The sequence below is a fragment of the Staphylococcus sp. HMSC069D12 genome, assembly GCF_001810405.1.
Lineage (GTDB): Bacteria > Bacillota > Bacilli > Staphylococcales > Staphylococcaceae > Staphylococcus > Staphylococcus haemolyticus.
The window spans coordinates 1-55,697 of sequence record NZ_KV801085.1 but is presented as its reverse complement, the minus strand read 5'-3'; the positions used below and the strand labels follow the sequence as shown (position 1 = coordinate 55,697).

Here is a 55,697-nt window from a genome sequence, read left to right as displayed (position 1 = left end):
TATTGGTGCAAAAATAAATGGTATGAAAAATACTGGGTTTAATACGAGTGGTGCACCAAATAAAATTGGTTCATTTACTCCAAAGAATGTTGGTACAACTGATGCTCTACCAATTGCTTTATTTCGTTTTGATTTAGTTAACCACATAAACATAAATGGCACGACTAATGTAGCACCGGTACCCCCCATAGTTGCAACGAACATTTGTGTACCAGGTGTAATAATTTTATCTGCATGTTCTCCTGCTTGAATCAAATTTAAGTTTGTTTCAAGATTTGCATAAGTAATTGCAGCGATTGCTGGTTCAACAATAGATGGACCATGTATACCTACAAACCAGAAAAATGCGAAAGCACCGAAGATAAGTGTGACACCAATCCAGCCATCTGCCGCAGTAAATAATGGTTCAAAGATTTTTAATACGGCGTTCGCTACATTTGTATGAATAAATGTTCTTGATAATAAATCTAATGCATAAATAATGATAATAACCGCTGACAACGGGAAGATATCTTTAAATACCTGAGAAATATTTGGTGGCACTTCTTTAGGCATTTTTATTGTAATATTTCTTTTAATAAAGAAATTATAAACAATTACGGTAATAAAGGCTGAAATAAAGGCTGTTAATAATCCTTTTGTGCCCATAAATGCACTTAAAAATCCACCCTCTTTAATAGGATCTGCTGCTAAGAATAAAAATCCACTCATCGCAGCCATCATTGTAGAAATAAAGTTAATTTGATTGGTTTTATCTAATTTCCTGTTGTAGGAATCGGTTAAAGACTTAGCTGTAGTTCCAGCTACAATCAAACCAACAATTCCCATGGTATAGTTATATGGTTTCATCAATATACCTTCCATCGTTTTACTCCAAGTAAAGCCAAACACGTTAGGTACATATGTGATTAAAATAAATATACTTGAGAACAAGATAATTGGAATTGCTGCAATAAATCCATCACGAATCGCTCTTAAATAAATATTACGAGATATTTTTTCAAAGAACGGCTTTCCTTTTTCTATCCATGCTATTAACTTATTCATAGGGGTCAGCTCCCTTTTTTGTATAATTCAATTAAATGCTTCATTAAATCTTTTAATAATAACGTTGTCATTAAATGGTCTTGACCGTGAATCATTGTAATACTAAATGCAATGTCATCACCTTGCGCTTCTTGAGCCAATAAGTTTGTTTGAGCTTTATGTGCATTTGCAATACATTCATTTGCTTCCTCAGTAAGTTGTTCAGCTTTATCAAAATCACCTTCATTAGCAGCGTTTAATGCCTCTAATAATTTCGAACGTGCATCTCCTGCATATGCGACAATTTCAAAACCAAGTAATTGTACTTCTTCTCTATTCATATGAATAACCTCCCCTAAGTTATTTTGCTTTCCAAGATGTTGCAGTTGTTTTTAGTACTTTATTTAAATCATCAATGTTTTTATATCCAGTTGTACGTAACCATTCTCTTGCAGCTTGTTCTCCTTGTTCAATATAAACTTTAACTGCACCAGACCATGTCGCACGCCCACATAACACACCATTGAAATGTGCACCTGCATCATGTGCAAATGTTAATGTTTCTTGGAATAATTCAGCTGATACACCAGCACTTAAATAAATATAAGGTAAATGTGTCGCTGCTTCTTGATCACGGAAATGTTGTGCTGCTTCTTCTTTTGTGTATACAACTTCACCCTCTGTAAATCCTTCGACAAAATTCATATTTACGGGTACTTCAACTTTAAGCACGTCAACATTGAATCGATCTTCAGAGAATAACTTCATTGCTTCATTTACTTTACGAGGTTTTACTTTTGCAAATTCAGCACTTTTATTATCTGGAATATTATCATCATAAGTTAACACTTCTAAGAAAAATGGAATGTCTTCAGTAACACATTCTGAACCAATTCGTTCAATATAAGCTTTCTTTTGAATGTTAATCTCTTCTGAATCATCTACATCATAATAAAGTAAGAATTTAACTGCATTGGCACCCTGTTCTTTTAAACGTTTAGCAGACCATTCTACTAAGCAATCTGGTAAACGACCTTTTGCATTCACGTCATATCCAGTTTTTTCATATGCAAGTAATAAACCACACTCTTTATTACGTGCATCAGAAGCAGGTAAGCCATATTCAGGATCTAAAAGAATAGAAGATGCATATTGTGTTAACTCTTCTGATACAAGTACTTTTAATTGTTCGATTTGTTCAACTGTAGGAGGTTCTGTTTGATGTTCAGCCATCATTCTTTTTAATGCCCCACGTTGATCAAATGCTAAAGCTGAAATAATCCCATCTTGATTACTTAATTGTTCGATTGATGCTAGTTTTTGTTGTGATTTTGTCATGAATTACACCTCTATAACTTCAATTTGTTTGAATAGTTCTTTAAATTTATCTACATTAATATGACCTGTTTGATGCTCCATTGCATTTAACATTCCAAATGCATTAGCTTTTTTCAGTAAATCTTCATCGGATTGTTGATGAACAAGACCTGATGCAATACCTGCCACTGTAGAATCACCAGACCCTACAGGATTAACGACTTCTATTTTTGGAATATTTACTTTATAAAATGTTTGATGATGTTTAGCGAAAGCGCCATCGCCACCTAAAGAAACAATAATCCATTCAATACCTTTGAATATGGGTTGAGTAACCGCTTCTTTTAAACTATCGATATCTGTAGTGACAGTAGTGTCTAATAATTGAGATAATTCATCAATATTAGGTTTTATCACTGAAGGCTTATTTTCGCTCAACAATACATCCATTAATGATTGACCAGAACTATCTAAAATCGTAGGTAGACCTTGTTCATTAGCTAATTTCACAATATCAGCGTAGTAACTTGTATTAAGACCTTTAGGTAAACTTCCAGACATCGCTATAACATTAGCTCTTTTAAATAGTTCTAAAAGATGTGTTTTATAGCTCTCTGCTTCTTCCTTGCCAATAGTTGGTCCTTGTTCGAGTATTTCAGTTTGTTGTCCTTCATGTAGAATAGCGATACAATTTCGTGTTTCTCCTTTTATTTTGAAGAAAGACTGTTCAATTTGAGCATCCATTAATTGTTCTTCAATAAATTGACCTAATGCGCCACCTAAAAAGCCACTTGCTAACACATTTTCGCCAAATTCTGATAATACACGTGTTACATTTAATCCTTTTCCTCCAGCAGTTTTACTCGTCTTTTTAACTCTATTCACAGTATCTAGATGAAACTGTTCTAATGGGTAAGAGATATCAACTGAAGGATTTAAAGTTAATGTTAGAATCATTTCACATCTTCCTTAATCGTGATATTTACCTTTGTCCCATTTTTCTAAGAATTCATCAAAGAAGTGAGGATTAGCTTGATTATCGTTATGTGCTTCCAAATGATTAATTTTAGCAATTAATTTTTTATTTTCTTCAGTAGGTTTGTATTCCGCTTTAATAAATGCATCAACGATATCGAAAATAAATAATTCACCTGCTACTTTACCGCCGAAACTAACAACATTAGCATTCAATTCTTCTTTTGAATAAAGTGCTGATGTCATATCACGTACTAATGCTGTTCTTACACCTGGGACTTTGTTTGCTGCATTACTAATACCAACGCCAGTACCACAAATACATACGCCTAAATCTGCTTCTCCACTAGCAACTTTTTCTCCTACTTTTTTACCGAAGATAGGATAATGTGTACGTGTAAAATCATACGTACCTACATCAATAACTTCGTGTCCTTGAGCTTTTAAATGTTGTGAAACTTCCATTTTTGTATCAGTTACAATGTGATCGCAACCTATAGCAATTTTCATTATTTATTCCTCCAATTAGCACATTTTATTTAACATATCTACACGGATTTGGTGACGTCCGCCATCATAGTGTCCATTTACAAATTCTTTAGCAATATTTTTTGCTAATGTATCGCCTACAATTTCAGAACCCATTGTAATCATGCGTGCATTGTTGTGACTACGTGTCATATATGCTGAACGTTCATCTGATACTTCAGCAGCAATCATTCCTTTTACTTTTGTAGCGACAATAAAACTACCTGCACCATAAGCATCCACTGCAATTCCTAAATTATCATCGTTCTTTTGTACTTCGTGTACAACTGCTAATGTTGAATCAACAAAGTCTAATTCTTTTCCTTCTGTTACATCTACTACATCATGGTTATTTTCTTTTAAAAATGTTTTTATAACATCTTTAAGACGTTGACCAGCGACATCTGAACCAATAAAAATTGTCATAATGATTCTCCTTTGAAAATAAGATAATTAAACACATGTGTTTGAAAAAGCGCTTTCAAATCTTTACACCTAAATTATAAACATAAATAAACAAATAATCAACAATAAATGTTCGAATGTTGTTTAAAATTTTGTTTTTTTAAACAAAACATTTCATTTTTATGTTTAATTACGTTCAATTATCTAAAAAAATACCAAGATTGTTTAAATAAACAATCTTGGTATCATTCAATTAATGTATCACTTCTGTATAAGCTTTTAATTTTTGTACATTATCTTCATCATTTTTATCTACAACAACTGCTGTTAAATCTTCTAAATGACATAATTGGGTAAAATCTTCTTTTCCAATTTTTGAAGTATCAATTAATAAGTATTTTTCAAGTGAACGATGAAGTGCAAGTTGTTGTGTATACGCTTCGTCAATTGTAGAAGTGAGCACATCTGCATCTTTTATTCCATTACAACTAAAAAACATTTTACTAAATCGTTTTGTTTTAAGAAGCGTATTCGTCATTTCACCTACAAATGATTCAGTAAGTTCTCTCATTTCTCCACCTAATAAGTAAACTTTAAAATTTAGCGAACGCTTTTCAAATAATATTTGAAATACTGGAAAACAATTCGTAATCACTGTTAATGACTCTCGATCTATTAATTGAGCCAGTAACTCGATTGTTGTTCCAGGTCCCAAAAAAATCGTATCGTTTTCTTCAATTAAGTTAACAGCTTTCCTTGCGACAGCACGTTTTTCATCAATATTCTCTGTGTGCTTTTCTTGATGAGACTTTTCTTTAATTTGAAAAGCTGAATTACTACGTGCACCGCCATGTATTTTAGTTAGTAATCCTTTTTCTTCTAGTTCAGCTAAATCACGACGTACTGTCATATCAGATACGTTAAGTTCCTCAACGATTTCATTCGTCCTAACCGTTCCTTTTTGATTTACGAGTTTAGTAATTTCTTCTAAACGATCGTATTTATTCATTCAAATTCTCACATCCAACTCTATTTTATTAAAAAGTTCTTTTTATAAGAACAATTGATTTTTTATAAAGATTTTAAACGCAATTTCATTCTATACTATTATATGTTTTAACACTATTATTTATTGTTTTTCAACATTCGTTGCTTCTTGAAAACTAGAAAATAAATAGCAAAATATGTTGTAATAATAGTATAAGATTTATTTTAAAAAAAAACTATACAGTATTGATGATAAATGAGGTGCTCCGATTGGGTAATAAAATCGAAAAATTAAAAGAAATTGTTGATAAATCAAACAAAATTGTATTCTTTACTGGTGCAGGTGTATCGGTTGCAAGTGGTATACCTGATTTCCGTTCAATGGGTGGATTATTTGATGAAATTTCAAAAGAGGGTTATTCACCTGAATATTTATTAAGTGTTGATCATTTAAATGATAATAAAGAAAGCTTTATCGACTTTTATCATAAACGACTACTAGTAGCAGATAAAAAACCTAACATCGTCCATGAGTGGATTGCAGAGTTAGAAAAAGAAGGCAAATCTTTAGGTGTGATTACCCAAAATATCGATGGGTTACATGAAGATGCCGGAAGTGAACATATTGATGAAATTCATGGTACACTGAATCGCTTTTATTGCATCAATTGTGGAAAAGAATATACGAAATCATATGTTATGGGACACAAATTAAGATATTGTGAGAACTGTGGTGATGTGATTCGCCCTGATATCGTATTATACGGTGAAATGCTCGATCAACCTACTGTCTTTAGAGCATTAGATAAAATCCAAAAAGCAGATACTGTCATTGTGCTAGGTTCATCTTTAGTCGTACAACCTGCTGCAGGCTTTATTTCTAACTTTACAGGAGACAATCTTGTAATTATTAATAGAGACGCTACATCGTATGATAGACAAGCAGATTTAGTCATTCATAACGATATGACAGAAGTTGTTGAGGAAGTATTTAAAAAATAAATATAAAGTTCAAAAACTAGAGGTTTTATGAATCTCTAGCTTTTATTGCATACAAAAAAGCACTTCTCGAAATTGAGAAGTGCTTTAAACATTTCAGTTGAACACAAATTGCTGACGCAATTTGCATACAGAACTTGTAAGCAAACAAGTTTGCAACAATTCCAGCATTAACGTTTTGAGAATTGTGGAGAACGACGTGCTTTTTTAAGACCTGGTTTTTTACGTTCTTTCATACGTGGGTCACGAGTTAATAGACCTGCGCGTTTTAAAGAACCTCTGTATTCAGGATCTGCTTCTAATAATGCACGTGCGATTCCGTGACGGATAGCTTGTGCTTGTCCAGTGAAACCACCACCGTGTACGTTAACTAATACATCATAGTTACCTTTAGTTTCTGTAACATCAAATGGTTGGTTTAAGTCTAAGATTAATGATTCGAATGGTAAGTACTCACGTACGTCACGTTCGTTAACTGTGATATTACCTTCACCTGGTACTAAACGTACACGTGCTACTGAGTTTTTACGACGGCCTGTGCCTCTATATTCAACTTGTGCCAATGTAATTTCCTCCTTCTAATTAACCACGTAACTCGTAGTTTTCTGGTTGTTGTGCAGCGTGTGGATGTTCAGCGCCACCATATACAAATAATTTTTTACCTTGTTTTTCACCTAAACGTGAACTTGGTAACATACCTTTGATTGAAGTTTCAAGTAAACGTTCTGGATTATTACGTTTTAACTCACCAGCTGTAACTGATTTGATACCGCCTGGGTGGTTTGAGTGACGATAATAAATTTTATCTGATTCTTTTTTACCAGTTAATTCGATTTTAGCAGCGTTAATGATGATTACATAATCACCAGTGTCAACGTGTGGTGTATAAGTTACTTTATTTTTACCGCGTAAGATAGATGCTACTTCAGATGATAAACGACCTAATGTTTGGCCTTCAGCATCAATAACATACCATTTGCGCTCAATGTTTGATTCATTTGCCATAAATGTTTGACGCATAATAATTGTCCTCCTAAAAATAAATGCTTCGTTTTAGATTACAGGTACGTATCGCAGTCGAACCTACGAACGAGGCCTGCAATCTATTCATTCTGTTACGATTTTCAAAGCGTAAATGTTCATTTATTTTATTCCTGTATAATTTGCTTATATATCTTGTAACACAATAAGTTTCCGGGGCTTATCATGGGGTGGATATAAAACAATACCGTTAACTATGTTATATTTTATAGCTCCGTTTGTCAATGCAATTTAGTCATTTTGTAATGATTTTTTACGATGAATTTTAATATTGTCTCCAAAGTCTGTTGTTAAGTCTTTTTCTGTTAAATATATCTTCTCTAAATAGAGACCATCTGCAGGTGCTGTAAATGGTACACTATCTCTATTTTTTTCATTTAATAGCGTTGACACTTCACTTGCATGACGCTTACCTTTTCCTACTTCAATTAGAAACGCTACTAACACGCGAACCATATTATATAAAAAGCCTGACCCTGTCACAACATAGTCAAACCCTTCATCTGTTTGGATGATTTCACTTTGATATAACGTACGTACTTTGCTTTCGACTTCAGTCTTTTGAGAGCAGAATCCTGTAAAATCATGTGTTCCAATGAAATGTTTTGCAGCTTCGTTCATTTTTGAATAATTTAAATCTTCCTTAATAAATGTCTTTAAGCCACTTTCAAAAGGATTACGATGCGTTGCTTGATATACTTTATAACGATATCGCTTGCCTAGACAGTCATAACGACAATGAAAATGATCATCAACTTGTTGAACTTCTTTGACGTATATATCATCAGGTAGAGCACTATTCATCGCATACTTCCATTGCTGTAATTCAATATTTAAGTCTGTATCAAAATGAAAAAATTGTTCATACGCATGTACACCTCTGTCCGTACGACTAGAAGGATGAATGCGAACATGTCGCCGATGCATACGCTTCAATATCTTTTCAAATTGTTGTTGCACAGTTCTTCCTTGCTGTTGAATTTGAAACCCTAGAAATTGACTTCCTTGATAAGAAATATTAACGAGTATACGCACTGTATTACACTCCAATATATTTTAATACTAATAATACTATGGCTATTGGGATGATACTTATTAAGCACATCGTGTCTCCAATATGCCATTGTAGCTTTCTATAACTTGTTCGATTTACATTAGCATCATAACCACGTACTTCCATAGCGATTGCTAATTCCTCCGCTCTTTGAAAAGCTGAGATAAATAATGGAATCATTAAAGGAATAAATGCTTTTATACGTGTCATTATGCCACCCGAACTTAACTCAGAACCTCGTGATTTTTGAGCTAGTATGATTTTATCTAATTCATCCATTAAAGTTGGAATGAATCTTAAAGCGATTGACATAATCATGCTTAATTGATGCACAGGCAATTTAAACCATTTTAATGGCGTTAGCAATTTTTCAAAAGCATCTGTTAAATCGATTGGACTCGTTGATAGCGTCATTATTGTTGCAACCATAACAATTGTGATGAGACGTAATGAAATAAAGATACCTTCTAAAATACCAGCACTATCAATTTTAATAATTCCAAAATCAACTAATCTTGTACCACCGTGTGTGAAGAAGATATGCATGAAGAATGTGAATATAGTAAAAATAAATATTGGTGTTAACCCTTTTATTAAAAACCATAATTTAATCTTCGCTAAAAACATAAACATTAGAATTAATAAAATAATCCACCCAAACGTTGCAAAAGAATGAGCAAAAAATATTAAAATAATAAACATAAATACAAATAAAACTTTAGCTCGTGGATCTAGATGATGAATTACAGAGTTATTAGGTAAATATCTACCTATAATTAATTTATTCTTCATGATGTTGCCACTCCTGGTACATACTTACAAATTCCTTCTCAGTAAGTGCGGTTGTCTTAAATTTAATACCATGTTTAATTTCAATATCACGTTGTAACTGAACAATATCTGGTAAGGCTATATGCCACTCTTCAAGTTTACTACCTTGTCTAAACAACTCTTTTGGTGTGACTTGCTCGATAATATTTCCATCATTCATCACGATAATTTCTTCAGCATATTTCGCAACTTCATTCATATCATGAGATACAAGTATGATTGTTTTATTTTGTTTTAGCTGTATTTCTTTAAATAGCTCCATTACTTGTTGACGGCTCTTTGGGTCTAATCCAGCAGTAGGTTCATCTAAAACAATGACATCCGGGTTCATAGCTAAGATTGAAACAATTGCAATTTTACGCATTTGGCCACCAGACATCTGGAATGGTGACAAAGACATAACATTTCTTGGAAAACCTAACTCTAACAATAAATCAAAAGCTCTTTCTTTCACTTCTTCAACATTCATTCCAAAATTCTTAGGTCCAAACTCAATTTCTCTTTCAATATTATCTTCAAATAATTGTGATTCAGGAAATTGAAAAACTAACCCAACTTTTTGTCTGATTGGTCTAATAAATTTATCTTTAGTTTTAGAATGAATCATAAGTTCATCATGCTCAATATTGCCATTAGTAGGTTTTAATAACCCATTGAAATGCTGAATTAAAGTTGATTTTCCACTTCCAGTTTGTCCAACAATTGCATAGTATTTACCCTGCTCAATAGTTAAATTAATGTGGTCTAACGCTTTATACTCATATGGTGTACCCTGTTGATAGGTGTAGGTAACATCATTAAACTTAATTTTCATAGCTTTTCGACCAACCCTTCGTAAGTAATAAAGTGGTCATCAAATCCTAAAAGTTGATTAATTTTCATTGAGAAAGGTAAATCTAGTCCAATTTCTTGTAACATTTTTATATCTTTAAATATTGTTTGTGGATTTCCTTCTTTATAAACTGTTCCTTGATTCATTACTATGACATGATCACCTTCAAGCGCCTCAGTTAAGTCATGCGTAATCGAAATAATTGTTACATCTTTAGTTGCTTTAACTTCTTGTATTAAACTCATCAATGATTTCTTGGCTTGAGGGTCTAACATAGATGTCGCTTCATCTAATATAATGACTGAAGGACTTAATGCTAACACACCTGCAATAGCTACTCGTTGCTTCTGTCCTCCTGATAATGAATGTGGTTCACTATCAGCATAATCGGTCATTCCAACGTCACTAATAGATTGTGCTACTATTTCTTTCATTTTTTCAGTTGGAACAGCGTGGTTCTCTAAACCAAACGCAACATCGTATTTAACAATCGAACCTACAAATTGATTTTCTGGATTTTGGAAGACAATTCCAACGTGTTCTCGTATATCTTTGAAACCATTATTGGAGATTGGTGATTGATTGAAAAAAATCGTACCATTGGTCGCAATTTCAATACCAACTATTAATTTAGCTATTGTTGATTTTCCTGACCCATTATGTCCAACAATTGAAGTCCATTGATTTTTAGGAATCTTAAAGGATACATTATTTAATGTGAAGGCTGCATCGCCTTGATATTGAAAGTCAACTTGCTTAAGTTCAATAATATTAGTGTTATTCGCCTCCACTAGAATCCCTCCTAAAACTTTGTACTAGTATAGTTTACATGAATATGAATTGCATGTATATTATTGTTTTATTTCATTTTTTCAAAATAAAAAAGGGCCGAACAGAATTCATTTCGAATCCATTGTCCCGCCCCCTATTAAAGATGACTAAAACTGAAAAAATAAATAAAAGCTTTCATTTCGGTCAACTAATGCGATTTTTCAATATAAACTATGACCATTTGAGTTCTTAGTATTATACATAATAATTTTTTGGTTGAATAGAAACTAATTGCTTCTTTGAAAATAAAAAAGCGCGCACCCCATCATATTTTAGTTGAGTTCACGCTTTGAAATATATTTAATTGATGGGGCACTCTGAGCTAGACAATATTTGTATGTGGCAAACATTATCGTTGCACTCATTTGCTTTACATATAAGTAGTTAGTGTATTTATATCTTGAATTAATCTACTAATTCGATGATAACTGATTCAGCACCGTCTCCGCGACGAGGACCTACTTTAAGAATACGAGTGTAACCACCTTGACGTTCTGTATAACGTTCAGCAATTTCACCGAATAATTTTTGAAGTGCAGTTTGTGTAGTTTCATCTTCATTTAAGATTTCAACATTACGTAATGTTTTTGCAGCATTACGACGAGAAGCTAAATCTCCTTTTTTACCTAAAGTGATTAATTTCTCAACAACACTACGAACTTCTTTTGCACGAGCTTCTGTAGTTTCAATGCGCTCACTAACGATAAGTGAAGTAGCTAAGTCACGTAACATAGCTTTACGTTGATCAGAAGTACGACCTAATTTTCTGTAACCCATGAGTTGACCTCCTTTAACTTATTAATCTTCTTTTCTTAATCCTAATCCTAAATCTTCTAATTTATATTTAACTTCTTCTAGAGATTTACGACCTAAATTACGAACTTTCATCATATCAGCTTCAGATTTATCAGCTAACTCTTGAACTGAATTGATTCCTGCACGTTTTAAACAGTTGTATGAACGTACTGATAAGTCTAATTCTTCAATAGACATTTCAAGTACTTTTTCTTTTTGATCTTCTTCTTTTTCAATCATGATTTCAGCATTTTGAGCTTCATCTGTAAGACCTACAAAAATATTTAAATGTTCAGTCAAAATCTTAGCAGCTAATGATACTGACTCTTGTGGAGTGATTGAACCATTAGTCCAAACATCTAAAGTTAATTTATCAAAATCACTACTTTGACCGACACGTGTGTTTTCAACTGTATAGTTAACACGTTCAACTGGTGAGTATAGTGAATCAACAGGAATTACACCGATTGGTAAATCACTAGTATTATTTTGTTCTGCTAATGCGTAACCTCTACCCTTATTAGCAACTAGACGAATTTTTAAATGTCCACCTTTAGACACTGTTGCGATTTTAAGTTCTGGATTTAGAACTTCTACATCACTATCGTGAGTAATGTCACTTGCAGTAACTTCGCCTTCATCTCGAACATCGATTTCTAATGTTTTATCTTCTTCAGAATAAATTTTAAGTGCTAATTTTTTGATGTTCATAATAATTGTAGAAACATCTTCAACAACATTATCTATAGCTGAGAATTCGTGTAAAACACCTTCGATTTCAATGTACTTAACGGCTGCACCTGGTAATGAAGATAGTAGGATACGACGTAAGGAGTTTCCTAGTGTAGTACCGTAGCCACGTTCTAGTGGTTCAACAACGAACTTACCGAATTTAGCATCTTCACTAATTTCAATTGTCTCAATTCTAGGTTTTTCAATTTCTATCATTTACAAAAATCCTCCTTAATTACGTCGACTTAATTTTAAACTGTTTCGCTCAGTGACCTGTAACAATAACAATCTATTATAAATTAGACGCGACGACGTTTTGGTGGACGACAACCGTTATGAGGTACTGGAGTAACGTCTCTGATTGCAGTTACTTCTAAACCAGCTGATTGTAATGCACGGATAGCTGATTCACGACCTGGTCCAGGTCCTTTTACTGTTACTTCAACAGTTTTTAAACCATGTTCCATTGCAGATTTTGAAGCAGTTTCAGAAGCCATTTGAGCTGCGAATGGTGTTGATTTTTTAGATCCTTTGAAACCTAATGCACCAGCTGATGACCAAGATAAAGCATTACCAAATTCATCAGTGATAGTTACGATTGTATTGTTGAATGTTGAACGGATGTGAGCCACACCATTTTCAATATTCTTTTTAACTCTACGTTTACGAGATACTTGTTTACGTGCCATTTATATTTGCCTCCTTTACCTATTATTTTTTCTTGTTAGCTACAGTTTTTACTGGGCCTTTACGAGTACGTGCGTTGTTTTTAGTTTTTTGACCGCGAACTGGTAAACCACGACGGTGACGGATACCACGGTATGAAGAAATTTCCATTAAACGTTTAATGTTTAAGTTTTGTTCACGACGTAAGTCACCTTCAACTTTATAACTGTCAACAACTTCACGAATACGACCTAATTCATCATCTGTTAAATCTTTTACACGTGTGTCTGCTGATACGTTAGCTTCTTCAACGATTTTTTTAGCTGTTGAAGTACCAATACCATATACATATGTTAATGAGATAACAATGCGTTTTTCACGTGGGATATCTACTCCTGCAATACGTGCCATATATATTTACACCTCTCTTTTATTAACCTTGTCTTTGTTTGTGCTTAGGATTGTCACAAATTACCATTACTTTACCTTTACGTTTAATGACTTTACATTTTTCGCAAATTGGTTTAACTGATGGTCTTACTTTCATTTTTATACCTCCCTATATTATGGAGTGACGATTATTTATAACGATAAGTAATTCTACCGCGTGATAAATCATACGGAGACATTTCTACAGTTACTTTGTCGCCAGGTAGAATACGAATATAATTCATTCTAATTTTACCACTTACGTGAGCTAAAATCTCATGACCATTTTCTAATTCTACTTTAAACATAGCATTTGGTAAAGTATCTAATACTGTACCTTCTAATTCAATTACATCCTGTTTCGCCATTGATTAACTTCCTCCCTTTTTACAATAGTAAGGTAATCGTCAATAGACAACTTAAACGATACGAATCTAATATAGTGACTAGTTAAAATAAGTTTAACAAAATGCGGGAATTATTATCGTCATTCGACACTCAGAAAATTAATTCTTGCCAGAGAAACCTAATCAAATTCACATAAATCTAGACCGTATTTAGTTGATCTATTTTAATTGATCTAAGATATCAATGACATCTTTGGTTACATCGTCAATATCTTTCGCACCATCAATGTTTTTTAGCACACCTTTTTCATTATAGTACTCTAAAATAGGTTTTGACTGTTTAACATTAACGTTTAAACGATTAGATACTGTTTCAGGATTATCATCTTCGCGTTGATAGAGCTTTCCACCATCGATATCACAAATACCATCAACCTTTGGAGGATTAAATACAAGATGATAAGTCGTACCACATTTTTCACAGATACGACGACCTGTAAGACGATTCATTAATTCTTCCTCAGGAACTTCGATGTTAATGACAGCATCGATGTTTCTACCAAGCTCAGACATAATATCATTTAACGCCTCAGCTTGATCGATTGTTCTTGGGAAGCCATCTAATAAAAATCCTTTTTTTGCATCGTCTTCAGATATTCTTTCTTTAACGATACCTACAGTAACTTCATCAGGGACTAATTCTCCACGATCCATGTAAGATTTAGCTTCTTTTCCTAAATCTGTTTCATCTTTAATCGCTTTTCTGAACATGTCACCAGTAGATATATGTGGTATTGGGAATTTCTTAACAATTTCACTCGCTTGAGTTCCTTTACCTGCGCCAGGTAAACCCATTAAAATGATATTCATAAATTGCCCTCCTACAAATTATCTACCACCAAAGCCTTTATATTCTTTTTGACTCACTTGAGCTTCAAGTGATTTCATAGTTTCAATTGCGACACCAATTACGATTAATAAACTTGTACCACCAATTTGTATAGATTGAGGTAAACTCATGAATTTAGTCGCTAATATTGGTAATATCGCAATGACTGCTAAGAAAATAGAGCCGACAAAAGTTAAGCGATAAAGTACTTTAGTAATATATTTTTTAGTTTGTTCACCAGGTCTAATACCTGGAACGTAACTACCTTGTTTCTTCAAGTTATCAGCCATTTTTTCAGGATTAACTTGAACAAAGGCATAGAAATACGTAAATGCGATAATTAATACTACATAAACAATCATGCCATAAGTGTTTGAAGGGTTAGCATATTCAGATATAGTTTGCGCCCAATCAGCTTTAGGGAAGAACAATGTTAATGTTCTTGGCAATAAGAAAAATGCCATCGCAAAGATTACTGGAATCACCCCTGCAGAGTTAACTTTTAAAGGTAGATAAGTTGCTTGTGATCCTAATCTTTGTGCAGACTGTTTTTTAGCATATTGGATAGGAATTTTACGTTTCGCTTCTAGTACATAAATAGCACCAATTGTGAGTAAAACTAATCCTACTATTAAACCAATAACCTTTAACCATGCCAATGTAGTATCATCATTACCAACGAATGCTTGTTGCACGAATTGAATAATTGATGAAGGCAAAGTTGATAAAATACCCGCAAAGATAATGATAGAAATACCATTACCGACTCCGAATTGAGTGATTTGATCACCAAGCCAAATTAGAAATGCAGTTCCTGCTGTTAAAACAACGGCAATCAATAAATAACTCATAATAGATTGGTGAATAATTAATTTACCACCTAAATAGTTATTAAATTGGAATGCCATACCAATTGACTGTATAAAAGCCAAAATGATAGCGAAATAACGTGTTACATTGCTAAGCTTTCTTTTACCTACTTCACCTTGTTTCGCCCATTCAGAGAATTTCGGAACAATATCCATTTGTAGTAATTGCATTACGATAGATGCGGTGATGTAGGGCATGATGCCCATAGCAAATATTGAAAAGTTCTTTAAGGCTCCGCCACCAAACGTATTAAGAAGAGCGGCGACTCCTTGATCAGAACCTTGTTGTTCAAAAGGCTCAGGGTTAACACCTGGAGCCGGAATGTAAGTTCCTATTTTGAATATAACTAACATTGCTAAGGTAAAGAAAATCTTGTTTCGAACTTCTTTAGTTTTAAAGAAGCTCACAAGCGTTTGAAACATTAGATCACCTCGTGTGCTCCACCTTTTGCATCAATTGCTTCTACTGCTGAAGCTGAGAATTTATGAGCTTTCACTGTCAATTTTTTATCAAGTGAGCCATTACCTAGTACTTTGATACCAGATTTTTCATTCTTAACTACACCAGTTTCAACTAATAAAGCTGGAGTTACTTCAGTACCATCTTCAAATTTATTAAGTTGGTCTAAGTTAACAATAGCATATTCTTTACGATTAATGTTAGTGAAACCACGTTTTGGTAAACGACGGAATAAAGGTAATTGTCCACCTTCAAATCCAGGTCTTACGCCACCACCTGAACGTGCTTTTTGACCTTTTTGTCCGCGACCACTAGTTTTACCGTTACCAGAACCAGCACCACGGCCAACGCGGTTACGTACATGACGTGAACCTTCAGCTGCTTTTAACTCATGTAATTTCATTATATAGGCACCTCCTTAATTATTTTTCTTCTACTGTCAATAAGTGTCTAACTTTGTTGATTTGCCCACGGATAGCAGGGTTATCTTCAACTACTACTGAACTATTAGTCTTTTTTAGACCTAAAGCTTCAACAGTTTTACGTTGTGTTTCAGGACGACCAATAACACTACGAGTGAGGGTAATTTGTAATTTAGCCATTATCTATTTTCCCTCCTTAATTATATAATTCTTCTACTGATTTGCCGCGTAATTTAGCAACATCTTCAGCATTTTTAAGGTTTTGTAAACCATTGATTGTAGCACGAACCATATTGATTGGTGTGTTAGATCCTAATGATTTACTTAAGATATCAGTGATACCTGCTAATTCTAATACGGCACGAACTGGACCACCAGCGATAACTCCTGTACCAGGTGCAGCTGGTTTCATGAATACGCTACCTGAACCATAACGGCCAGTGATAGTGTGAGGAGTAGTTCCTTCAACACGTGGAACAACTACTAAATCTTTTTTAGCTGCTTCAACAGCTTTTTTGATAGCTTCAGGTACCTCTTGAGCTTTACCAGTACCGAAACCTACACGACCATTTTTGTCTCCAACTACTACTAATGCAGTGAAACGGAAACGACGACCACCTTTAACAACTTTAGCAACACGGTTGATTGTTACAACGCGTTCTTCAAATTCTTTCGTTTCTTCTTCTCTACGAGCCATGTATTTGTCCCTCCTTTAAATTAAAATTCTAATCCGCTTTCTCTAGCAGCTTCTGCTAAAGCTTTTACACGACCATGGTATAAGTAACCGCCACGATCAAATACGATTTCTTTAATACCTTTGTCTGATGCTTTTTTAGCAATTGCTTCGCCTACTTTAGTAGATAAATCTACTTTAGAAGTTGAATCGCTTGCGATATCTTTATCTTTTGATGAAGCTTGAACTAAAGTTTCGCCTTTAACATCATCGATAATTTGTGCATAAATGTGTTTGTTTGAACGATATACATTTAAACGTGGTTTTTCAGCTGTACCTGATAATTTAGTACGCACACGAGCATGTCTTTTCAAACGCACTTTGTTTTTATCAATTTTACTGATCATTGTATTACTCCTTTCTTAAGAGAGTTATCTATTATTTACCTGTTTTACCTTCTTTACGGCGAACATATTCACCTTGGTAACGGATACCTTTTCCTTTGTAAGGTTCTGGAGGTCTTACTGAACGGATATTAGAAGCAATTGCTCCAACTTGTTCTTTAGATACACCAGATACTCTAACAGTTGTGTTTTTCTCTACTGCGAAAGTAATGCCATCTTCAGCTTTAATTTCAACAGGGTGAGAGTAACCAACGTTTAATACTAAGTCACTACCTTGCATTTGAGCACGGTAACCTACACCAACAAGCTCAAGTGTTTTTTCGAAACCTTGAGAAACACCTTGTACCATATTATTTAATAAAGCACGAGTTGTACCATGAACTGTTCTATCTTCTTTAGACTCAGTAGGTCTTACAACTTCGATAGTGTTTTCTTCTTGTTTGAAAGTCATTCTTTCGTTAAATGTTCTAGTTAATTCACCTTTTGGACCTTTTACAGTAGCAGTATGACCATCAAAAGTTACTGTAACGTCGCTAGGGATGTCAATAATTTTCTTACCAACACGACTCATGTTATGGCACCTCCTTATTTATTATTACCAAACGTATGCGATAATTTCTCCGCCAACGTTACGTTTTCTAGCTTCTTTGTCAGTGATAACACCTTCAGAAGTTGAAACTAATGCAATACCTAAACCATTTAATACTTTAGGTACTTCGTTTGCTTTAGCATATACACGTAAACCAGGTTTAGAGATACGTTTTAATCCTGTGATAACACGTTCATTGTTTTGACCATATTTTAAGAATAAACGAATAATACCTTGTTTATCATCTTCAACGTATTCTACGTTTTTAATGAAACCTTCACTTTTTAAGATTTCAGCAATTTGTTTTTTAATGTTAGACGCAGGTAATTCTAGTTTCTCGTGACGCACCATGTTTGCGTTTCTTACACGAGTAAGCATATCTGCGATTGGATCTGTCATTGTCATTGATTGTTGCCTCCTTTCAGACTCTTATATATTACCAGCTAGCTTTACGTACGCCAGGGATTTGCCCTTTGTAAGCTAATTCACGGAAACAAATACGGCATAATTTGAATTTACGATATACAGAATGTGGACGACCACAACGTTCACAACGAGTATATTCACGTACTGCATATTTTTGTTTTTTCTGTTGCTTAGCAACCATAGAAGTTTTAGCCACTTAATTAGCCTCCTTTTAGAGATTATTTACGAAATGGCATACCGAAGTTTGTTAACAATTCACGAGCTTCCTCGTCAGTGTTAGCAGTTGTTACGATAACAATATCCATTCCTCTTACTTTACTTACTTTATCATAGTCGATTTCTGGGAAAATTAATTGTTCTTTAATTCCTAAAGTGTAGTTACCACGACCATCGAATGCTGTTTTAGAAACACCTTGGAAGTCACGTACACGAGGTAATGAAACTGCGATTAATTTATCTAAGAATTCATACATTCTTTCTCCGCGAAGTGTAACTTTCGCACCGATTGGCATACCTTCACGTAAACGGAATGTTGCAACTGATTTTTTTGCTTTTGTTACTAATGGTTTTTGACCAGTGATTAATTCTAATTCTTCTACAGCGGTATCTAACACTTTAGAGTTTTGAACTGCATCACCTACACCCATATTTACAACGATTTTTTCGATTTTTGGTACTTCCATTACAGAACTATAGTTGAATTTTTTTACTAAGTTTTCAGTAACTTCAGTATTGTATCTTTCTTTTAAACGGTTCAAAGTGGATCCTCCTTTCAACTAGTTATTAATTATTAGTTTTGATTTCTTCGCCAGATTTTTTAGCGATGCGAACTTTTTTACCATCAACAAATTTGTAACCAACACGAGTAGGTTCGTTTGTTTTAGGATCTAATAATTGTACGTTAGAAACATGGATTGCTGCCTCTGTTTCTAAGATTCCACCTTCAGGATTTAATTGAGTTGGTTTTTGGTGTTTTTTAATAACATTAACACCTTCCACAACGACACGGTCTTTTTTAGGTTCAGTAGCAATTACTTTACCTTCTTTACCTTTGTCTTTACCTGCGATAACTTTTACGTTGTCACCTTTTTTGATATGCATGTGGGCACCTCCTTAAATGATTTGGTTTTTATAAATTAAAGTACTTCTGGTGCTAATGAAACGATTTTCATGAAGTTACCTTCACGTAATTCACGAGCAACAGGACCAAAGATACGAGTACCACGTGGGCCTTTGTCATCACGAATAATGACACATGCATTTTCATCAAACTTGATATAAGAACCATCATTACGGCGAACGCCTGATTTAGTTCTAACGACAACAGCTTTGACTACGTCACCTTTTTTAACAACGCCACCTGGTGTTGCATTTTTAACAGTACATACGATAACATCGCCGATGTTCGCTGTTTTGCGACCAGATCCACCTAATACTTTAATTGTAAGAACTTCACGAGCACCAGAGTTGTCTGCTACTTTTAAACGAGTTTCTTGTTGGATCATTAGTTAAACCTCCCTTATCTCTAATCTTGTATTAAATAATTACTGACTCTTCAACAATTTCTACTAAACGAAAACGTTTTGATGCTGATAAAGGACGAGTTTCTTGAATTTTAACAATGTCTCCTAATTTAGCTGAATTGTTTTCATCATGAGTTTTGTATTTTTTAGAGTATTTTACACGTTTACCGTATAATTTGTGTGTTTTGTAAGTTTCAACTAATACAGTGATAGTTTTGTCCATTTTGTCTGAAACAACTTTACCTACATAAACTTTACGATCGTTTCTTTCACTCACTTTTGTAACCTCCTGTTTCGAATTTATTATTGATTAGCTTTGCTTTCTTCGATTTCTCTTTCACGAGCAACAGTTTTTAGACGTGCAATTGTTTTTCTAACTGTACGAATACGTGCAGTTTCCTCTAATTGACCTGTAGCTAACTGAAAGCGTAGGTTAAAAAGTTCTTCTTTTGAAGATTTGATTTGTTCTTCGATTTCTGAAGTGGTTAAGTCTCTAATTTCCTTAGCTTTCATTTGTTTCACCACCCAATTCTTCACGTTTTACAAACTTAGTTTTCACTGGAAGTTTGTGACTTGCTAAACGTAATGCTTCACGAGCAACTTCTTCTGATACGCCTGCAACCTCGAATAAAATTCTACCTGGTTTTACAACAGCGATCCAGCCTTCAACGGCACCTTTACCAGCACCCATACGTACTTCTAAAGGTTTTTTAGTGTATGGTGTATGTGGGAAGATTTTAATCCAAACTTTCCCGCCACGTTTCATGTAACGTGTCATAGCAATACGAGCAGATTCGATTTGACGAGATGTGATCCAAGATGTTGTAGTAGCTTGTAATCCATACTCACCAAATGTTACATAATTACCGCCTTTTGAACGACCAGTTGTTTTAGGACGATGTTGACGACGATATTTAACACGTTTTGGTAGTAACATTATTATTTTCCTCCTTCACTAGTATTCTTAGTAGGAAGAACTTCACCACGATAAATCCATACTTTAACACCTAATTTACCGTAAGTAGTGTCTGCTTCAGCATGTGCATAATCGATGTCAGCACGTAAAGTATGAAGTGGAACAGTTCCTTCTGAATATTGTTCAGCACGAGCAATGTCAGCTCCGCCTAAACGACCTGATACTTGAGTTTTGATACCTTTAGCACCAAGTTTCATAGCTCTTGAAATAGCTTGTTTTTGTACACGACGGAATGAAGCACGGTTTTCTAATTGACGTGCAATATTCTCAGCAACTAAACGAGCATCGATATCAATTTTTTTGATTTCGATAACGTTGATGTGTACTTTTTTATCAGTTAAGTTGTTTAATTTATTACGAAGTTTTTCAATTTCTGATCCGCCTTTACCAATTACCATACCTGGTTTACCAGTGTGAATAGCAATGTTAATACGGTTAGCAGCACGTTCGATTTCAACGTGAGAAACTGATGCTTCTTTTAATTCGTTATCAATGAATTTACGGATTCTTAAATCTTCGTGTAAAAGTGAAGCGAAATCTTTTTCAGCATACCATTTAGCTTCCCAGTCACGGATGATTCCGACACGAAGTCCGATAGGATTAATTTTTTGACCCACAGTGTTCCCTCCTTAAATAGTTATTAAGCTTCTTTAGCTTCTTCTTTACCGTCACTTACGACGATTGTAATGTGGCTTGTACGTTTATTGATAGCACTTGCACGACCTTGTGCACGTGGACGGAAACGTTTTAAAGTTGGTCCTTCATTTGCATATGCTTCTTTAACAACTAATTCATCAGTGTTCATGTCATAGTTATGTTCAGCATTTGCTAAAGCGGACATTAATACTTTTTCAATTACTGGTGATGAAGCTTTGTTAGTTAATTTTAAAATAGCAATAGCTTCTCCAGCATTTTTACCTCTAATTAAGTCAAGAACTAATCTTACTTTACGAGGTGCGATTCTGATTGTTCTAGCAACCGCTTTTGCTTCCATTAGGATTTCCTCCTCTACTTCTATTTATTATCTTCTAGTTTTTTTATCGTCTGCAGCATGTCCTTTAAATGTACGAGTTGGAGCAAATTCACCTAATTTGTGACCTACCATATCTTCAGTTACATAAACAGGTACATGTTTACGACCATCGTATACTGCAAAAGTATGACCGATGAAATTTGGGAAAATTGTAGAACGACGAGACCATGTTTTGATTACTTGTTTCTTTTCACTTCCGTCTTGACCTTCTACTTTTTTCATTAGATGATCATCAACGAAAGGTCCTTTTTTAATACTACGAGCCATTTGGGCGCCTCCCTTCTTATTGTGTGCGTGCAGCAATTAAGCCGCACACCCAAATAAGTTGTTATTATTTTTTCTTACGTCCACGAACGATAAGTTTGTCTGATGATTTTTTACCACGACGAGTTTTCTTACCAAGCGTTGGTTTACCCCATGGTGACATTGGAGATGGTCTACCGATAGGTGCACGACCTTCACCACCACCGTGTGGGTGATCGTTAGGGTTCATTACTGAACCACGAACTGTAGGACGGATGCCTTTCCATCTAGAACGTCCTGCTTTACCAACATTAACTAATTCATGTTGTAAGTTACCAACTTGACCAATTGTAGCACGGCAAGTTGATAAGATCATACGAACCTCACCAGAACGTAATCTGATTAATACGTATTTACCTTCTTTACCAAGTACTTGTGAACTTGCACCCGCTGAACGAGCTAATTGTCCACCTTTACCAGGTTTTAATTCGATATTATGAATTACAGTACCAACTGGAATGTTTTGTAATGGTAATGCGTTACCAACTTTAATGTCAGCATCTGCACCACTCTCAACTACTTGGCCTACTTGTAATCCTTTTGGAGCAATAATATATCGTTTTTCACCATCAGCATATACTAATAAAGCAATGTTAGCTGAACGGTTTGGATCATATTGAATTGAATCAACTTTTGCAGTGATTCCATCTTTATTACGTTTGAAATCGATAACGCGATATTGACGTTTATGTCCTCCACCATGATGACGAACTGTCAATTTACCTTGGTTGTTACGACCCGCTTTTTTCGGTAGCGGTTGTAATAATGACTTTTCAGGAGTAGATTTCGTGATTTCTGCGAAATCTAAACTAGTCATATTACGACGACCATTTGTTATTGGCTTATACTTTTTAAGAGCCATTGTCGCTTACCTCCTTAATGGTAACTTTTATTTTATTGTTTAGTTGAATAAGTCAATTGAACCTTCTTTTAAAGTAACAATTGCTTTTCTTCTTTTGTTTGTATAGCCTTGGTAACGGCCCATACGTTTTTTCTTAGGTTTGTAGTTGATGATGTTTACATTTGCAACTTTAACGTCGAAAATTTCTTCAACTGCAATTTTAACTTGTGTTTTATTAGCACGAGTATCTACGTCAAAAGTATATTTATCTTCAGCCATTGCTTCAGAAGATTTTTCAGTGATTACGGGGCGCTTAAGAACATCTCTTGCTTCCATTATCCGAGCACCTCCTCAACTTTTTTCGCAGCTGATTCAGTAATAATAACACTGTCAGCGCTAGTAATATCTAAAACGTTTAATCCTTGAGCTGTACTAACTTGTACACCAGGAATGTTACGTGCAGATAATTCAACGTTTACGTCTTCACTATCGGTAACTACTAACACTTTTTTAGGTTGTTCAAGTGTAGTTAATACATTTTTGAATTCTTTTGTTTTTGGAGCTTCAAAACCAAAATTATCAACGATAGTGAAGCTGTTTTCTTTAACTTTGAAAGATAATGCAGAACGTAATGCTAAACGACGCATTTTCTTAGGCATTTTGTATGCATAGCTTCTTGGTGTTGGTCCAAATACGATACCACCACCACGCCATTGTGGAGCACGGATTGTACCTTGACGCGCACGTCCTGTACCTTTTTGTCTCCATGGTTTACGTCCGCCACCACGTACAGCTGAACGATTTTTAACTGCGTGAGTTCCTTGACGTAATGAAGCACGTTGTAAGTTAATTGCTTCGAAAAGAACACTGTTGTTTGGTTCAATAGCGAATACTGAATCGCTTAATTCAACAGAACCTGATTTAGATCCGTCTACTTTTAATACATCATAATTAGCCATTATGCTTTTCCTCCTTTCGCTACTTATTATTTATTACCTTTTTTAATTGAAGTTTGGATTTCTACGAAACCTTTTTTAGGTCCAGGCACGTTACCTTTTACTAAAATTACATTGTTTTCTGTATCAACTTGAACTACTTCTAAGTTTTGAACAGTAACTGTATTTCCACCCATACGTCCAGGCATTTTTTGGCCTTTGAATACTCTTGAAGCATCTGAAGCCATACCTACTGAACCTGGGGCTCTATGGAAATGAGAACCGTGAGCCATTGGTCCACGACCTTGGCCATGACGTTTAATAGCACCTTGGAAACCTTTACCTTTTGAAGTTCCTGTTACATCAATAATGTCTCCAGCTTCAAAAGTATCAACTGTGACTTCTTGACCTACTTCGTATTCATCAACATTAACGTTTCTGAATTCGCGAATGAAGCGCTTAGGTGCTGTGCCCGCTTTCTTAGCGTGACCTTCAGCTGGTTTATTAGCATATTTATTAGATTTAGCATCTTTTTTGTATGCTTTTTTGTCTTCAAAACCTACTTGGATAGCGTTATAACCATCTACTTCTTCAGTTTTCTTTTGTAATACTACGTTTTGACTTGCTTCTACTACTGTAACTGGGATTAATTCACCGTTTTCTCCGAATACTTGTGTCATCCCAATTTTTCTTCCTAAGATTCCTTTGGTCATCGAAAGTCCACCTCCTAAAATTTTCTATTATAATTTAATTTCGATGTCTACACCAGATGGTAAGTTTAATCCCATTAGGGCATCAACTGTTTTTGGTGTTGGGTTAACAATATCGATTAAACGTTTATGAGTACGTTGTTCGAATTGTTCACGTGAATCTTTGTACTTATGCACCGCACGAATAATTGTATAAACTGACTTTTCAGTTGGTAACGGGATTGGTCCAGAAACTTCTGCACCAGAACGTTTTGCAGTTTCAACAATTTTCTCTGCTGATTGATCAATCACACGGTGATCGTAAGCTTTTAATCTGATTCTGATTTTTTGTTTTGCCATAATTTTCCCTCCTTATTCGTCTACTTTAAAAGTGATAGACTTCTCCACGAAAACTATCTCACACAACGCCATGGCAAAGCGGCCGGGTGTGTCAGTAACCTTTCGCTTCATCGCTTTCATCAAGTCCAACATTAGATATGTTACAGGAAAAACAGTGATAAATCAAGGTTTTTCTGTAACTTTTTGTACTTTGTCTAACACATACCTAAGTATTGTACTTTAAATAGTTTTGTACATCAACCATTTTAAGTAAATTTTTCCCCTTTTTTTGTTTTTACTTTATAATGTATATAAGTTAAGTCTTAAATTAAGCTTTTACTATTATAATAGTAGGAATTTAAAATTTGTTTTTAATAAATAGTGGGAGGCGTATTTATATTGAAAAGAAATACTAAAGTAGCTCTTGCCCTAATAAGTTTCTTCTTATTAGTATGTGAATTTTTCTATGGCATTCCTTTTCTAGGCGGAAGCTTTATATTAGGTTTTGGTTGGCAACCATTGTTAATTAATGCTTTTTTATATCTCATACTAGCAGTTATTCTTTTAGTTGATAATCAAAATGCAATCAAGCCTATGTCAATTATTCCAATAATTGGTATTGTGGGATCTTTTGTTGCATTTATTCCAATTGTAGGAATGTTTGTTCATTGGGTGCTATTTTTCTTACTGGTCTTCTTTATTTTTATAGTATTGAGTGCACCTACCTATATTCGTAATAAAGATGCAAAAGTCATTTACACTCAGTACAAAGATGATCATTCAAATAAATGGTAAAAAAAGGACGATGTCTCTTAATAGAGCATCGTCCTTTTCCTTATTAACCGTGTACAAATACGAAATATAAAATAAATAGTACCATTAAGAAATACATAATTGGATGTACTTCTTTGTGTTTTTTTGTGATAAGCATAGTTATTGGATAAAATATAAATCCGCAAGCGATACCAGTCGCAATTGAATATGATAGTGGCATCATAATAATTGTTATAAATGCTGGAACTGCAACTTCAAATTTCTTCCAATTTATTTCTGCAAAGTTAGCTGCCATTAAAATCCCAACTACTACTAATGCAGGTGTTGTTACTGCACTTGTAACAATTTCAATTAACGGACTAAAGAATAATGCTAAAAGGAAACAAATCCCTGTCACGATACTAGCAAAACCTGTTCTCGCACCCACAGCTACACCAGAAGTAGATTCAATATAAGACGTAGTTGTTGTTGTGCCAAAAACGGCACCAACAATAGTAGCTAAAGAGTCAGCAAATAAAGCTCTACCTGCTCTAGGAAGCTTATTATCTTTCATAATACCTGCTTGAGTAGCTACTGCCACTAATGTTCCAGCAGTATCAAAGAAATCTATAAAGAAGAAAGTTAAAATTACAATTAAAAATTGAATCGTAAATAATTGACTTGGATCCTTAAAGGCTTCAAATGCAGCACCGAATGTTGGTGTTATACTAGGGATTTTACCAACTACGCCAGAAGGTGTTTGTATTAATCCAGTTATCATTCCAACTATAGAAGTTATAATCATACCTATAAAAATTGAACCTGGTACTTTTCTAGCATATAGAATAATTGTAATCGCAATACCAAAGATTGCTAATAAAACTGAACCTTTTGTTAAATGTCCTAATGTAACTAATGTTGAGTCATTTTTCACAATGATGCCAGCACTTTGTAAACCTACAAAGGTAATAAATAATCCTATACCAGCAGATACAGCCATTTTCATTTGATATGGAATAGCATTGATTATTATCTCTCGAAGACCGGTTGCTGTAAGTATCGCAAAGAATATACCTGAACAAAGCACGCCAGTTAAACCTATTTGCCAAGGAATTCCCATCGTTAAAACTACTGTAAAAGCAAAGAACGCATTAAGTCCCATTCCTGGCGCAAGTGCTATTGGATATTTTGCAATAAGTCCCATAAATAAAGAACCAACAAACGCTGCTAAAGCAGTTGCCACGAAAATAGCTCCTTGATCCATTTTCATGTCACCTGATACACCTTTAACTCCTGCTAAACTTAATACTTGAGGATTTACAGCTAAAATGTATGCCATTGATAAGAAAGTTGTGATACCACCGATTATCTCTTTCTTATAATTAGTATCATACTCGTCGAATTGAAAGTATTTTTTCACGGTTTTAAACTCCTTTTATTAAAATACTTTAATATTTTAATATTACTTTTCGAAAAACACAATAATAAAAACGAACTTTTTTACCAACAAATATGATTAAGTTCGATTTTAAACTATAATTTCAAGTTTTTTAATGCATCTTTAAACGGATTATTCTCAAGTGAATCCTCATTATTCATATACTTTTTCATTTCTTTTTTAGATACTTTGCCACTGGATTTATTTTTAAATCGTTTATCCATCTTTTCTTGTGTTTCAGTATGACCACAGACACATCGATAAACTGCATCTTTTCCACGTCCAAATAATGTCATTTTCTTCTTACAATTTGGACAACGTGCATTTGTCTTACGTTGGACATTCTTTTTAGTTTTACATGTAGGATCTTGACATACTAACATTTGTCCATTTTTAGTTTTAACTTTAATCATGAATTTTCCACATGTCGGACATTCAGTAGTAGTTAAATTATCATGCTTATACTTTTGCTCGCTATTTTTAATAGTATTTACAATCGATTGAGTAAATGTCTTCATTTCGTCAATAAAGTGTCGAGAATTATATCTTCCTTTTTCTATTAATAATAGTTTCTCTTCCCACTCGGCAGTTAATAATGGAGATGTTAATTCTTGAGGCGCTAAATCCAGAATTTGCTTTCCTTTAGATGTTACTTTGATTTTGCCATCTCTAGATTCGATTGCATTAAGATTAAATAGTTTCTCAATTATATCTGCTCTTGTAGCAACTGTGCCAATCCCTCCAGTTTGTCTCAATGTGTTAGCATGTTTCTTTTCTTTAAGTTGTATATAATTTTGGGGGTTCTCCATGGCTTTTAGCAATGAACCTTCGTTAAAGTAATCAGGTGGTGTTGTTTCATGTTCATTTACTTTTAAACTTTGAAGGTGATACTTTTCCCCTTTTTGAAAAGCAACTTTCTTTACCACATTATCACTGTTCATTTTAAGTGCTTTATAACCTAGTTGACGTGTGGCTTTTTCATTAAAAACGAAGATATGTTGGCCAACAGTAACATTAACTCTAACCGCTTCATATTCATGAGGTGCCATTAAAGATTCTAGGAACCTTTCAGCTACCATCATATATATCTTACTTTCTCTGTTACTCAAACTTTGCATATCCGGACGTACTTCTGTTGGAATAATTGCGTGATGATCTGATACTTTATGATTATTAAAAATCCGCATTTTACTTGAATAAGATTGCCCCAACAATGATTTGACTTGTGATTTATAGTCAGTTGATAATAAAGCATAAAGTCGTTCTTTAATAGTATCCACCATATCATCTGTTAAATAATTAGAATCTGTACGTGGGTAAGTAAGAACTTTATGGCGTTCATATAAATTTTGAATGGTATTAAGTGTTTCCTTAGGCCCCATTTTGTATCGTTGGTATGCCTCTTGTTGCAAATCAGTTAAGTTATACAGAGGCTTAGGATGACTTTTTTTAACTTTCTTTTCAACACTATCAACATTACCTTCTACATGTTCTATTTCATTAGCAATTTGAGTTGCGTCTTCTCTAGTCATGTGCTGCTTATTTGTCCTTAATTGGAAAGTTAATCCACCTATTTCAGTAGATAGAGTATAATATTTCTTCGGTTTAAAATGATTGATTTCTTGTTGTCTAGCATTAACTAATTGGATTGTTGGTGTTTGAACTCGACCCAATGATAATTGAGCGTCATATTTCGTCGTTAACGCACGTGTTGCATTGATACCCACAATCCAATCCGCTTCACTTCTAGCTAATGCTGCTTCATAAAGATGTTGAAATTCACGTCCGTCTTTAAGCTTTTTAAATCCCTCTTGAATTGCTTTTTTGGTTACGGAGCTAATCCACAAGCGCTTAATCGGTTTTTTATTATGAACTTTATCCAATATTAACCGTGCAACTAGTTCCCCTTCTCTTCCAGCATCAGTTGCTATAATAATTTCTTTCACTTTTTTATCTAAAATCAGTGACTTAACAGTTTTAAATTGTTTACTTGTTTTACTAATAACTACTGTTTGCATGTGCTTCGGTATGATAGGTAAATCTTCAAGTTTCCATTCCTTGTACGCTTTATCATAGTGTTCCGGCTGTGCATTAGTGACTAAATGACCCAATGCCCATGTGACAACATACTTTTCGTTTTCAATATATCCATTACGTCTTCCCTTTATGTTCATAGCTTCAGCTATATCTCTAGCTACGGATGGTTTCTCTGCCAAAATTAATGATTTCATAGAACTTTCCTTTCAATAAAAGATCTCTTAATACATGTATTTGATGTAAATACAATTGTAACACGATAGACAATAGTCTAAACTTTCAATTACTAATAAATAAACTTATAATTAATTTAACAAAATGATATTGAAATGGAGGTACGCTATGGACATAGTCAAAGTAAGCAACCTGAACCAAATCATATCTTTTATTAATACATCATCAGACACCCTTGCGTCTTATATATATAAACTTCATACGTCTAAAAGTGATGTAGAACAGTTACTAAATGAATCTATCCATACCACTGGTGTTTTCTGTTTAATAGAAGATGATTCAATTGTCGCATTAATCACTGGAATTTTATATGAAGAAGATAAATACAAAGTTATTGGACCATTTGTTAGTAAAGATTTCACTCTTACAGATAATCATTTTATCTCATTATTTTCTGCATTAATGGAATCACAATCTGAGCATGCTACTTTTAACTTCTCTTATAATGATTGTGCACAAGATTCAAAACCTTTAATGAAGCTAATTCATGCGAATTATAACTTCACAGATTACTATTTAAATGTTTCTAAATCATTAAATGAACCCGAATCAGATTTCAATATCATTGAATATCAGCCAGGGTTCCAAAGAGCTTTCAGTAAGTTACATGAACAGACGTTTAGACACAACGCATTAACTCCTAAAGAAATAGTCAATACTTTAGATGAACATAACCGATTATTTTTATTTGTTAGTGAAGGCTTGTTAAAAGGATACCTTTATTTACAAATAGACACGCTATCATCACTAGCTGAAATACGATATTTTAGTTCACATACTGATTATCGTCTCAAAGGGATAGCATTTGACTTACTTTCATATGCAATTCATTATGCATTTGAGCATTTTTCTATTGATAAAGTTTATTTTAAAATACGTAGTAAAAATGTCACTTTAGTTGAACGATTTAATGAATTGGGATTCGAAATTGAAAGTGAATATACTAAATATAAAATTGATCCAAGTCATTTGAATTACTAGCATGCCATTAGAGCATATTAAGATAATTACACATTAAATCTTAATATGCTTTTTTTATTTACTTCAACGTATGAGCGTTTACATTTTAAAAGTTATTTTTTTCAGATAAAATGTTCACGAGTGTTATAGGAAGGAAACACTTGAAGTAAATAAATAAGGAGAGTGTTTACATAATGCAATTTATAGATATACTTATCGCATTATTACCTGCCCTATTTTGGGGGAGTGTCGTTTTAATTAATGTTTTTGTTGGGGGCGGACCTTATAACCAAATAAGAGGTACAACACTGGGTGCACTTATAGTTGGTATTGTATTACTCTTAATTGGTAAAGCACAATTTGATAATTTAACAGTGATTATTGTTGGTTTAATATCAGGTGCTTTGTGGGCCTTTGGACAAGGTAACCAATTACGTTCAATTAGTTTAATTGGCGTTTCTAAAACAATGCCTATTTCTACAGGTATGCAATTAGTTGGTACTACATTATTTAGTGCTATTTTTCTTGGAGAATGGAGTACTGGTATTCAAGTAACAATGGGAATTATTGCCATGGTTCTATTAGTTACAGGTATCGCGTTAACCTCTTTACGCGGTAAAAATGAAGGAAAATCGAATGATCCAGAATTTAAGAAAGCAATGTTAATATTAGTGATTTCAACAGTTGGCTATGTCGGATATGTAGTAATAGCCGATATCTTTGGTGTCAGTGGTACTGATGCATTATTCTTCCAATCAATTGGTATGGCTATAGGTGGCTTCTTGTTATCAATGAAACATGAAACTAATATTAAATCTACAGCCCTTAACTTAATACCAGGTGTTGTATGGGCGATTGGTAACTTATTTATGTTCTATTCACAACCTAAAGTTGGTGTTGCAACAAGTTTCTCATTATCACAATTACTCGTAATCGTTTCTACACTAGGTGGTATTTTCTTACTAGGTGAGAAAAAAGACAAACGCCAAATGATTGGAATTTGGTCTGGTATAATCTTAATCGTTATTGCCGCATTTATACTCGGTAATCTTAAATAAATTAACATTACAAAGGAGGAACCAAAATGTTTTCAGATTTAGAAGGTAAAGTCGTAATTATAACTGGTGCTGGGAGTGGTATTGGTAAATCCTTTGCAGAGAACTTTGGTAAATCATAAGCAAAAGTAGTTTTAAATTATCGCTCTGACCGTCATTTAGATGAAATTGAAGAAATTAAGCATATGATTAGTGATGCTGGTGGTGAAGCAATTGCCGTACAAGCTGATGTGGCTGTCGAGGAAGATGTAAAACGATTAGTTCAATCTGCTGTTATAGAATTTGGCACGCTAGATATTATGATAAATAATGCAGGATTTGAAAAACCTATCCCAACCCATAAAATGTCAGTTGATGAATGGCAAAAAGTGATAGATATTAATTTAACTGGTGCATTCATAGGTTCTAGAGAAGCGGTTAATCAATTTTTAAAAGAAGATAAAAAAGGAATAATCATCAATACATCAAGTGTACATGATACGATTCCATGGCCTAATTATGTTAATTATGCTGCTAGTAAGGGTGGCTTAAAGTTAATGATGGAAACAATGTCTATGGAATACGCACAATATGGTATACGCATAAACAACATTTCTCCAGGTGCGATAGTCACTGAGCATACTAAGGAGAAATTCTCTGATCCAGAAACTCGTGCTGAGACATTGGAAATGATTCCGGCTAAAGAAATTGGTGAAGAACAAGATGTAGCTAATGTGGCATTATTCTTAGCTTCAAATTTAGCGAACTATATTCACGGTACTACCATTTACGTTGATGGTGGTATGACTAACTACCCTGCCTTTATGGGTGGTAAGGGTTGAATTTCAAACACTATGCAATAAAAAGCAAGCAATCCTTAAAGTAGAATTGCTTGCTTTTTTCTATTTAATCAAACAAATATCGCTTGATAAACATATAAAATGATTATACTCAAGATAATCGAAATGTTAGTAACCATACCTACTAAAGGCAATGTCTTGTATTTAAATTGAATAGAATACGGAATAATCGCTACTCCTACTGGTAATAACCAAGCAATGAATAATGTCGTTTTAATCATATTATCTGAAACGGGTAAGAAGAAATGAACGAGTAAACCAGCTAATAAACCTAAACCATAATGAGCTAATAAATATTTAACTGCGATTGGTAGGAAATGACGTTCAATTTTAAAATTAAGCATAACACCTAAAAGAATCATTGATAGTGGCATATTCGCTTTAGATATTATAGTGAAAAAATCAATTGATACTTTAGGCAAATGAATATTTAACATATTTAAAGTAAACATGACGATATATGTGACAAGGGGCACAGAAGTAATTAACTTTTTGCCTAAAAATTTAAAATCAAACTGATCTCCACCTTGACTGAAATAGCTTCCTACAAAATAAGTTACTCCAAACATAATAATTGCCCCACCTATATCAGCCATTCCAAAATAAATCATTCCATTTTTGGGCCAAATCGTATCAACAAGTGGATATGCAAATAAACCTATATTAAGTGATGCAGTCATCATTCCAACTGTACCTTTTATATGATTGTTATGCTTATTAAACAGCCACAATACAGTGACTTTAGCAAGGACGCCATACACAATCATCATTATAGGTAATATCGAAAATGAAAAATCTAATTCTGCACTATTGAGATTGACAATGACTAAAGAAGGTAGTGTGACATTGAGTACTAATGTTGATAATACCTGACTATCTGCCGCTTTTAAAAAGTTTATCCGTTTCAATAAATAACCTAATGCTATTAAAAGAATAATCATTATAAACTGCTCTGTCACGATAGTTCCTTCCTTCTTTTTAACATTATAATTACAGTTAATTACTTTAACATAATTTACTTCATTTTTAGAAGTGGATTGTTTCATGATATAATTCAATGTGATTGTTAAATTTTGAAATTAAAGGGGTTTAAGATTAATGAATTTAGAATCAAAATTAGATGAATTAAAGTATGATTATGTTCGTTTACAAAATGACCTCGAGAAACGGGAATCTTTAAATCAAAATATAGACCCTCTCGTTAAGCAACTTGAAAATATTGAATTACAAATCTCTGAGATACGTTCAAAGTTACGTCAGAAATAAATAATTTTTCTATCTTATGAGATGATTAAAGTTGTGTAAATCTAGTATGATTTCTATTCAATAATTCAATCAGCTACTTCGAATTTGTTATATAGAATCAAAATTATATTTTGTCTAAGGTTCATTATAGAAAGGAAGACAACAAGTGAAACTTTACTTATTATTATTGACTATTTTATATCTCATCGTTAGTTACATAAGCATTTTTAAAATGCATTCGATTATTACTCGCATTTTACGCATTATTATGGGTGTATTATTACTGTTTGTATTAGCAGTTACAACTCTACAATTCCCTGCTGAAAACTGGTGGGTATTTATTGTTTTAGCATTACTGGTTGGTAATGTTGAAGTTACCGCATTCAAAGAATTGAAACATGATACTAAAGCTGTTTCAATTTTAAATATTTTATCAGTTATATTATTTATCATTTATGTTATTTTAACTTTTATCATGTATTAAATTAGTATAATTCAGTCAACTACTGTCAATATATAGTTATAGCCTGAGACATTGATTAATGTCCCAGGCTTTTGTTCTTTATTTTCTTGTTAACCTACCTTTAAGTGTAAAGAGAATTTCGTAAATTACGGGAACAACAATTAATGTAAGTAGTGTAGATGAAATCAATCCTCCGATTACAGTTGCTGCCATACCTTTTGAAATTAATATTGAACTATCTTGTCCAAATAATAAAGGCAATAATGCACCAATTGTTGCAATGGCAGTCATAAGTATTGGTCTAATACGAGTGCTTCCCGCTTCTAACAATGCCTCCTTCATTGGCATACCTTCATGTTCATTTGTTATCACACGATCAATTAACACTATGGCATTGGTTACTACGATACCAATTAACATTAACATTCCAATTAAACTTGGAACAGATATTGTTTCACCTGTAATCAATAATGCTAATACGACACCAATAATAGTAAATGGTAGTGAGAATAGTATTGTGAAAGGTGCTAAGCCACCTTTAAATGTGATGACTAATACTAAATATACGATAACAATAGCGACTAACATGGCGAATGCCAATTGAGTCATTGCTTGATTAATGTCATCAGTAGCACCACCCACATTAATTTTAACGTTGTCTGGTTTATCTATATTATTGATTTTTTTCATTACCTTACTAGATACACCACCTACGTCTGAATCAGTAATTTTACCGGAAACAGTTGTTGCGTAGTCACCATCTTCTTGAACTAATTTACTTGGCGTAGTTGTACGTTCTAGTTCGGCTATATCTTTAAGTTTTACCGTTTCGCCTGTTGGGGATTTTAATTCCATATTATTTAATTTATTTCGAGACCAATCCGTCTGCTTGTTTTGTTTTACTTTAACATCGACTTTATTGTCATTTTCTTTAACTGTAGTAATCGTCTTTTCAGGCAAATTCTCATTTAAATTTAATGCTAATTGTCCTGCAGAAATACCTTTCTCTGTTGCTTTATTTTGATCTACTTTAATTTCATATTGATCATAGGTTTGCGATAAATCTGATTTTACATTGGTGATTCCGTTTACTGATTTCATCTTTTGCTCTACTTTAGCAACTGTATCTTTAATTGCATTCGTAGATGGCCCTTTGACTGTAACTTCAACTAAATCATTACCAGAACCATTTCCCATGTCTTGATTTTTCCATTCACCTGGTTGATTCATTTTTGATAAATGGGAGATAACTTTATCAGGCTCTTCTTCAAAGTTAGGTGTATCTTTGTCATATTCAACCATAATAGCCATACTATTCGTACTACCAGTTGGGTCTGCTGGTGAAGGACCTCCCACTGAATATTGAACTGTTTTTACTTTATCCTTGGATTGTAAATATTTTTGTGCTTGCTTTGCATGATCTAAAACAGCTTTTTCAGTTTCACCGGGTTTAGGTGTATAGGTTACGGCTAAGAACTTGTCATCACCTGTTGAAATATAGCTTGTACCTAATTTTGCACCACCTAACGCAATGCTTCCTACTAGAATAACGACACTAATAATTAAGACAATCCATTTATGATTTAATGACCAGTTTAAAATTTCACGATAACTCTTGCTTACAACACCTAGTCCTCTATCATTCTGATGTTGTGAATTACGTTTTAACTTAATACCTTTTTTGAAAAATGTAGAAGCCAATGCTGGCACCACAGTAATGGATACAAGTAAAGATGCTAATAAACTAAATGCAATTGCTAATGCGAAAGGTCTAAACATTTCACCAACTGAACCTGACACAAATGCTAGTGGTAAGAACACGATTATAGTAACAATTGTAGAAGATAAAATCGGTTTAAATACTTCTCTTGTTGCACTAATGACTAAATTGTTGCCAGACAATTCTTCTTTAGGATCTGATAATCTTCGATAAATATTCTCTACAACAACAATTGAGTCATCTATCACACGACCGATAGCAATTGTTAACGCACCTAATGTCAAAATGTTTAGCGATACATCACTTAATTTTAATGCGATAAGTGCCATTAAAATCGAAAGCGGAATGGAAACAATTGAGATAGCCGTTGTTCTAATATTTCTCAAGAATAATAAGATAACTATAATTGCGACAATCGTTCCTAAAGCTGCTTTTTCAACCATTGTATATAATGAATCTTCAATTGGTTTAGCAGTATCCATGGTTTTCGTAGCTTTTATGTCATCATTATTTTTTACAAATTCATCAATTTTCTTTTGAGCTTCTTTAGCAACTTGAACTGTGTTGGCATCTTGTGCTTTCATAATTTGTACATTAACTGCATCTTTACCGTTCGTCTTAGAAATTGACTCACGTTCATCTCCCACAGTTATTGTTGCTAAATCACTTAATGGGACGCTAGGCATTTCTCCACTTGAAGCTTGAGATTGATTAGTCATTTGAGATTGAGAACTTGAAGATGATGTATTATCTCCAGTACTACTCATCTCACTACTTGATTGATCATCACTACTGCCTGATTGACTCTGGCCACTTATTGTTAATGGGATTTCTAAGTCTTTGAGTGCTTTAACAGATTTAAATTGACCATCAACTACTAAAGATTTTTCATTTTTTCCAAATTGAAATAATCCTAGAGGTGTTTCACGAGTTGCTGTTTTTATGTAATTTTCTACGTCATCAGCTGTTAGTCCCGCTTCATCTAATTTGTTTTGTTTAAATTTCAATGTAACTTGTCTCGTTGTTTGACCATTAAGTTGAGCATTCTGAACGCCATCAACGGTTTGTAATTTAGGAATAAGTTGGTCATTGATTTCTTTTGTTGTGGTTTTTAAGTCATCATTTTTATTAGTAAATGAATAAGCTACAATTGGGAATGCATCCATAGAATTTCGTGTTAATTCTGGCTCACTAACCCCATCTTTAAAGTCTAATTTATCTATTTCTTTCTTTAATACTTCTTCAGCTTTATCCATGTCTGTACCGTTATTATATTCAACAGTTACAATTGATGCATTTTGTATCGACTGTGTCTCTACACTTTTAACATATGCTAGAGATCGTACTTGGTTATCAATTTTAGAACTAATCTCATCTTGGGTTGTTTGAGGTGTAGCACCTGGCATTGTTGTTTGTACAGATATAACTGGATTTTCGACATCTGGAAGTAATTCTAATTTTAATTTAGCACTAGAATATACGCCTCCTAAAATTACTAAAACAACCATTAAGAAAATTGCGAATTTATTTCCCAACGAGAACGTTAACATCTTCTTTATCACTTATTTACTTCCCCCATTCTTTTTCTTTTAAAAAGCTATAATTTTTTTATTTTTTAATCATTCCTATTATCCTAAAAAAATCTGAACGTCACAATGATTATTGTGGAATCGTTCAGATTTAAATTTAATCGTTAATGACTATTTGCCTTTTAATTTACGAGAAATTTTAATTTTAGCTTTTGTTAATCGCGGTTTAACTTGTTCAATTAATTGATAAAGGGGTTGATTTAATACATAGTCAAATTCGCCTATCTTTTCACTTAAATAAGTGCCCCAGACACGTTTGAATGCCCATAAACCGTAGTGTTCAGAGTCTTTATCTGGATTATTATCAGTTCCACCAAAATCATATGTTTTAGAGCCATGTTCACGCGCAAACTTCATCATCTCATATTGCATATGATGGTTAGGCAAGAAGTCACGGTAATCATTCGATGAAGCACCATATAAATAATATGATTTAGATCCTGCAAACATTAACAATGCACCAGATAAATAAATTCCATTAGGATGTTTTGCTAATAAGTCAGTCATGTCGTCTTTTCTTTCAATAGATTTTTGAATTTTAGCTTCGACATCGTTTAATTTATTTTTAGTCTTGTTACTTTGCTTTCTCTCATATTTATTTTGAAGTTGTGTTTTTTCGTTTTCAAGTTCCTCAAGTTCATTATCAATATCATCTAAGACAGGTTTTGGTTCTAATTTCACAAGGAATAATTCAGCATCGCCATCTTCATGAAGTGAATCATAAATATTTTGGAAATAGCTTAAATCACGTGTTAAAAAGCCGTCACGTTCTCCTGTTATTTTCATTAATTCAGCGAAATTTTTAAGCCCTTCTCGATTTGAACGTTCAACTTTAGTACCACGTTTCAATGAGAGTCTTACTTTAGAACGATTACGGCGCTCAAAACTTTGGAATATTTCCTCATCTGATTTATCAATTGGCGTAATCATTGTCATACGTGGTTGAATATAGTCTTTAGACAACCCTTCTTTGAAACCTTTATGTTTGAAACCTAGCGCATTTAAATTTTTAAGTGCATCTATGCCTTTATCAACTTCTACATCTGGATCAATTTTAATAGCATAGGCTTTTTCTGCTTTAGCTACTTTTTTAGTTTCTTCTAATAACTGTTCCAATGCAGCTTTATCACTATAATCCGTTACGAAACCACGAGAAACGTAACATAGCGTGAATGGTAGTTTAGGTATCTTTTTAAATAATAATTGACCTACACCTTTAATCTCACCATCTTCGCCCACTGCCACACGCTTTGAATACCATCCTGTTAGGCGTTTAGTTTCTGCCCATTTTGTTAACTGTAATAAATCACCATTAGGATGAGCTTTCACAAACGCATCATGCTCTTGGTTAGTGATATTCATCTTTTCCATGCTATAAAAACTCCTTTTTCTTTACATTAATTATAATTATACAATGTCATGTTTTGAGTGTCGACAAACTCGCCGTGCAATTAAAATATTATTTCTAGTTTTAAATTTTTGATATAATATATAAACTTAAAATTTTAAATTAGTCTTTAAAAAGAGGTTTAACATGCGATATTTATTATTAATACTATTTATTTTGTTTAACGCGATAGCTATTGTTGTCACTATGACTCAACCTTTAACAGTTTCATATTTTAGTTTAAGAGTAATGTTCGTTGGACTGTCATTCGTCTTAACTATCTTTTTCTCGCTTTTAAGGAAGTCTAAAGTAACTACATATCTCAGCATATTATCTCTAATACTTTCAATCGTTCATATGTCACTAATCGCCCATAGTACTTATATTTATCTATACTAATCTTCAGGCTCGAATCGATATTTTGCACCTTTCGTAATAATTGAGTATGGTGCAGTTGTTTCTGTATCTTTAAATATAATCGTGTTATAGCCTGACGTTTTACCATCTTGAATACGGTAAATAATATGGTCTACCGTTAATTGTACATCTGTATAATTATCTCCTTCTTCAAGGATAGTCACATCGAACCATTTTTTCCATTTAGATAGTGTTTTAGAGCGTTTTTCACTATCAATAATTATTTTATGGATTTTAAATTGTTTTTGGAAAAGAGGGTCTAATTTCTGATTGTGCACTTCTTCCCTTTCCTCCCATTCTATGAAAAATGGAGGCTTTACCATGTAATCAGGGTCTGCAATGTAAAGTAATTTCCAATTTACTTTATCACCTTTTTTATTCTCTCTATGCATTTCGACTGGTCCAATCGCATCAATGTTGCGTTCTTCTAAAGATTGTTTTATTAATTCAATATTTGATGTTCTTAATGCTATTGTTTTAAACCCTTGTTTGTAGTGATCTTGAACGATTTTAGTCGCAAAAGCAACACGACCTTCTTCTGTTTTAGCCTCTTTATTTAATTTTTCTTTATCTTCTACATCTATCAATTCTATGTAATTTTCATTAATATATGATAAACGATTGAATGTTCCAAATTTGTGATGTTTGCCACCAGAACTAATTTTCAGAATTTCTCCTGGATATTTAAAATTTTTAAGATTGTCTACATAATGAATAATATGGTCAAATCTGAGTTCCATTGATCGTATTCCCCTTTAATTGTTCGACTTGCATCTATCTTATCAAACTTCTTGTATGATTACTTCTTTTATTCACATAACTTATTGATTTAGTATTGCATTTTTTAAAAAAACGTCATATAATATTTTTCGTCTCAAAATAGTTAGCAAAGCTAACTTATTGGAAGGAGTCTATTATGTTAACAAATGAATTTTTTAACAGTTTCATCGGTTTATACCGACCATATATGAAACGAACGCAATCGATACTCGACCAATTTGATTTACATCCTGGTCAATGGTTGATCTTAAGAGATATTGCCAGTACCTCTCCAACGACCTTAGTTCATATTTCTAAACGTCGTTTTATAGAAAAACCCACTACACGTAAAATTATTAAAGTGTTATATGATAAAGAGTTATTAATTGTAGAAACAAGTAAGGAAGATAAACGTGAGAAGTTACTAAGTCTCTCTGATAAAGGTCAAATATTATATGAAGACGTTTATCGTAAGATATTACCAGTTCAGCGTGAGCTTATTAAAAATGCTGGATTATCTGACGTAGAACTTGAAAATGTTATTTCAGTAATGAACAAACTTCATCATGCATTCTTAGAGGAGGAATCAGAATGACTCAGAATACGAATGTAAAGCAGCCTATTTTCACGAAAAGTTTTACAGTCAATTTCTCAATCAATTTTTTCGTTTATTTATGTATGTATCTTTTATTAGTAATTATTGCTGATTATTGTAAGACTACTTATCACGCCTCAGATAGTTTAGCTGGATTAGTAGTAGGATTATTTATTATCGGTTCTTTAATAGGTAGATTTGGAACTGGTAAATATGTAAATAAATTTGGTCCCAAAAAAATATTAATTACTGGATTATTATTGCTTGTGATTACACAATTACTTTACTTCATCCCTGGATCAATCACATTCTTAATGTTCGTACGTCTAATTAACGGGATTGCGACTGCTATAGCTACTACTGCAACTGGTACTATTGCAGCACATGTCACACCTGTTGAGCGTAAGAGCGAAGGTATTAGTCTATTTTCACTTAGTTTAGTACTTGGTACAGCTATAGGCCCATTCTTCGGTATCTTATTATTAAAATCATTCTCTATCAATTTACTATTTGCTATATGTGTAGTTTTAGGTGTGATCAGTTTAATAATTTCACTATTTATTAAAATTGATTTTGATGCTGTTCTTAATAAAACAGATGCTAAAATTGCTAAAGCATCAGGCTTTAATATACACAACTTCATTGCAAAAGAAGCAGTACCAGTATCAATAGTTATGATGATTATTGCACTGAACTATGCTTCTATACTGACTTTCTTGAAATTTTTTGCTGAACAACGTCATTTATTAGAAGCATCTAGTTACTTCTTTATTTGTTACGCGATCGCTTCTTTAATTACACGTCCAATTGCAGGTCAAATGATTGATGCACGTACTGAAAATGTTGTCGTTTATCCTGCATTTATCGCACTTATCATTACTTTTGTAGTATTAGTATTCAGTTATAGTGGATGGATGTTATTACTAGCTGGTGTCTTCTTAGGTATTGGTTATGGTAATTTATCATCATCTATGCAGGCTATTGCCATTAAAGTGTCCCCTACTAATAAATATGGGATTGCAACTTCAACTTACTTTATTGGTCTAGATATAGGTATAGGATTTGGTCCATCTTTATTAGGCTTATTCACAGGTTTCATTAGTTATACAGAAGTTTATATCATAATGGCTATCGTCGCTGCACTTAGCACCGTACTTTACTTTATTGTTCATGGAAGAAAAGTAAAAACACAATTAAATTAATATCTAGAAAGCGCTAGAAAATATGTCAATATTTCCCAGCGCTTTTTATAATCTATTAATTAGCAATACTAATTGCTTCAATTTCAGATTTCATTTTATCAAGTAATTTCTGTTGCGTTGCATTAAAGAAATAAAATACTTGTCGTTCATCAGTTTCAGATCGTAATTTAGAAATAAGTTCTTTCTTATAAATTTTACGTATTATTACATCTATTTTACTTGTATCCCACAACATCTCGAAATGTAATGTGTCACGTAACTCCTTACCACTAATTTTCTTACCTTCATAAACTTTAAATAACACTACAAATTCCTCTATTGAGATTTTGTACGATGATTTTAACCAATGTTTCAACTGGCTTAATTCTCTTTCTGCTGCAATAAAACGTTGTACTTTTTCTGTTGTCATAATTAAAGCCCTCCAATGTAGATTCTAAGATGTAGTTATAGCTTTATAAATTGAATTTCCTTAATAAAATTATATAACATATACACAATTTAATCTATTACAAATTTTATTTATTTTCCGATTAATATTTAATACAAATTCAGTTATTCATATACTCAATGCTATTATGATAATCATATTCTTTAATCATAGGTATTACATTCAATAATGATTTACTTTAAATTTAAACTATTAATTGAATATATTTTCCAAAAATAAAAAACTCTAGCAATAGTCGTAAACCATTGCTAGAGAAGTATATCTAACCACCGATGTAGTTCATATTAATTTTTTTGCGTTGTCTATTTTTAACCGTTTGTTCTGTACGTTCATCTGAATAACGATCATCTCGAACATTCCACAAGCTTATAAGTTGTTCTCTTAATTCGTCATCAGTTACGCCTGATCGTATAAATGATTTAATATTAAAGCCCTCAACAGTACTGAATAAACATCCATAAAATTTACCATCAGATGATAATCGTGCTCTCGTGCAAGTAGAACAAAATGATGCTGACACACTTGTAATTAAACCAAATTTAGCGCCACTATCTTTGTGCTTATAGTACTTCGCTACTTCTCCGAAATATTTTGGGGGTACTGGTTCAATATCAAAATGAGACTCAATCATATCTAGCATCTCATTTTTAGTTACAACTTTACTAAAATCCCACCCATTATCATTACCTACATCCATGAACTCGATAAATCTGATTTCAATATTCTTCTCTTTAAAGTAATCTACCATTGGAATAATTTGATCATCATTAATACCTTTTTGAATGACAACGTTTACTTTAACATGGAAACCAATAGAAACGGCGTAATCAATTTGCTCTAAAATGGTAGTTGCTTTGATATTGCGATTATTTATCGCTTGGAACACTTCATTATCTATGGCATCTAAACTAACATTAATGCGACGCAAACCGGCATCGTATAATTTTTGTCCATGTTTTTTTAATAATAGACCATTAGTGGTCATACCGATATCTTCAATACCATCAATTTGATTTAACTCAGCTATAAGTTGATATAAATTTCGTCTAAGTAGTGGTTCGCCACCAGTTATACGTAACTTCTTCACACCAAGTTCTGCATACACTTTCGCGATTCTAACCATTTCTTCAAACGTTAATAACTCATCTTTAGGTAGGAATACATAGTCATCACCGAAGATTTCTTTAGGCATGCAATAGTCACATCTAAAATTGCAACGGTCTGTTACTGAGATACGTAAATCGCGAATGGGTCGACCTAATTTATCTTTGATTTGTGCAACCATAAATGGACCCCCTTAATGATTTATCTGTTGTTTCAAGTCATCTAAATCTTCTTGATAGTTGATATTCTTATACCAATATTCAGGTGATTGTATGTTAGTAACATCTAAACATTCCGTCGTCACATTATTATAAACATGTCGTAAACTGTAGTCATTCGAAGCTAAAGCTTCATCCATAACGTTTATACAATTTGGATGATAAAAGGCTATAGTTGGTATAACTCGATCATGTTCAGAATAAGCAGCTATATCAATTTGATCTTCTATGAGTCTTGATACTAAAAATTGGTATAAAGCACTAATAGCCTTACCTGTTACCATAGGGGTATCAACAGATATTACAAAAAACAGTTTTTCATCGTTGTATTGTTTCATTACAGTATAAATACCAGCAAGTGGACCTTTATCTTTATTGTTAGCGTCATCTATAATAACATTGTCATGTTTAAATTGATTAGCTAATTGATCATTGGTGCTTATAATAATATCATTAAACATATTAGTCTCTTGTAAGGTTTGAACAATTCGTTGGTAAAATAATTGTCCATCTATTTCGGCAAATGCCTTTGCCTTACCAAAACGTTCTGAATGACCACCTGCTAAAATAATTGCTTTCATTTCCCGTTAACCTCCACTTACTGGAGGAATCAATGCAACAATGTCTGTTGGTTGTATGATATCCTCATCCTGTACAAATTCTTCATTTACTGCAACCTGAAACTTTTTAGTTTTAATTGAAGGATGTCTTTCAAACAGATATTGTTTAAAAGCATCAATGTTAATTACTTCATTAATATCAATTGTTTCACTATCAGTTTGCAAAATTTCTTTTATTTCAGCGAAGTATAATACCTTCATCTTAGTTCTCTCCTTTAGTAGCTAGATCGTGGCTACCTCTTTGATGTCCTTGCCACTCTGCACCGTCTTCCCAAATCTCCTTTTTCCAAATCGGAACGACTTCTTTGATACGTTCAATAGCATATTCGTTAGCTCTATATGCGTCTTTACGATGGGGTGATGAAACTGCAATTAACACCGCTATATCTGAAATTTGAAGTGGCCCAATGCGATGAACAATTGTTGTAATCGTCCCTGGCCAACGCGTTTCTATCTCATCGCCTATTTGTGCTAATTTTTTCTCTGCCATAGGTACATATGCTTCGTATTCTAAATATTCTGTTTTAATACCTTTAGTCCATTCTCTTACATGTCCTGTAAATACAACTACAGCACCTTGGTGTTCATTTATAGTAAATTCTCGATACTGTTCTGTTTGGATGGGTTCAGTAACGATTTCAAATTGTTTCATTTAATGTCAATCCCTTTGCTCTATCCATTGTAATATCCAATAATCATATTGTGATAACGCATGTTTATCATGAACATAATAACAATATTTAACACCGGTTAATTGCTTTAACTGTTCTAATTCTTCAGCAGTCTGATAGACGACCACTTTATCAAAATGTTCATCTTTAAACCCTTCAACCAAAATGATATTACAATCAATTGTAACAGATTGGTCAATCATTTGAGTAAGATTTTGTTTATATGCACGCGTGACAGTTTGTTGATAGTGTTCACCTTGCACAATACTTTGATCTGCTCCAGCATTAAAATGTTTCATATGATCTACATTGTCTTCTTGAAGCGTTATATCATCACCAATGTGGCCATGATGCTTGATCGTGGCTATTGTGTAACCATAAGATTTTAAAAATTGTATCGTGTGTTGCATCAAGGTTGTTTTTCCTGAATTTTTAAAACCAACTATTTGCAAAATCATAGTGTCATTTCCGTTTCATAGACATTCGATTCAGTTAAAATAACATTAACTGTATGACCTGCTTTAAATCCTCTAGTGCCCCCTGGCAACATAATCATTGAATTGCTATGTGCAATTGCTACTACTGCACCAGATTTATTAAATCCTGATGGCACTACTGTCGCACCACTCTGTGAAAATGTAGCAGATGATCGAATAAAACGAGTAAAGGGATTCGCCTTAGTAAAATCTTCCATTAAAGTAGCTTTAACAACTTGAGGGTAATAGGCAGTTGCCCCCATCATATGTTGAATCGCAGGTTTGACAAATAATTCAAATCCAGTGAAACAAGCTGATGGATTACCTGATAAACCAAACAAATATTGCCCATTTGCAACAGCTACGGTTGTTACACTACCTGGTCTCATTGCAACTTTATTAAATAACACCTCTGCATTTACAGCTTTGTAAATTTCAGGTAGATAGTCAAAATCTCCAACAGAAACGCCACCCGTAGTAATTACGATGTCATGTTTTGACATGGCATCTTTGACAACTGAAATACTACTTTGCATATCATCTTGTTGAATTTTATATGCTTCAACGTTTAATCCAGCTTTTTCAGATAGTGCTTTGATCATTGGACCATTTGAATTGCGTATTTTACCTGGTTGTAATTCATCATCCACATCTAATAGCTCACTACCAGTTGCAATGACTGCAATACTTGGGCGTTGTGTCACAGGAACTTTAGAGTAACCATATGTTGCTAGAACGGCTATTGCACCTGGATTAATGATTTGACCTTTTTTCAAGACAATATCACCTGTTGTTGTTTCTTCACCCTTAAGAGATACATTTTCATTTGCTTCAAATGACTTACGTATTGTAAACGTATCTCCATCCTCAACTGTTTGTTCAAACATGACTACTGCATCTGCACCTTCTGGAATTTGGGCTCCTGTCATAATACGTACTGCTTCATTTTGACCTAGTATTTTATCTGAAACTGAACCTGCGCCTATATGATCAATCACTTTAAATTGTTTACGATTTTCTGAGTATGCACCAGCAGAATCTTTACTTCGAATAGCAAACCCGTCATAAGGTGATTTATTAAAACGAGGAATATCATAAGTTGCAACAATATCCTCCGCAAGTACATATCCTAGGCTATCTTCTAACATCACTTCTGTAGTATTCAAATATATATCTTGTTGAACAACACGATTTATCGCTTCTTTAACTGGTATTGGGTTCCTTTTTTCAACTGACATACTTATCATCTCCAAATTATAATTTAAAATCATGATATACTAACCCTATCAGGAGGGTTATTATGTCAAAATTCACTCATATCAATGAACAAGGTAATGCTAAAATGGTAGATGTATCAAATAAAAATATTACTAAACGTACTGCTCAAGCTCATTCTAGCATTACTGTTAACGAAACAATTTATCAACAAATTATAGATAATACTAATAAAAAAGGCAATGTACTTAACACTGCACAAATTGCTGGTATTATGGCAGCTAAAAACACATCGACGATTATACCTATGTGTCACCCTCTACCTTTAACAGGTATAGATGTTCAATATAACTGGCAAATTAATGATAATACTACATACACATTAAATATCACGGCTATTGTCTCCACTACAGGAAAAACAGGCGTTGAGATGGAGGCATTAACAGCCGCTTCTGCAACTGCTTTAACTGTTTACGATATGACCAAGGCTGTCGATAAAGGTATGATTATCGGTGAGACTTACCTTGAATCAAAATCAGGTGGCAAATCTGGTGACTATCGTCGTTAAGTTATTTCGAGCGCTCATATAATGTTTCAATTTAAATAATAAAGTCATGGATGCAAAACTTCAATTAGGGAAACCTATCATTTAAGTTTAAATCCATGACTATTTTTTTATTTATTCAATTCATGCAACATATGGTTTAATTCTGGCTTGATTAACTTTTCAATAGCCAATTTCACAGCTCCAGTAGATCCTGGCAGAGTATAAATTAATTTGTTCTTCACTGAACCAGCTACTGCTCTTGATAACAATGCTTTAGTTCCGACATCCTCTGTGTAACTTAAATATCTGAATAATTCTCCAAAACCTTCGATTTCTTTATCCAAAAGTGGCTTAACCGCTTCTATCGTAACATCTCTTTGTGCAATGCCAGTTCCACCAGTTGTAATTATGACATCAATATCAGATGCCAACCACTGTTCAATTTGAGATTGAATAGCTACTTTATCATCTTTGACAATAGCATAGTTTGAATTTAATACTTCGACATTGATATCTTGTATTAAAGTTTGTACAAGTTGACCACCTTTATCCGTCTCTTTATTCCTAGTATCAGATACAGTTAAAACTGCACATTGAATCATTCTATCTACTTTCGCGTGATCATGTTCATGCATTAATTCCACTCCTATCCGAATAATTGATTGATTAAATGAATGGCATCTAACGTCTTCGTTGTACCATGTATAAGCATTCGTCCACCCTCAAAACTAACAATTCGATGCCCTTTATATTCAAACATTATCATATATTTGTTTTCTCGATAATTAAGGTGATGTTGCTTAAGAAATTCACGTACCATTTCCTGGGAAATTTTATCATTCTCATATTGTACTGTATCTCTACCACATAACGTTGCATATAATGTATGCTGTTTATTTAAATAAGGAAAGGAAGGATTTGAACCACATGTTGGACACTCTTTTCTAAACATACGGCTAAAACCAAATGTAAAATGTTGACCATCCCATATATCTCCATAAGTTAATTTAGTAGGCACTGATTGCTCAGTTAATAATTTAAAGGCATCTCGCAATTGAAAACTTGTAGTCATCGTAACAGCAGGTTGTATAACACCTACAGTGTCACAAGTTAAATTAATTGCTGGTAGTTGAGGCATTAAACAGTTGAAACAAGGTGTCTCTCCTGGAACAAATGCTACTTCTATATAAGTACTCTGCACGACACCACCATATATCCAAGGTATATTCTCTTTAAAAGAAAAGTCATTAATTAATTGTCTTGTTTCAAAATTATCTGTCGCATCAATAATAAGATCTACATGTTTAGCATACTTATCTAAAAAATAATAATCGACATGTGTAATAAAAGTTTTTAGTTTCAAGTCATGGCGCAATGCTTTTAAATGGCGTTCCGCTGCTACAACTTTAGGCAACATTGTATTAGCATCTTCTTCAGTAAATAATGTTTGTCGTTGTAAATTGCTAAATTCAATATAATCTCTATCTACAATTGAAAGTGTTTTGATTCCCGCACGAACGAGACCCTCAGCAACATGGGTTCCTAACGCTCCCATACCAACAATGAGTACATGTTTTTGACTAATTTTCTGTTGTCCTTCGTGTCCTATTCCTTTAAACAAAGTTTGTCTAGAATAACGTTCACTCGTCATTTTCATTGCCCTCTCTAGTTAATATCCATTTCTATCATTATATCGAACAAAGCGGGAGTGGTACAGAATTCAATATGAATTCATCGGCCACACCCGCAATGTTGACTAGATTTAATAATAGTCTATTATAAGCAACTTGTTAACTTAGATAATAACCATAAATCTGCTATAACGCTAAAATTTTATAATTTTCATCCCAATCTATCTTTAATTAACCTATCTTAATAATTTTATCAGCCAATACTTCAGCTTCAAAATTAGAATGTGTGACAAAGATGATTGGTATTTTCCATTCTTTAAAAATACGTTTAATTAACTTTATTCCTTCATCTCTCGTTGCATCATCTAGACTTGAAAATGGCTCATCTAATAAAATCAAGTCTGGCTTTGTACTTAGTGTTCGAGCTAAAGCAACACGTTGAGATTCTCCACCAGAAAGTGTCGATGGATATTGCTCTTTTAGATGATGAATATTTAGACGATCCATTAAATCATCTATATGGACAGATGGTTCAGACATAAAAGTTATATTTTTGTAAACTGTCATATTAGGAAACAATTGGTAATCTTGGAATAAATAGCCAATTTTGCGATTTTGTATTTTCAGATTGACTTTATGCTCAGTATCAGTAATCAGTCTGTCATTGACTTTGATATAGGCTTTATCTGGCGTTCTTAAACCTGCTATCATATTTAGCACTGTGGTTTTACCTATTCCAGAAGGCCCTCGGATTGCGTAAATTTTAGGGACTGTATCGTTAATGTTAATATCAATAAATGTCTTTTTTAATTGATATTGAAGCTTTAATTCTAACATCTACTCTACCTCCCTATATTTATCTTTATTCGCAAAATTCAATACACCAATTACCGTAATTGAAAATGCGACTAACACAAGCACCCATAACCAAGCTTGATTTTCTCTACCTTGTTCAACTAAGAAATAAATTTCAAGTGGTAACGTGTTAGTTTTATTAGGTATATAGCCTGCAACCATTAATGTTGCACCGAATTCACCTATTGCACGTGCAAAACTCATCATTATACCCGCTATAATTGATCGTTTAGATAGCGGTAAAATTAGACGATAGAATATTTTATTCTCACTTGCCCCCATGATGCGAGCAGTATTTAGCATTTTCGGGTTAATACTTCTAAATCCTTGAATAGTGTGTTGATACATTAACGGAAAACTAACAATGACAGATGCAATTACTGCACCTGTCATTGTGAATACTACTGGAAGATGTAGTATGTTTTCAAAAAATTGTCCTACAACACTTCTAGGAGAAAATATTATAAGTAAAATAAACCCTAGCACCGTAGGAGGTAGAACAATGGGTAATAATATAAAACTTTCAAGGAGTTTAGTAAGATGCCCTTTTCCTTTATAAAGCAACCGGCAAACAAAGATACCTAGTACTGATACAATAATGGTACTTATGACAGCCACTTGAATCGAAATCCAAAAAGGTGTAATGTCAGGCATACTTATTACCTCCTAAATTTCAAAATAATATTCTTTCAAGATATCTTTTGCTTTTTTAGATTTTAAGAAGTCCATCCACTCTTTTGCAAGTTTCTTATCTGAAGTAGCACCTGCTTCGTAAGTGATTGGTTTTTTAAGTTCAGCTTCTTTAATTTCGTTTACTTTATCTGTTTTCTTTTTATCAGTATATAAATCAGTTTCATAAACAAAGCCCATTTCAGCGTTGCCTTTTTCAACATAATTTAATACTTGTTTAACATCTTTAGCGTAAACTAAATTATCTTTAACTTCACCGTATAAACCTTGATCTTCTATGTATTGTTTCGCATATTTACCTGCTGGAACTGTTTTAACTTCACCAATCGCTAATTTTTCATTATCTTTTAAATCTTTAACTGATGATTTATCGCTATTTTTATCTCCAACTAAGACAAGTTTGTTATGAGCGTATTTATATATATCGTGTGCTTTGTCTTTGTCTTTTAACATATCAACATCTTTAGTATTTGCAGACATAAATACGTCAGCTGGAGCACCTTTTTCGATCTGTTGTCTTAATGCACCTGAACCACCATAGTTAAAGCTTACATCAACATTTTTATGATCTTTTTTAAATTCTTTTTCTAATGCTTTACTAACATCACCTAAGCTCGCTGCTGCCGAAATTTGTAATTCTTGTTTTTTGTCATTATCTTTTTTACTAGAATCAGATGATTTATTGCCACTATCATTACTACCAGAATTTGAACATCCTGCTAAAATAATTACTAAAGTAGCAATCACTGACATGAAATGTTTAATATTCATTTCTTAATCCCTTCCTTTTATACATTCAATTATACGCTATTCTTAATTTATACATTCAATTATACGCTATTCTTAATCTTTTGAAAGGTATAAATTATAAAAATTCACCTAATATCCATATTATTAAATACATTTAATATACTATTAATTATTTATATGTAATTTAAATCTTTTCAAATTGTGACTAAAAGTTTTAATATAGAATTACATATCCTTAAAGGAGAAATATAAATGAACAAAGATGTGTTACAGGGGCAACCTATTATCCGCTATGAAGATGGACAATTAATAAATACAACAGATAGTTATGTTACAGAATTTCCATTGACTATCAATGTAAACGGTACAGAATTCGCAACGGTTATTTGTAGCCCGACACATATGGAAGAACTTGTAGTTGGATTTTTAGCCTCAGAGGGAGCTATTTATAAAAAAGAAGAAATAAAATCATTACAAATAGATGATAGCAAAGGCTTTGCACATGTAGAGTTAACTAAAGATTTAGGCGATCGCTTTGAATACTCTACTAAACGCATGATTGCATCTTGTTGCGGAAAAAGTAGAGAATTTTACTTTCACAATGATGCGGCAATAGCTAAAACCTCAATGTCAAAAATAACATTAACTCCTAAACAAGTACTCAATATGATGACTGGATTACAAACTGCAAGTACATTATTTAAACAAACTGGTGGGTTGCACAATGCCGCCATTAGCGATGGTGATGAATTTTTCGAACATAGACAAGATATTGGTCGCCATAATGCTCTAGATAAACTATATGGTTTTTGTCTTGAAAGACGTATTCCTGTAAGAAATAAGGTGCTTATTTTTAGTGGACGTATTTCATCTGAAATATTATTAAAGGCGGCTAAAATAGGTGTAGGCGTTATATTATCTAAATCCGCACCTACGACTTTAGCTATAACATTAGCCAACGATTTAAATATTACTGCTATTGGCTTTATTAGAGATGGAAGTTTTAATGTTTATAGTCACCCTGAACGTATTAAAGCCACAGAGTAGTTGGAATAATTAGTTTAAACTACTCTGTGGCTTATTTAATTAACTTCTTCTTTAACTATGTGGTAAACAAAACTTTGATACGTATAACCTTGTTTTAAATACATATCTTTTGCTGTGTCTTCTCCATCAGCTACAAGTATAACTGGTCGTTCATTTGCTAAGTTACCTATGTATGCTTGTATTGTTGATCCAATACCTTGTCTTTGAAATTGCTCAATTACACCAAAACTATCAATTTCAATAGTTTCGTCAGTAATAATAACATCAACAGTCCCTACTGGTTCATTTTCAACATAAGCAACTAATCGTTTTTTATTGTCTTTTTTTTGTAGGATGGTTTGTCTTACATTATTAACACTTTCAATAGCAAATGGTTTACCATAAGGCAATGCAAATGAATAATAGATATTCAAATAATCTTCTATATTGCTTTCATCAACTTCTTTAATGTCTACATCATTTCTACTAGTTAACTGTGTTAATTCAGTTCCTTCTATAATATAGAATTCAAGTATGCCTAATTGAAAACCTCTATCTTTAATTGCATTTATCCACTCCTGGCTTAATCTTTCATTCTCTGGAAAAGTAAACGCTAAGTGATTTGAATCCTGTTTTTGATGCAGTTCATATTGAGAGGTCATATCCTTGAACCACTGATCTAATGTCGGCATTTCTTTATAAAACCACTTATTCGTATCATACTTAAGCGGTTCTGAAGGTGTTAAATAAATAATTTTCTGCTTATCTTCATGATATAAATGCCCATCTTGCGCAATATTATGTATTGATATATTTGACATACCAATATTCACCCACCCTATTAGCTTGATAAATTTATTGTATCAAACTTTTAAAGCGTGAATGATTTAAAAGTGTTACACCAATTAAACTTGCAATAATGGCTTTAATAATATCTCCAGGTATAAATGTAAATGACAATAAGAATGCTTTGCTTGCATGGATATTTATAATGAAGCCCATAATAATCGTACCCACGATATCTAAGAATAATACACCAATAACTAAAGTAGCGACTAATAATATCGCAAAGTTAATTTTATTAAAGTATCGGTCTCTCACTAATCCTATACCAAATGCAACTACTGGATATAAGAATATGAATCCGGCTGATGGTCCCGCAAATACTCCGATTCCTCCACGTCCACCAGATAGAACTGGTAAACCTGCAGCAGCTAATAGTAAAAAGACGATGACACTCAGTGTCCCATATTTTTTACCTAGAATAATACCTGCTAAAAATATGCCTATATTTTGTAAAACAATAGGTACTGGCATAATCGGAAGCGGGATTCCTGGTACCAATCCTAAAACACAAATAATTGCTGTCATTAAAGCTGTGTAAACTAAATTTCTTGTATTCATGTTGTATCCTCCTTCTACGAAAATGATTATACCACTAATGTAAACTTTATAAAATAAAAAGTTTACATTCAAGAAGGAGAATCTACTTTTTTAGCTAAATCAGTAATATAATTAAAGAAGTCATCATGCTTAACATCAGTGACAACTTTGATAGAACGCCCACTTTCTTTAATAAATGTACGACCTTGACTAGGCCCTTTAAATTCTACATCTACATTCAATGATTTATATTGAACTAAATCAGGTTTCCCTATATAAGCAGTGGTTAAGACATCCCATAAGAAGTATGTAGAATTTGTAATAAAGTGTGTCAAAGGTGGTACTGCAGCATAGCTAACTCCTAAAAAATCTACACCAGGATATTGACGTTCATCAGCCCACATTTGTCGAATGTCTAATGTTAACGGAACTTGATTGGTGCTTTCTAAAGCTACCATATCTATCGCTATTTCACTATCAAATACTGTCTTAACCGCCTCCGGATCCCAAAACGCATTCCACTCAGCTGTACCATCATGTTCAGGCTCTTCTACGTTACCTTTTTCGAGAAACGTTCCGCCCATCCAAACTAATTTTTCAATATTATTTTGAATGCTAGGTTCAATTTTAAGCGCTTTAGCCAAATCTGTTAGTGGTCCAGTAAATAGTAAAGTTACAGGTTCACTTGATTGACTTAATACTCTCATAATGTCCTCATACGCTTCTATATCACTGATGGTAGACTGTTCATTGGTAGTTGATTCATTTAATATGGGTAACGCATCCATAAAGAATGCATGCATTCTCCATTCTTTTGGAAAAGGATTAGCCCCACGTTCATAGGACGGCGCAACCTGTAAAGAATTATTAGAAAATCGATTTATAATTTTACATGAAGCGCTGACTGAAGGTTCTAAATAACAATCTGCTCCTATAGTACTAACACCTACTAATTCGATATCATCCATTTGTAATAATAAAAACAAAGATATTAAATCATCTACTCCACCATCGTGATTAAAATATACTTTACGCAAAAAGATTCCTCCTTACATACATTTGTAAATTTAAAAAAGCTACGACTACATTATATGTAATCATAGCTTAAATATCATAAATAATTGATTATAGTTTTTATATTTTATTATTTACTAGCTTTAAGTAACTTGTCTTTTAAATCTTTTCTCATAAAGTCAAGCGTATAAGGGTCATTATACCAGTATGTTTCAGCTTTAACTTCAATAACATTATTATTTTTCACTGCAGGTAAATTTTTCCATATATTAGTTGTTTCATAACTTGGTTTAGATTTACCTTCACCAGTTGATACGATATAATCACCAGCTACGTCTTCAATTTTTTCTTGGCTTACTTCAGCCCAACCTTCTTTCTTAACTAAATCTTGTTGTCCTTTAGACATTTTTAAATCAAAGGCTTGATATAATACTTCGCCACCACGCCCCCAGTTGTCGCCGTAAGTGTAAACTTTTTTATCAAATTCATCTAAGATAGAAACTGTTGAATCTTTACCAATCGCATCTTTGATTTCTTTTCCATCTTTTTCAGTTTGTTTCTTCCATTTGTCTTCCCATTTTTTAACTTCGTCTTCTTTACCCATAATCTTACCTAGCATTTCTTGTTGTTCTAAATATTTATGTTTTCCATAATCAACTACAATTGTTGGGGCAATTTTTTGATATTTTTTAATGTTTTTATCAGTAGAGTAAGCAATAATTAAATCAGGTTTTTTCTTAGCAACTTTCTCAACGTCAGCTTCACCAATTTTAGTCGTGTCTTTAAATTTATTTTTTAAAATTGGACTTTGATCAACTTGATTATTTACTGCAACAATATTTGCGCCTAATTTATGTAAACCACCCGCAAAAGTAGGTGCTACTACCGCAATACGTTTAGGATCTTTAGGGATTTTTATAGTTTTCCCACTATCTAATTTATATGATTTTGTTTCTTCTTTTGAATCGGATTTACCTGAACCACCATTATTACCACATGCAGCTAAAACGATGATTAGAACAAGTAAAGGTAAAATTAACTTTTTCATAACATCCTCCTATTGAAAACGATTATCAATTTCACCAAAAATTATATCCTACTCCCTCTTTATTTACAATAAAAATTTTAATAATTTGTGAAATTAAAAAGAGGCTGAGACAAAATAAAATGTCTCAGCCTACTTTATCATT

74 protein-coding genes and 1 pseudogene (1 of these 75 running past the window's edge) are annotated in these 55,697 nt (G+C 33.2%); 11 read left to right on the top strand and 64 right to left on the bottom strand.

Annotated features, from left to right (window positions below):
- The 7 genes from HMPREF2737_RS00370 to HMPREF2737_RS00340 form a co-directional block, all read right to left on the bottom strand.
- Positions 1–1,047: the 5' portion of a lactose-specific PTS transporter subunit EIIC gene (locus tag HMPREF2737_RS00370; protein ID WP_037549706.1), read on the bottom strand. The gene continues 705 nt to the left of window position 1, outside the view; 1,047 of the gene's 1,752 nt are visible here — the first part of the coding sequence; it begins with the start codon at positions 1,045–1,047; its stop codon lies beyond the left edge, outside the window.
- Between the two features lie 5 nt (positions 1,048–1,052).
- A complete protein-coding gene (locus tag HMPREF2737_RS00365; protein ID WP_002448512.1) occupies positions 1,053–1,367 on the bottom strand; it encodes a PTS lactose/cellobiose transporter subunit IIA in 315 nt (104 codons plus the stop codon).
- Positions 1,368–1,386: 19 nt separating this feature from the next.
- A complete protein-coding gene (gene lacD / locus HMPREF2737_RS00360) occupies positions 1,387–2,364 on the bottom strand; it encodes a tagatose-bisphosphate aldolase (RefSeq protein ID WP_037549709.1) in 978 nt (325 codons plus the stop codon).
- A gap of 3 nt (positions 2,365–2,367) precedes the next feature.
- The gene (locus HMPREF2737_RS00355) at positions 2,368–3,300 is read right to left on the bottom strand and encodes a tagatose-6-phosphate kinase (protein WP_037549712.1); all 933 of its coding nucleotides are present in this window, start codon (positions 3,298–3,300) and stop codon (positions 2,368–2,370) included.
- A 12-nt stretch (positions 3,301–3,312) separates the two neighbouring features.
- Entirely contained in the window at positions 3,313–3,828 is a 516-nt protein-coding gene (gene lacB, locus HMPREF2737_RS00350) for a galactose-6-phosphate isomerase subunit LacB (RefSeq protein ID WP_011275156.1), read from the bottom strand.
- A gap of 15 nt (positions 3,829–3,843) precedes the next feature.
- Positions 3,844–4,272 carry a galactose-6-phosphate isomerase subunit LacA gene (gene lacA / locus HMPREF2737_RS00345; protein WP_002455017.1) on the bottom strand — a complete coding sequence of 143 codons (429 nt, stop codon included), beginning with the start codon at positions 4,270–4,272 and terminating at the stop codon, positions 3,844–3,846.
- A gap of 232 nt (positions 4,273–4,504) precedes the next feature.
- Positions 4,505–5,260 carry a DeoR/GlpR family DNA-binding transcription regulator gene (locus HMPREF2737_RS00340; protein ID WP_037549717.1) on the bottom strand — a complete coding sequence of 252 codons (756 nt, stop codon included), beginning with the start codon at positions 5,258–5,260 and terminating at the stop codon, positions 4,505–4,507.
- A gap of 248 nt (positions 5,261–5,508) precedes the next feature.
- Between HMPREF2737_RS00340 and HMPREF2737_RS00335 the strand changes: the two genes are divergently transcribed.
- Positions 5,509–6,240, top strand: coding sequence for an NAD-dependent protein deacylase (locus tag HMPREF2737_RS00335; protein ID WP_011275152.1), 732 nt, complete (start codon positions 5,509–5,511; stop codon positions 6,238–6,240).
- A 167-nt stretch (positions 6,241–6,407) separates the two neighbouring features.
- On the opposite strand, the gene rpsI is transcribed toward HMPREF2737_RS00335, so the two are convergent.
- The 35 genes from rpsI to rpsJ form a co-directional block, all read right to left on the bottom strand.
- On the bottom strand, positions 6,408–6,800 hold the full coding sequence (rpsI, locus tag HMPREF2737_RS00330; RefSeq protein WP_011275150.1) for a 30S ribosomal protein S9: 393 nt from the start codon (positions 6,798–6,800) through the stop codon (positions 6,408–6,410).
- 19 nt (positions 6,801–6,819) lie between these two features.
- Positions 6,820–7,257: a 50S ribosomal protein L13 gene (gene rplM, locus HMPREF2737_RS00325; RefSeq protein WP_011275149.1), complete on the bottom strand. Its 438-nt coding sequence runs from the start codon at positions 7,255–7,257 to the stop codon at positions 6,820–6,822.
- A gap of 252 nt (positions 7,258–7,509) precedes the next feature.
- Positions 7,510–8,313: a tRNA pseudouridine(38-40) synthase TruA gene (gene truA / locus HMPREF2737_RS00320; protein ID WP_037549721.1), complete on the bottom strand. Its 804-nt coding sequence runs from the start codon at positions 8,311–8,313 to the stop codon at positions 7,510–7,512.
- A 4-nt stretch (positions 8,314–8,317) separates the two neighbouring features.
- Positions 8,318–9,124 carry an energy-coupling factor transporter transmembrane component T family protein gene (locus HMPREF2737_RS00315; protein ID WP_037549724.1) on the bottom strand — a complete coding sequence of 269 codons (807 nt, stop codon included), beginning with the start codon at positions 9,122–9,124 and terminating at the stop codon, positions 8,318–8,320.
- Positions 9,114–9,977, bottom strand: coding sequence for an energy-coupling factor transporter ATPase (locus tag HMPREF2737_RS00310; protein WP_037549729.1), 864 nt, complete (start codon positions 9,975–9,977; stop codon positions 9,114–9,116). Before HMPREF2737_RS00310 ends, HMPREF2737_RS00315 begins: the two co-directional genes overlap by 11 nt.
- Positions 9,974–10,786, bottom strand: coding sequence for an energy-coupling factor transporter ATPase (locus HMPREF2737_RS00305; protein WP_037549733.1), 813 nt, complete (start codon positions 10,784–10,786; stop codon positions 9,974–9,976). Before HMPREF2737_RS00305 ends, HMPREF2737_RS00310 begins: the two co-directional genes overlap by 4 nt.
- Positions 10,787–11,231: 445 nt before the next feature.
- On the bottom strand, positions 11,232–11,603 hold the full coding sequence (gene rplQ / locus HMPREF2737_RS00300) for a 50S ribosomal protein L17 (RefSeq protein ID WP_011275144.1): 372 nt from the start codon (positions 11,601–11,603) through the stop codon (positions 11,232–11,234).
- Between the two features lie 21 nt (positions 11,604–11,624).
- The gene (locus tag HMPREF2737_RS00295; RefSeq protein WP_011275143.1) at positions 11,625–12,569 is read right to left on the bottom strand and encodes a DNA-directed RNA polymerase subunit alpha; all 945 of its coding nucleotides are present in this window, start codon (positions 12,567–12,569) and stop codon (positions 11,625–11,627) included.
- Positions 12,570–12,652: 83 nt separating this feature from the next.
- On the bottom strand, positions 12,653–13,042 hold the full coding sequence (gene rpsK / locus HMPREF2737_RS00290) for a 30S ribosomal protein S11 (protein WP_000101625.1): 390 nt from the start codon (positions 13,040–13,042) through the stop codon (positions 12,653–12,655).
- Between the two features lie 22 nt (positions 13,043–13,064).
- Positions 13,065–13,430, bottom strand: coding sequence for a 30S ribosomal protein S13 (gene rpsM, locus HMPREF2737_RS00285; protein WP_011275142.1), 366 nt, complete (start codon positions 13,428–13,430; stop codon positions 13,065–13,067).
- Positions 13,431–13,452: 22 nt separating this feature from the next.
- Positions 13,453–13,566, bottom strand: a complete 114-nt coding sequence (gene rpmJ / locus HMPREF2737_RS00280) for a 50S ribosomal protein L36 (protein WP_001829709.1) — start codon at positions 13,564–13,566, stop codon at positions 13,453–13,455.
- A 31-nt stretch (positions 13,567–13,597) separates the two neighbouring features.
- Positions 13,598–13,816, bottom strand: coding sequence for a translation initiation factor IF-1 (gene infA / locus HMPREF2737_RS00275; RefSeq protein WP_001829792.1), 219 nt, complete (start codon positions 13,814–13,816; stop codon positions 13,598–13,600).
- A gap of 198 nt (positions 13,817–14,014) precedes the next feature.
- On the bottom strand, positions 14,015–14,665 hold the full coding sequence (locus tag HMPREF2737_RS00270; protein ID WP_011275141.1) for an adenylate kinase: 651 nt from the start codon (positions 14,663–14,665) through the stop codon (positions 14,015–14,017).
- Positions 14,666–14,683: 18 nt separating this feature from the next.
- Positions 14,684–15,976: a preprotein translocase subunit SecY gene (secY, locus tag HMPREF2737_RS00265; RefSeq protein ID WP_011275140.1), complete on the bottom strand. Its 1,293-nt coding sequence runs from the start codon at positions 15,974–15,976 to the stop codon at positions 14,684–14,686.
- Positions 15,976–16,416, bottom strand: a complete 441-nt coding sequence (gene rplO / locus HMPREF2737_RS00260) for a 50S ribosomal protein L15 (RefSeq protein ID WP_037549736.1) — start codon at positions 16,414–16,416, stop codon at positions 15,976–15,978. Before rplO ends, secY begins: the two co-directional genes overlap by 1 nt.
- Positions 16,417–16,435: 19 nt before the next feature.
- On the bottom strand, positions 16,436–16,615 hold the full coding sequence (rpmD, locus tag HMPREF2737_RS00255) for a 50S ribosomal protein L30 (protein ID WP_011275138.1): 180 nt from the start codon (positions 16,613–16,615) through the stop codon (positions 16,436–16,438).
- 16 nt (positions 16,616–16,631) lie between these two features.
- On the bottom strand, positions 16,632–17,132 hold the full coding sequence (gene rpsE / locus HMPREF2737_RS00250; protein ID WP_011275137.1) for a 30S ribosomal protein S5: 501 nt from the start codon (positions 17,130–17,132) through the stop codon (positions 16,632–16,634).
- Between the two features lie 20 nt (positions 17,133–17,152).
- A complete protein-coding gene (gene rplR, locus HMPREF2737_RS00245; RefSeq protein WP_011275136.1) occupies positions 17,153–17,515 on the bottom strand; it encodes a 50S ribosomal protein L18 in 363 nt (120 codons plus the stop codon).
- A 31-nt stretch (positions 17,516–17,546) separates the two neighbouring features.
- Positions 17,547–18,083: a 50S ribosomal protein L6 gene (gene rplF, locus HMPREF2737_RS00240; protein ID WP_011275135.1), complete on the bottom strand. Its 537-nt coding sequence runs from the start codon at positions 18,081–18,083 to the stop codon at positions 17,547–17,549.
- 24 nt (positions 18,084–18,107) lie between these two features.
- Positions 18,108–18,506, bottom strand: coding sequence for a 30S ribosomal protein S8 (gene rpsH / locus HMPREF2737_RS00235; protein WP_037549739.1), 399 nt, complete (start codon positions 18,504–18,506; stop codon positions 18,108–18,110).
- 31 nt (positions 18,507–18,537) lie between these two features.
- On the bottom strand, positions 18,538–18,723 hold the full coding sequence (locus HMPREF2737_RS00230; protein WP_001140799.1) for a type Z 30S ribosomal protein S14: 186 nt from the start codon (positions 18,721–18,723) through the stop codon (positions 18,538–18,540).
- Between the two features lie 22 nt (positions 18,724–18,745).
- Positions 18,746–19,285, bottom strand: a complete 540-nt coding sequence (gene rplE / locus HMPREF2737_RS00225; RefSeq protein WP_037549744.1) for a 50S ribosomal protein L5 — start codon at positions 19,283–19,285, stop codon at positions 18,746–18,748.
- A 25-nt stretch (positions 19,286–19,310) separates the two neighbouring features.
- Positions 19,311–19,628: a 50S ribosomal protein L24 gene (rplX, locus tag HMPREF2737_RS00220; RefSeq protein ID WP_033079619.1), complete on the bottom strand. Its 318-nt coding sequence runs from the start codon at positions 19,626–19,628 to the stop codon at positions 19,311–19,313.
- Between the two features lie 35 nt (positions 19,629–19,663).
- Complete coding sequence (gene rplN, locus HMPREF2737_RS00215) at positions 19,664–20,032, bottom strand: 50S ribosomal protein L14 (RefSeq protein ID WP_002466492.1); 369 nt, start codon at positions 20,030–20,032, stop codon at positions 19,664–19,666.
- A gap of 31 nt (positions 20,033–20,063) precedes the next feature.
- Positions 20,064–20,327 carry a 30S ribosomal protein S17 gene (gene rpsQ / locus HMPREF2737_RS00210; protein WP_011275131.1) on the bottom strand — a complete coding sequence of 88 codons (264 nt, stop codon included), beginning with the start codon at positions 20,325–20,327 and terminating at the stop codon, positions 20,064–20,066.
- 26 nt (positions 20,328–20,353) lie between these two features.
- The gene (gene rpmC / locus HMPREF2737_RS00205; protein WP_011275130.1) at positions 20,354–20,563 is read right to left on the bottom strand and encodes a 50S ribosomal protein L29; all 210 of its coding nucleotides are present in this window, start codon (positions 20,561–20,563) and stop codon (positions 20,354–20,356) included.
- Entirely contained in the window at positions 20,553–20,987 is a 435-nt protein-coding gene (rplP, locus tag HMPREF2737_RS00200) for a 50S ribosomal protein L16 (protein WP_002432945.1), read from the bottom strand. The genes rpmC and rplP overlap by 11 nt, the downstream gene beginning before the upstream one ends.
- A 2-nt stretch (positions 20,988–20,989) precedes the next feature.
- Positions 20,990–21,643, bottom strand: coding sequence for a 30S ribosomal protein S3 (gene rpsC / locus HMPREF2737_RS00195; RefSeq protein ID WP_011275129.1), 654 nt, complete (start codon positions 21,641–21,643; stop codon positions 20,990–20,992).
- A 23-nt stretch (positions 21,644–21,666) separates the two neighbouring features.
- On the bottom strand, positions 21,667–22,020 hold the full coding sequence (gene rplV / locus HMPREF2737_RS00190) for a 50S ribosomal protein L22 (RefSeq protein ID WP_001829734.1): 354 nt from the start codon (positions 22,018–22,020) through the stop codon (positions 21,667–21,669).
- 27 nt (positions 22,021–22,047) lie between these two features.
- Positions 22,048–22,326 carry a 30S ribosomal protein S19 gene (gene rpsS, locus HMPREF2737_RS00185; RefSeq protein WP_070650027.1) on the bottom strand — a complete coding sequence of 93 codons (279 nt, stop codon included), beginning with the start codon at positions 22,324–22,326 and terminating at the stop codon, positions 22,048–22,050.
- Between the two features lie 64 nt (positions 22,327–22,390).
- Complete coding sequence (gene rplB / locus HMPREF2737_RS00180) at positions 22,391–23,224, bottom strand: 50S ribosomal protein L2 (RefSeq protein ID WP_011275128.1); 834 nt, start codon at positions 23,222–23,224, stop codon at positions 22,391–22,393.
- A gap of 39 nt (positions 23,225–23,263) precedes the next feature.
- Positions 23,264–23,539 carry a 50S ribosomal protein L23 gene (gene rplW, locus HMPREF2737_RS00175; protein WP_011275127.1) on the bottom strand — a complete coding sequence of 92 codons (276 nt, stop codon included), beginning with the start codon at positions 23,537–23,539 and terminating at the stop codon, positions 23,264–23,266.
- Positions 23,539–24,162 (bottom strand): 50S ribosomal protein L4, encoded by a 624-nt coding sequence (rplD, locus tag HMPREF2737_RS00170; protein ID WP_037549747.1) that lies wholly within the window; start codon positions 24,160–24,162, stop codon positions 23,539–23,541. Before rplD ends, rplW begins: the two co-directional genes overlap by 1 nt.
- 26 nt (positions 24,163–24,188) lie before the next feature.
- A complete protein-coding gene (gene rplC, locus HMPREF2737_RS00165; protein ID WP_037549751.1) occupies positions 24,189–24,851 on the bottom strand; it encodes a 50S ribosomal protein L3 in 663 nt (220 codons plus the stop codon).
- 27 nt (positions 24,852–24,878) lie between these two features.
- Complete coding sequence (gene rpsJ / locus HMPREF2737_RS00160) at positions 24,879–25,187, bottom strand: 30S ribosomal protein S10 (protein ID WP_015900978.1); 309 nt, start codon at positions 25,185–25,187, stop codon at positions 24,879–24,881.
- A gap of 378 nt (positions 25,188–25,565) precedes the next feature.
- Between rpsJ and HMPREF2737_RS00155 the strand changes: the two genes are divergently transcribed.
- Positions 25,566–25,961, top strand: coding sequence for a hypothetical protein (locus HMPREF2737_RS00155; protein WP_037549754.1), 396 nt, complete (start codon positions 25,566–25,568; stop codon positions 25,959–25,961).
- Between the two features lie 43 nt (positions 25,962–26,004).
- Here the strand turns inward: HMPREF2737_RS00155 and HMPREF2737_RS00150 are convergent, their stop codons facing one another.
- On the bottom strand, positions 26,005–27,339 hold the full coding sequence (locus HMPREF2737_RS00150) for an NCS2 family permease (protein ID WP_037549757.1): 1,335 nt from the start codon (positions 27,337–27,339) through the stop codon (positions 26,005–26,007).
- A gap of 113 nt (positions 27,340–27,452) precedes the next feature.
- On the bottom strand, positions 27,453–29,588 hold the full coding sequence (locus tag HMPREF2737_RS00145) for a DNA topoisomerase III (protein ID WP_037549759.1): 2,136 nt from the start codon (positions 29,586–29,588) through the stop codon (positions 27,453–27,455).
- Between the two features lie 148 nt (positions 29,589–29,736).
- Here HMPREF2737_RS00145 and HMPREF2737_RS00140 point away from each other — a divergent pair, with 148 nt between their 5' ends.
- From HMPREF2737_RS00140 to HMPREF2737_RS00130, 3 genes and pseudogenes are all read left to right on the top strand, one after another.
- Complete coding sequence (locus tag HMPREF2737_RS00140; protein ID WP_037549761.1) at positions 29,737–30,609, top strand: GNAT family N-acetyltransferase; 873 nt, start codon at positions 29,737–29,739, stop codon at positions 30,607–30,609.
- Between the two features lie 173 nt (positions 30,610–30,782).
- Positions 30,783–31,646: a GRP family sugar transporter gene (locus tag HMPREF2737_RS00135; RefSeq protein ID WP_037549764.1), complete on the top strand. Its 864-nt coding sequence runs from the start codon at positions 30,783–30,785 to the stop codon at positions 31,644–31,646.
- Positions 31,647–31,672: 26 nt separating this feature from the next.
- Positions 31,673–32,464, top strand: a pseudogene (locus HMPREF2737_RS00130) (glucose 1-dehydrogenase).
- A 68-nt stretch (positions 32,465–32,532) separates the two neighbouring features.
- Here HMPREF2737_RS00130 and HMPREF2737_RS00125 read toward each other — a convergent pair.
- Positions 32,533–33,441 carry an AEC family transporter gene (locus HMPREF2737_RS00125; RefSeq protein WP_037549767.1) on the bottom strand — a complete coding sequence of 303 codons (909 nt, stop codon included), beginning with the start codon at positions 33,439–33,441 and terminating at the stop codon, positions 32,533–32,535.
- A gap of 139 nt (positions 33,442–33,580) precedes the next feature.
- Between HMPREF2737_RS00125 and HMPREF2737_RS11380 the strand changes: the two genes are divergently transcribed.
- Complete coding sequence (locus tag HMPREF2737_RS11380) at positions 33,581–33,748, top strand: SE1832 family protein (RefSeq protein ID WP_141745565.1); 168 nt, start codon at positions 33,581–33,583, stop codon at positions 33,746–33,748.
- Positions 33,749–33,893: 145 nt separating this feature from the next.
- Positions 33,894–34,211 carry a membrane stabilizing protein MspA gene (mspA, locus tag HMPREF2737_RS00120; RefSeq protein WP_037549770.1) on the top strand — a complete coding sequence of 106 codons (318 nt, stop codon included), beginning with the start codon at positions 33,894–33,896 and terminating at the stop codon, positions 34,209–34,211.
- Positions 34,212–34,289: 78 nt separating this feature from the next.
- On the opposite strand, the gene HMPREF2737_RS00115 is transcribed toward mspA, so the two are convergent.
- The 3 genes from HMPREF2737_RS00115 to HMPREF2737_RS00105 form a co-directional block, all read right to left on the bottom strand.
- Positions 34,290–37,472 (bottom strand): efflux RND transporter permease subunit, encoded by a 3,183-nt coding sequence (locus HMPREF2737_RS00115; RefSeq protein WP_037549772.1) that lies wholly within the window; start codon positions 37,470–37,472, stop codon positions 34,290–34,292.
- Between the two features lie 138 nt (positions 37,473–37,610).
- Positions 37,611–38,870 carry a lipid II:glycine glycyltransferase FemX gene (locus HMPREF2737_RS00110; RefSeq protein WP_037549775.1) on the bottom strand — a complete coding sequence of 420 codons (1,260 nt, stop codon included), beginning with the start codon at positions 38,868–38,870 and terminating at the stop codon, positions 37,611–37,613.
- A 411-nt stretch (positions 38,871–39,281) separates the two neighbouring features.
- Positions 39,282–40,043 (bottom strand): VOC family protein, encoded by a 762-nt coding sequence (locus HMPREF2737_RS00105; protein WP_037549779.1) that lies wholly within the window; start codon positions 40,041–40,043, stop codon positions 39,282–39,284.
- Between the two features lie 176 nt (positions 40,044–40,219).
- Between HMPREF2737_RS00105 and HMPREF2737_RS00100 the strand changes: the two genes are divergently transcribed.
- Together HMPREF2737_RS00100 and HMPREF2737_RS00095 are read left to right on the top strand one after the other, a co-directional pair.
- Complete coding sequence (locus HMPREF2737_RS00100) at positions 40,220–40,657, top strand: MarR family winged helix-turn-helix transcriptional regulator (RefSeq protein ID WP_037549785.1); 438 nt, start codon at positions 40,220–40,222, stop codon at positions 40,655–40,657.
- Entirely contained in the window at positions 40,654–41,859 is a 1,206-nt protein-coding gene (locus HMPREF2737_RS00095; RefSeq protein WP_037549788.1) for an MFS transporter, read from the top strand. The genes HMPREF2737_RS00100 and HMPREF2737_RS00095 overlap by 4 nt, the downstream gene beginning before the upstream one ends.
- 55 nt (positions 41,860–41,914) lie before the next feature.
- On the opposite strand, the gene HMPREF2737_RS00090 is transcribed toward HMPREF2737_RS00095, so the two are convergent.
- The 7 genes from HMPREF2737_RS00090 to glp form a co-directional block, all read right to left on the bottom strand.
- On the bottom strand, positions 41,915–42,268 hold the full coding sequence (locus tag HMPREF2737_RS00090) for a SarA family transcriptional regulator (protein WP_011275108.1): 354 nt from the start codon (positions 42,266–42,268) through the stop codon (positions 41,915–41,917).
- A 301-nt stretch (positions 42,269–42,569) separates the two neighbouring features.
- Entirely contained in the window at positions 42,570–43,592 is a 1,023-nt protein-coding gene (gene moaA, locus HMPREF2737_RS00085) for a GTP 3',8-cyclase MoaA (protein WP_037549791.1), read from the bottom strand.
- 12 nt (positions 43,593–43,604) lie between these two features.
- On the bottom strand, positions 43,605–44,210 hold the full coding sequence (gene mobA, locus HMPREF2737_RS00080) for a molybdenum cofactor guanylyltransferase MobA (RefSeq protein WP_037549794.1): 606 nt from the start codon (positions 44,208–44,210) through the stop codon (positions 43,605–43,607).
- A 6-nt stretch (positions 44,211–44,216) separates the two neighbouring features.
- Positions 44,217–44,450, bottom strand: a complete 234-nt coding sequence (gene moaD, locus HMPREF2737_RS00075) for a molybdopterin converting factor subunit 1 (protein ID WP_037549797.1) — start codon at positions 44,448–44,450, stop codon at positions 44,217–44,219.
- 1 nt (position 44,451) lies between these two features.
- Positions 44,452–44,901, bottom strand: coding sequence for a molybdenum cofactor biosynthesis protein MoaE (locus HMPREF2737_RS00070; protein WP_037549800.1), 450 nt, complete (start codon positions 44,899–44,901; stop codon positions 44,452–44,454).
- A 6-nt stretch (positions 44,902–44,907) separates the two neighbouring features.
- Positions 44,908–45,378: a molybdopterin-guanine dinucleotide biosynthesis protein B gene (gene mobB / locus HMPREF2737_RS00065; protein ID WP_037549803.1), complete on the bottom strand. Its 471-nt coding sequence runs from the start codon at positions 45,376–45,378 to the stop codon at positions 44,908–44,910.
- The gene (gene glp / locus HMPREF2737_RS00060) at positions 45,375–46,634 is read right to left on the bottom strand and encodes a molybdopterin molybdotransferase MoeA (protein ID WP_037549806.1); all 1,260 of its coding nucleotides are present in this window, start codon (positions 46,632–46,634) and stop codon (positions 45,375–45,377) included. Before glp ends, mobB begins: the two co-directional genes overlap by 4 nt.
- Positions 46,635–46,696: 62 nt before the next feature.
- On the opposite strand from glp, the gene moaC reads away from it, so the two are divergent.
- A complete protein-coding gene (gene moaC, locus HMPREF2737_RS00055; RefSeq protein ID WP_037549809.1) occupies positions 46,697–47,179 on the top strand; it encodes a cyclic pyranopterin monophosphate synthase MoaC in 483 nt (160 codons plus the stop codon).
- Between the two features lie 107 nt (positions 47,180–47,286).
- Here the strand turns inward: moaC and HMPREF2737_RS00050 are convergent, their stop codons facing one another.
- The 5 genes from HMPREF2737_RS00050 to modA all read right to left on the bottom strand — a co-directional run bounded on the left by HMPREF2737_RS00050 (position 47,287) and on the right by modA (position 51,105).
- Entirely contained in the window at positions 47,287–47,793 is a 507-nt protein-coding gene (locus tag HMPREF2737_RS00050; RefSeq protein ID WP_037549813.1) for a MogA/MoaB family molybdenum cofactor biosynthesis protein, read from the bottom strand.
- Between the two features lie 11 nt (positions 47,794–47,804).
- Positions 47,805–48,809: a ThiF family adenylyltransferase gene (locus HMPREF2737_RS00045; protein ID WP_037549816.1), complete on the bottom strand. Its 1,005-nt coding sequence runs from the start codon at positions 48,807–48,809 to the stop codon at positions 47,805–47,807.
- A 211-nt stretch (positions 48,810–49,020) separates the two neighbouring features.
- Entirely contained in the window at positions 49,021–49,626 is a 606-nt protein-coding gene (locus HMPREF2737_RS00040; protein WP_037549819.1) for an ATP-binding cassette domain-containing protein, read from the bottom strand.
- Complete coding sequence (gene modB, locus HMPREF2737_RS00035) at positions 49,627–50,298, bottom strand: molybdate ABC transporter permease subunit (RefSeq protein WP_037549822.1); 672 nt, start codon at positions 50,296–50,298, stop codon at positions 49,627–49,629. It abuts the gene before it with no gap.
- Positions 50,299–50,310: 12 nt separating this feature from the next.
- Positions 50,311–51,105 (bottom strand): molybdate ABC transporter substrate-binding protein, encoded by a 795-nt coding sequence (gene modA / locus HMPREF2737_RS00030; protein ID WP_037549825.1) that lies wholly within the window; start codon positions 51,103–51,105, stop codon positions 50,311–50,313.
- Positions 51,106–51,336: 231 nt separating this feature from the next.
- Here modA and fdhD point away from each other — a divergent pair, with 231 nt between their 5' ends.
- The gene (gene fdhD / locus HMPREF2737_RS00025; protein WP_037549828.1) at positions 51,337–52,131 is read left to right on the top strand and encodes a formate dehydrogenase accessory sulfurtransferase FdhD; all 795 of its coding nucleotides are present in this window, start codon (positions 51,337–51,339) and stop codon (positions 52,129–52,131) included.
- Between the two features lie 35 nt (positions 52,132–52,166).
- Here the strand turns inward: fdhD and HMPREF2737_RS00020 are convergent, their stop codons facing one another.
- The 4 genes from HMPREF2737_RS00020 to HMPREF2737_RS00005 all read right to left on the bottom strand — a co-directional run bounded on the left by HMPREF2737_RS00020 (position 52,167) and on the right by HMPREF2737_RS00005 (position 55,555).
- On the bottom strand, positions 52,167–52,931 hold the full coding sequence (locus tag HMPREF2737_RS00020; RefSeq protein ID WP_037549830.1) for a GNAT family N-acetyltransferase: 765 nt from the start codon (positions 52,929–52,931) through the stop codon (positions 52,167–52,169).
- A gap of 34 nt (positions 52,932–52,965) precedes the next feature.
- The gene (locus HMPREF2737_RS00015; protein ID WP_037549832.1) at positions 52,966–53,514 is read right to left on the bottom strand and encodes a biotin transporter BioY; all 549 of its coding nucleotides are present in this window, start codon (positions 53,512–53,514) and stop codon (positions 52,966–52,968) included.
- 68 nt (positions 53,515–53,582) lie between these two features.
- Positions 53,583–54,530 (bottom strand): nucleoside hydrolase, encoded by a 948-nt coding sequence (locus tag HMPREF2737_RS00010; RefSeq protein ID WP_037549833.1) that lies wholly within the window; start codon positions 54,528–54,530, stop codon positions 53,583–53,585.
- A 107-nt stretch (positions 54,531–54,637) separates the two neighbouring features.
- Positions 54,638–55,555, bottom strand: a complete 918-nt coding sequence (locus HMPREF2737_RS00005) for an ABC transporter substrate-binding protein (RefSeq protein WP_037549835.1) — start codon at positions 55,553–55,555, stop codon at positions 54,638–54,640.
- Positions 55,556–55,697 lie beyond the last annotated feature (142 nt).

What these genes read in the sequence shown, in the direction of transcription:
- HMPREF2737_RS00070 (WP_037549800.1), bottom strand. Translation starts at nt 44,901, where the DNA reads ATGAAACAATTTGAAATCGTTACTGAACCCATCCAAACAGAACAGTAT.
- rplN (WP_002466492.1), bottom strand. Translation starts at nt 20,032, where the DNA reads ATGATCCAACAAGAAACTCGTTTAAAAGTAGCAGACAACTCTGGTGCT.
- HMPREF2737_RS00145 (WP_037549759.1), bottom strand. Translation starts at nt 29,588, where the DNA reads ATGAAATCATTAATTTTGGCAGAGAAACCATCCGTAGCTAGAGATATA.
- rpmD (WP_011275138.1), bottom strand. Translation starts at nt 16,615, where the DNA reads ATGGCTAAATTACAAATTACCCTCACTCGTAGTGTTATTGGTCGTCCT.
- rpsM (WP_011275142.1), bottom strand. Translation starts at nt 13,430, where the DNA reads ATGGCACGTATTGCAGGAGTAGATATCCCACGTGAAAAACGCATTGTT.
- lacB (WP_011275156.1), bottom strand. Translation starts at nt 3,828, where the DNA reads ATGAAAATTGCTATAGGTTGCGATCACATTGTAACTGATACAAAAATG.
- lacA (WP_002455017.1), bottom strand. Translation starts at nt 4,272, where the DNA reads ATGACAATTTTTATTGGTTCAGATGTCGCTGGTCAACGTCTTAAAGAT.
- HMPREF2737_RS11380 (WP_141745565.1), top strand. Translation starts at nt 33,581, where the DNA reads ATGAATTTAGAATCAAAATTAGATGAATTAAAGTATGATTATGTTCGT.
- rpsK (WP_000101625.1), bottom strand. Translation starts at nt 13,042, where the DNA reads ATGGCACGTAAACAAGTATCTCGTAAACGTAGAGTTAAAAAGAATATT.
- rplV (WP_001829734.1), bottom strand. Translation starts at nt 22,020, where the DNA reads ATGGAAGCAAAAGCGGTTGCTAGAACAATCAGAATCGCACCTCGTAAA.
- rplC (WP_037549751.1), bottom strand. Translation starts at nt 24,851, where the DNA reads ATGACCAAAGGAATCTTAGGAAGAAAAATTGGGATGACACAAGTATTC.
- rplQ (WP_011275144.1), bottom strand. Translation starts at nt 11,603, where the DNA reads ATGGGTTACAGAAAATTAGGTCGTACTTCTGATCAACGTAAAGCTATG.
- secY (WP_011275140.1), bottom strand. Translation starts at nt 15,976, where the DNA reads ATGTTTCAAACGCTTGTGAGCTTCTTTAAAACTAAAGAAGTTCGAAAC.
- rplF (WP_011275135.1), bottom strand. Translation starts at nt 18,083, where the DNA reads ATGAGTCGTGTTGGTAAGAAAATTATTGACATCCCTAGCGACGTTACA.
- rpsE (WP_011275137.1), bottom strand. Translation starts at nt 17,132, where the DNA reads ATGGCTCGTAGAGAAGAAGAAACGAAAGAATTTGAAGAACGCGTTGTA.
- infA (WP_001829792.1), bottom strand. Translation starts at nt 13,816, where the DNA reads ATGGCGAAACAGGATGTAATTGAATTAGAAGGTACAGTATTAGATACT.
- moaA (WP_037549791.1), bottom strand. Translation starts at nt 43,592, where the DNA reads ATGGTTGCACAAATCAAAGATAAATTAGGTCGACCCATTCGCGATTTA.
- rplR (WP_011275136.1), bottom strand. Translation starts at nt 17,515, where the DNA reads ATGATCAGTAAAATTGATAAAAACAAAGTGCGTTTGAAAAGACATGCT.
- rpsS (WP_070650027.1), bottom strand. Translation starts at nt 22,326, where the DNA reads ATGGCTCGTAGTATTAAAAAAGGACCTTTCGTTGATGATCATCTAATG.
- HMPREF2737_RS00095 (WP_037549788.1), top strand. Translation starts at nt 40,654, where the DNA reads ATGACTCAGAATACGAATGTAAAGCAGCCTATTTTCACGAAAAGTTTT.
- HMPREF2737_RS00040 (WP_037549819.1), bottom strand. Translation starts at nt 49,626, where the DNA reads ATGTTAGAATTAAAGCTTCAATATCAATTAAAAAAGACATTTATTGAT.
- HMPREF2737_RS00100 (WP_037549785.1), top strand. Translation starts at nt 40,220, where the DNA reads ATGTTAACAAATGAATTTTTTAACAGTTTCATCGGTTTATACCGACCA.
- moaD (WP_037549797.1), bottom strand. Translation starts at nt 44,450, where the DNA reads ATGAAGGTATTATACTTCGCTGAAATAAAAGAAATTTTGCAAACTGAT.
- rpmC (WP_011275130.1), bottom strand. Translation starts at nt 20,563, where the DNA reads ATGAAAGCTAAGGAAATTAGAGACTTAACCACTTCAGAAATCGAAGAA.
- rpsH (WP_037549739.1), bottom strand. Translation starts at nt 18,506, where the DNA reads ATGACAATGACAGATCCAATCGCAGATATGCTTACTCGTGTAAGAAAC.
- HMPREF2737_RS00090 (WP_011275108.1), bottom strand. Translation starts at nt 42,268, where the DNA reads ATGACAACAGAAAAAGTACAACGTTTTATTGCAGCAGAAAGAGAATTA.
- glp (WP_037549806.1), bottom strand. Translation starts at nt 46,634, where the DNA reads ATGTCAGTTGAAAAAAGGAACCCAATACCAGTTAAAGAAGCGATAAAT.
- rplB (WP_011275128.1), bottom strand. Translation starts at nt 23,224, where the DNA reads ATGGCTCTTAAAAAGTATAAGCCAATAACAAATGGTCGTCGTAATATG.
- HMPREF2737_RS00050 (WP_037549813.1), bottom strand. Translation starts at nt 47,793, where the DNA reads ATGCATGAACATGATCACGCGAAAGTAGATAGAATGATTCAATGTGCA.
- HMPREF2737_RS00355 (WP_037549712.1), bottom strand. Translation starts at nt 3,300, where the DNA reads ATGATTCTAACATTAACTTTAAATCCTTCAGTTGATATCTCTTACCCA.
- HMPREF2737_RS00110 (WP_037549775.1), bottom strand. Translation starts at nt 38,870, where the DNA reads ATGGAAAAGATGAATATCACTAACCAAGAGCATGATGCGTTTGTGAAA.
- moaC (WP_037549809.1), top strand. Translation starts at nt 46,697, where the DNA reads ATGTCAAAATTCACTCATATCAATGAACAAGGTAATGCTAAAATGGTA.
- rplW (WP_011275127.1), bottom strand. Translation starts at nt 23,539, where the DNA reads ATGGAAGCAAGAGATGTTCTTAAGCGCCCCGTAATCACTGAAAAATCT.
- HMPREF2737_RS00315 (WP_037549724.1), bottom strand. Translation starts at nt 9,124, where the DNA reads ATGAAGAATAAATTAATTATAGGTAGATATTTACCTAATAACTCTGTA.
- modA (WP_037549825.1), bottom strand. Translation starts at nt 51,105, where the DNA reads ATGAATATTAAACATTTCATGTCAGTGATTGCTACTTTAGTAATTATT.
- fdhD (WP_037549828.1), top strand. Translation starts at nt 51,337, where the DNA reads ATGAACAAAGATGTGTTACAGGGGCAACCTATTATCCGCTATGAAGAT.
- HMPREF2737_RS00365 (WP_002448512.1), bottom strand. Translation starts at nt 1,367, where the DNA reads ATGAATAGAGAAGAAGTACAATTACTTGGTTTTGAAATTGTCGCATAT.
- HMPREF2737_RS00045 (WP_037549816.1), bottom strand. Translation starts at nt 48,809, where the DNA reads ATGACGAGTGAACGTTATTCTAGACAAACTTTGTTTAAAGGAATAGGA.
- rplD (WP_037549747.1), bottom strand. Translation starts at nt 24,162, where the DNA reads ATGGCTAATTATGATGTATTAAAAGTAGACGGATCTAAATCAGGTTCT.
- HMPREF2737_RS00020 (WP_037549830.1), bottom strand. Translation starts at nt 52,931, where the DNA reads ATGTCAAATATATCAATACATAATATTGCGCAAGATGGGCATTTATAT.
- HMPREF2737_RS00340 (WP_037549717.1), bottom strand. Translation starts at nt 5,260, where the DNA reads ATGAATAAATACGATCGTTTAGAAGAAATTACTAAACTCGTAAATCAA.
- rpmJ (WP_001829709.1), bottom strand. Translation starts at nt 13,566, where the DNA reads ATGAAAGTAAGACCATCAGTTAAACCAATTTGCGAAAAATGTAAAGTC.
- HMPREF2737_RS00310 (WP_037549729.1), bottom strand. Translation starts at nt 9,977, where the DNA reads ATGAAAATTAAGTTTAATGATGTTACCTACACCTATCAACAGGGTACA.
- HMPREF2737_RS00270 (WP_011275141.1), bottom strand. Translation starts at nt 14,665, where the DNA reads ATGAATATCATTTTAATGGGTTTACCTGGCGCAGGTAAAGGAACTCAA.
- HMPREF2737_RS00005 (WP_037549835.1), bottom strand. Translation starts at nt 55,555, where the DNA reads ATGAAAAAGTTAATTTTACCTTTACTTGTTCTAATCATCGTTTTAGCT.
- HMPREF2737_RS00105 (WP_037549779.1), bottom strand. Translation starts at nt 40,043, where the DNA reads ATGGAACTCAGATTTGACCATATTATTCATTATGTAGACAATCTTAAA.
- rplX (WP_033079619.1), bottom strand. Translation starts at nt 19,628, where the DNA reads ATGCATATCAAAAAAGGTGACAACGTAAAAGTTATCGCAGGTAAAGAC.
- HMPREF2737_RS00135 (WP_037549764.1), top strand. Translation starts at nt 30,783, where the DNA reads ATGCAATTTATAGATATACTTATCGCATTATTACCTGCCCTATTTTGG.
- lacD (WP_037549709.1), bottom strand. Translation starts at nt 2,364, where the DNA reads ATGACAAAATCACAACAAAAACTAGCATCAATCGAACAATTAAGTAAT.
- HMPREF2737_RS00140 (WP_037549761.1), top strand. Translation starts at nt 29,737, where the DNA reads ATGGACATAGTCAAAGTAAGCAACCTGAACCAAATCATATCTTTTATT.
- rplM (WP_011275149.1), bottom strand. Translation starts at nt 7,257, where the DNA reads ATGCGTCAAACATTTATGGCAAATGAATCAAACATTGAGCGCAAATGG.
- HMPREF2737_RS00295 (WP_011275143.1), bottom strand. Translation starts at nt 12,569, where the DNA reads ATGATAGAAATTGAAAAACCTAGAATTGAGACAATTGAAATTAGTGAA.
- modB (WP_037549822.1), bottom strand. Translation starts at nt 50,298, where the DNA reads ATGCCTGACATTACACCTTTTTGGATTTCGATTCAAGTGGCTGTCATA.
- rpsJ (WP_015900978.1), bottom strand. Translation starts at nt 25,187, where the DNA reads ATGGCAAAACAAAAAATCAGAATCAGATTAAAAGCTTACGATCACCGT.
- rplP (WP_002432945.1), bottom strand. Translation starts at nt 20,987, where the DNA reads ATGTTACTACCAAAACGTGTTAAATATCGTCGTCAACATCGTCCTAAA.
- mobA (WP_037549794.1), bottom strand. Translation starts at nt 44,210, where the DNA reads ATGAAAGCAATTATTTTAGCAGGTGGTCATTCAGAACGTTTTGGTAAG.
- rplO (WP_037549736.1), bottom strand. Translation starts at nt 16,416, where the DNA reads ATGAAATTACATGAGTTAAAAGCAGCTGAAGGTTCACGTCATGTACGT.
- mobB (WP_037549803.1), bottom strand. Translation starts at nt 45,378, where the DNA reads ATGATTTTGCAAATAGTTGGTTTTAAAAATTCAGGAAAAACAACCTTG.
- HMPREF2737_RS00015 (WP_037549832.1), bottom strand. Translation starts at nt 53,514, where the DNA reads ATGAATACAAGAAATTTAGTTTACACAGCTTTAATGACAGCAATTATT.